Consider the following 57,671-nt stretch of genomic DNA (forward strand, 5'->3'; position numbering starts at 1 on the left):
CGGAAGGGATAAGTGCTGAAAGCATCTAAGCATGAAGCCCCCCTCAAGATGAGATTTCCCATAGCGTAAGCTAGTAAGATCCCTGAAAGATGATCAGGTTGATAGGTTCGAGGTGGAAGCATGGTGACATGTGGAGCTGACGAATACTAATAGATCGAGGACTTAACCATATAATATGAAGCAATGTTATCTAGTTTTGAAGGAATATACCTTCATAAGTCTGGTAATGATGGCAGAGAGGTCACACCCGTTCCCATACCGAACACGGAAGTTAAGCTCTCTAGCGCCGATGGTAGTTGGGACCTTGTCCCTGTGAGAGTAGGACGTTGCCAGGCTTGTATTATTCCGCAGTAGCTCAGTGGTAGAGCTATCGGCTGTTAACCGATCGGTCGTAGGTTCGAGTCCTACCTGCGGAGCCAATATGCTTCCATAGCTCAGCTGGTAGAGCACTTCCATGGTAAGGAAGAGGTCACCGGTTCAAGCCCGGTTGGAAGCTTGCGCACAGTATTACAAATTTTTGGCCCGTTGGTCAAGTGGTTAAGACACCGCCCTTTCACGGCGGTAACACGGGTTCGAATCCCGTACGGGTCACCACTTTTGGAGGATTAGCTCAGCTGGGAGAGCACCTGCCTTACAAGCAGGGGGTCGGCGGTTCGATCCCGTCATCCTCCACCATATAAATTTAAGTTATAATGTCGGAGGGGTAGCGAAGTGGCTAAACGCGGCGGACTGTAAATCCGCTCCTTCGGGTTCGGCAGTTCGAATCTGCCCCCCTCCACCATTTTTAAAAAATAACCCTATAGAGGTTTATTTTTTTGGTGAGACAAGCATACTAGTAAATATTAATGGGCTATAGCCAAGCGGTAAGGCAACGGACTTTGACTCCGTCATGCGCTGGTTCGAATCCAGCTAGCCCAGCCATTTACGAGCCATTAGCTCAGTTGGTAGAGCATCTGACTTTTAATCAGAGGGTCGAAGGTTCGAATCCTTCATGGCTCACCATTTTTGCGGAAGTAGTTCAGTGGTAGAATACAACCTTGCCAAGGTTGGGGTCGCGGGTTCGAATCCCGTCTTCCGCTTTTCATTTTGGGGCCTTAGCTCAGCTGGGAGAGCGCCTGCCTTGCACGCAGGAGGTCAGCGGTTCGATCCCGCTAGGCTCCATTATAAATAAGAAGAAACCTTACATTCATTTTGGATGTAAGGTTTTTTGTTTATCCCGCTATTTGCAGGCAGTAATCTCCCTACCTCAAGGTTTGGCAGGAAGCACAGAAGTTAGGTTGGGGATAAAGAGAATCCCCACTGATCAAAGTTTCACTTTATCCGTTACTCATTGAAATTTTACTGTATGTTGTCATGTAATATGAATGCAAGAGATATGAGTGGTTGAATGTCTTCTTTATATTTCTGATTCGAATATTTTACAGTCTGTTTCTTCCGTTGTATTTGCTTTTTTCCTTTATGGCTGACTACATAAATACGGCTGGATGCACAGTTATTGCCTGGTTTTCAATGTGCACAATCATTTAATTTACAGAATATGGGCCATCACCAGCTCTCCTTTTTTATATGCCACTCCCTTCTTTTCTTTTACAATATAAAGGAGAGTGACATATATACTGTTTCAGTTAGATAAATTTTTATATCTTTAAAGGAGGGATGAAATATGAAGATTGTCATAGCGTCTGATTCTTATAAAGAAAGCTTAGGGGCATTAGAGGTATGTAACGCGGTTGAAAAAGGGTTTTCGGCTATTTTTCCACAGGCAGAGTATGTAAAGATTCCAATCGCAGATGGAGGGGAAGGAACGGTACAATCCCTTGTAGATGCTACGGATGGGGATATGATTACAGTTCATGTAACAGGGCCCCTTGGAGAGCCTGTAGAGGGGTTTTATGGTATTTCTCCAGATAAAAGAACCGCTTTTATTGAAATGGCTGCAGCATCGGGATTACAGCACGTTCCAGTTGAGAAGCGAAATCCGCTAATTACAACAACAAGGGGAACTGGAGAACTCATTTTACATGCATTAGACCAAGGTGTGCAGCACATTATTTTGGGGCTTGGTGGAAGTGCTACAAATGATGGAGGCACGGGGATGTTAGCAGCTTTAGGCGTGAGGTTTTTACAGAAGAATGGACAAGCGATAGAACCTGTAGGTGGAAATTTACATTCCATTAATTCTTTAGATGCGTCACAGTTAGATTCTCGTCTTGTAAATGTGAAGCTGGAAGCAGCCTGCGATGTAGATAATCCTTTAACAGGACCTAAAGGGGCATCCTTTGTATTTGCCAAACAAAAGGGAGCAAATCTTGAAATGATTGAGCAATTAGATGACCATTTAAAGCATTATGCACATCTATTACAGCAGTATTTACATATTGATGTAGAAGAGATTCAAGGTGCCGGTGCAGCTGGTGGAGTAGGAGCTGCGGTTGTAGCTGTTTTGCAAGGGGAATTAAGAAAAGGTATTGAAATTGTATTAGACTATACACATTTCGATGCACATATAAAAGCGGCAGATCTCATTATTACAGGTGAGGGAAGGATAGATGAACAAACAGCGTATGGAAAGGCACCGGTTGGTGTTGCAGGGCGTGCTAAGCAACTTGATATTCCGGTTGTAGCTATCGGGGGTTCCGTTTTTTCTAATCACGTTTCAATCTATAAAGAGGGAATAGATGCTGTATTTAGTGCTGTATCCAGTCCCATGACGTTGGAAGAAGCATATATAACGGCAAAAGAAAATATTGAAATGACTGCACGAAATATTGCAGCAGTATGGAAATTAGCATCAAAAAAACGTCTCTAAATAAAGAGACGTTTTTGTTTTCATGGTGGTATTTTCGATTTATACATAAAGTAGCTTTGAAATGGGGGTTTCTATATAAATATAAGTGCATAAATTGTATATACATACAAAAAAATGTCGAGTTGAGTCAGACTATATAAAAGATTTAAAATATTTAGTGAAGGCATAAAAGGGGGAGACTATCTATGAAGAAAGACATTTCGATTGTTGGAGTTCCGATGGATTTAGGACAAATGCGCCGCGGGGTTGATATGGGACCAAGTGCGATTCGTTATGCAGGAGTAATTGAAAGAATCCAAAAAATAGGATATGACGTTGAAGACATAGGGGATTTATGTATCGAGAGAGAAGAAGAGATAGATGAAAATACAAAGTTAAGAAACCTGAAACAAGTTGCAAAAGTGTGTGATGAGTTGGCAACTAAGGTTGATAATATTATAGAGAAAAATCGTTTTCCACTTGTATTAGGAGGCGATCATAGTATTGCAATTGGAACGCTTGCAGGAGTAGCAAAACATTATAAAAATTTAGGTGTTATTTGGTATGATGCACATGGTGATTTGAATACAGAAGAAACATCACCATCTGGAAATATCCATGGGATGTCACTTGCGGCAAGTTTAGGCTATGGCCATTCGGCGTTAGTGAATTTATATGAGGCGTATCCGAAAGTGAAGAAGGAGAATGTTGTTATTATTGGGGCGCGTGCATTAGATGAAGGAGAAAAAGACTTTATTCGAGATGAAGGCATTAAAGTATTTACAATGCATGAAATTGATCGCATGGGTATGACTGCTGTTATGGAAGAAACGATTGCGTATTTATCGCATACAGATGGTGTTCACTTGTCGCTAGATTTAGATGGACTTGATCCACATGATGCTCCAGGAGTGGGGACACCTGTAACTGGGGGATTATCGTATCGTGAAAGTCATTTGGCGCTGGAAATGCTTGCAGAGGCAGATATTATTACATCCGCTGAGTTTGTAGAAGTAAATCCAATTTTAGATGAGAAAAATAGAACAGCAACGACAGCAGTAGTCTTAATGGGTTCTTTATTTGGTGAAAAGTTAAAATAATGTAAAAAAGCAGCTGAAATGCTGCTTTTTTTATTTTACAATAAGGGTATAATAATGAGTTAGATTACACCACTTCATAACAAAGGTTTGACATCTTACCAATTTATAGTAAAGGAGAAACGTCGTTTGTAATTGTCGTTTCTTTCATGTATGGTATAATTAACTAGTTGTTGTAAATACATACAGGTAGAGCATAAAACTAGTATTTCAATATGTAGATAAATTTGCTCATAAGTAGGAGGAAGGGTTAGCATGCCTTTTGGAGATATGAACTTTTTAAAATATCTCAGTACGATATTAGATATCGCCGTTGTGTGGTTTGTTATATATAAGCTAATTCTTGTAGTCCGAGGTACAAAAGCTGTTCAACTTTTGAAAGGGATTACAGTTATTATTATTGTTCGTATTTTAAGTTATTCATTTGGACTGCATACATTGCAGTGGCTGACAGATCAAGCATTAACATGGGGGTTTTTGGCAATTATTATCATTTTCCAACCAGAGCTAAGACGAGCACTGGAGCAATTAGGAAGAGGAAGCTTATTCTCACGTGGGATTGGTCAGGAAGAAGATGAACATGAAACGGTTGCAAATGCTGTAGCAAAAGCAACAGAATATATGGGTAAACGACGCATCGGTGCACTGATTACATTATCTAGAGAGACTGGGATGGACGATTATGTTGAAACAGGAATTCCCTTAAATGCAAATGTGTCATCAGAGCTTCTTATTAATATCTTTATCCCAAATACACCACTTCATGACGGGGCGGTTATTATGCAAGGAAATACGATTAAAGCAGCAGCTTGCTATTTACCATTATCAGAAAGTCCGTTTATATCTAAAGAGTTGGGAACGCGTCACAGAGCAGCAATGGGAGTTAGTGAAGTAACAGATAGTATTACAGTTGTTGTATCAGAAGAAACGGGTCAGATTTCTTTAACGAAAAACGGAGAATTACATCGTGATTTAAAAGTGGAACAGTTAAAGGAAATGCTCATGGTAGAGTTCAGCGGAAATGTTAAGACAACTTCTTCATCTTTATGGAACTGGAGGAGGAAACGTCATGGATAAGTTAATGGAGAACCATTGGTTTTTAAAAGGAATTTCATTACTATTGGCGTTAATGCTTTACATGTCAACAAATTTAACAGAAAAAAATACAGTTGGGAATGAAAATTCATCTCCTTTCCCAACAGGTGATATAACAGAAACAATATCTGATGTTGCAGTAACGTTGAATTATGATGAAGACAAATACATTGTAAGTGGTATACCGAAATACGTAAAAGTAAAATTAGAAGGCCCAAAGAATGTGATTACTGCAGTGAAGACAAAGCGTGAATTTGGAGTATCTGCCGATTTACGTGGGTATTCTCCAGGAACATACGAGGTTCCTTTGAAATATAGCGGGATGGAAAATAATTTAAAAGCAACGGTTCAGCCAGCAAAAATCAAGGTTACCATTCAAAATAAAGCGAAAAAGTCGTTTCCTGTAGAAGTAAAATATTCAAATGAAAATCAAATGCAGGGCGGTAGCATGGTTGAGAAACCCACTGTCAAACCAAACACAGTTGAGGTCGTGGGTACAGAAGAGGAATTGGAACAGATTTCTCTTGTTCGAGCATATGTGGATTTAAAAGGTATAACCAAAACGGTAACAAAAGAAGCGGAAATTGTGCTGTATGATAAAGATGGAAGAAGACTGGATTTACAAACAATTCCATCTAAAGTGAGTGTTACAATTTCTGTTCCAAATCAAACTGCGACAAACAACGTCGAAAAAACTGTACCGTTAGCATATGTGAAAAAAGGTAGCTTGCCAGATGGAGTAGTTGTTACAGACATTCATTTAGAACCAAATGAAGTAACAATATCGGGTCCAAAAGAAGTTTTGGACAATATAAAGTCCTTAGATGGCGTCGAAGTAGATCTCAGTAAAATTACAGAGTCTACAACATTCGATGCCTCTGTTTTATTACCGAAGGGTGTAACAAAGGTAAATCCGAGTCAAGTGAAGGTGACGGTTGAAGTGCAAAAGCAAGAGAAGACAAAGCATAAGACAATTGACGGGATTTCCATACAAACAAATGGTTTATCAGATGAATTCACTTTACAATTTCTTTCTCCTCAAGGTGGAAAGGTAAGTGTTGATGTTTCAGGAGAGGCAAGTGTAGTAGATAAAATAACAGCAGCACAAATAAAGGCGTCAATTAATCTACAAAATCTAGCTTCAGGAACACATAATCTTCCAATCCAAATTAATGGTCCGAACAATGTTTCAATAGAGGTAAAAGAAAAGAATGCGAAGGTAGAGCTTGTAAAGAAAGAAAAGCCAGATCAAGAAGTACAAGGTCAGCCGGAGCAGCAAGATCCACAGAAAGATAAAGATCAAAATCAAAATCAAAATCAAAATCAAGAGAACAAAGCAGAAAACAAAAATGACAATGAGCAAGAAAAAGGAGCGAATAGTAATGGGTAAATATTTTGGTACTGATGGTGTGCGTGGTGTCGCAAATAAGGAATTAACACCGGAATTAGCTTTTAAAATTGGTCGCTTTGGGGGTTATGTATTAACAAAAGATACCGATCGTCCGAAAGTTATTATTGGTCGTGATACACGTGTATCTGGCCATATGTTAGAAGGTGCTCTAGTAGCAGGACTATTATCGACTGGGGCGGAAGTTATGCGCCTTGGCGTTATTTCAACTCCTGGGGTTGCCTATTTAACAAAGGCTTTAGATGCACAAGCAGGCGTTATGATTTCAGCATCTCATAACCCAGTACAAGATAACGGAATTAAATTTTTCGGTTCAGATGGATTTAAATTAACTGATGAGCAAGAAGCAGAAATTGAAGCTTTATTAGATAAAGAAGTAGATGAATTACCACGTCCAACTGGAACAGACCTTGGCCAAGTGAATGACTACTTCGAAGGTGGACAAAAATACTTACAATACATTAAACAAACTGTAGAAGAAGACTTCTCAGGTTTACATATTGCATTAGATTGTGCACACGGTGCAACATCTTCTTTAGCGCCGTATTTATTTGCGGATTTAGAAGCGGATATCTCTACAATGGGAACATCGCCGAACGGTATGAATATTAATGATGGCGTTGGCTCTACACATCCAGAAGTATTAGCAGAATTAGTAAAAGAAAAAGGCGCAGATATTGGACTTGCTTTTGATGGAGATGGAGATCGCCTAATCGCAGTAGATGAAAAAGGAAACATTGTTGATGGCGATCAAATTATGTACATTTGTGCGAAGTACATGAAAGAAACTGGCCAGCTAAAACACAATACAGTTGTTTCAACTGTTATGAGTAACTTAGGATTCTACAAAGCACTTGAAGCAAACGGTATTACAAGCGACAAAACAGCTGTTGGAGATCGCTACGTAATGGAAGAAATGAAACGCGGTGGTTATAATCTAGGTGGTGAACAATCTGGTCACATTATCTTACTAGATTACATTACAACTGGCGATGGAATGTTAAGTGCACTTCAGCTTGTAAACATTATGAAAATGAAGAAAAAATCATTATCTGAGCTTGCAAATGAAATGACAAAATTTCCGCAATTATTAGTGAATGTTCGTGTAACAGATAAAAAATTAGCATTAGAAAACGAAAAAATTCAAGAAATCATTCATGTGGTAGAAGAAGAAATGAACGGAAACGGTCGTATTCTTGTTCGTCCATCGGGAACAGAGCCACTTATTCGTGTAATGGCAGAAGCACCAACACAAGAGATTTGTGATGGATATGTACACCGCATTGTAGAAGTTGTGAAGGCAGAAGTTGGAGCTGAATAATTTGTTGTTTTTATATGTAAAAAGGGGTACATTCTGTGCCCTTTTTACATATATTTTATATATAATGAAAATATTTCATTGACGGCTTAAGGTGTTTGTTATAAGATGGTCTTGTTCTTTTTCTTAAAGTAAATATGTGAAATATGAAAGCGCCAGAACTACATGATACGTAGTTGACGAGGAGGAGTTTTATCGAGATTTCGGCGGATGACTCCCGGTTGTTCATCACAACCGAAAGCTTTTGCTTAAAGCATTGAGGTGACTCAATGGACAAAGGTGAAAGTGTGATGAGGGAAAAAGAACGGATGAATACTAGCTGTATAAGTATACGGACTGAAACCAATCGAGAGGAAGGTGAAAGCCGTTACAAACTTACAGGGCTAGCAATATGTAATCCGTTTTTTATATGTAAATAAAATGGGATCGGACTATGTCGTTACATGTTCGCAGAGCAATGTAAGCATTTGTAGCGGCGACTAAACATGTGTGGAATCGTAGGATTTATTGGAGAGCAAGATGCAAAGGAAATTTTATTAAAAGGGTTGGAGAAGCTAGAATACCGCGGATATGACTCAGCGGGGATTGCAGTACAAGCCGAGAACGGTGTTGTTGTATACAAAGAAAAAGGTCGTATTGCAAAACTTCGTGAAATTGTAGACGCAGACGTAGCTGCAAGTGTGGGAATCGGTCACACACGCTGGGCTACACATGGTGTTCCAAGCACAACAAACGCACACCCACATCAAAGTACATCACAACGCTTTACACTTGTTCATAATGGAGTAATTGAAAACTATGAATTAGTGAAAAAAGAATACTTGCAAGATGTGACGTTTGTAAGTGAAACAGATACAGAAGTTATCGTTCAGCTTATGGAACAGCAAGTCAACACAGGATTAAGTGTAGAAGATGCATTCCGTCAAACGTTAACAATTTTACATGGTTCTTATGCGTTAGCATTACTTGATGCTGAAACTCCAAACATGATTTATGTTGCTAAAAACAAAAGCCCGCTATTAGTAGGTGTTGGTAACAACTTTAACGTTGTTGCAAGCGATGCAATGGCAATGTTACAAGTTACAGATCAATTTATCGAGTTAATGGATAAAGAAATGGTGATCGTAACAAAAGAAAGTATTACAATTAAAAACTTACAAGGTGAGACGATTGATCGTGCACCGTTTATAGCGGAATTAGATGCAAGTGATATTGAAAAGGGAACATATCCTCATTTCATGCTAAAAGAAGTTGATGAGCAGCCACTTGTAATCCGTAATATTATTCAAAAGTATCAAAATGATAATGGTGAAATTGAATTAGATGAAGATATTCGCAGTGCAATTTTAGATAGCGACCGCGTCTATATTATAGCGTGCGGAACAAGCTATCATGCTGGTCTTGTTGGAAAGCAATTCATCGAAGGATTCGCAAAAGTACCTGTAGAAGTACACGTAGCAAGTGAATTCTCTTACAACATGCCATTATTAACAGAAAAGCCATTCTTCATTTACATTTCACAAAGTGGTGAAACGGCAGATAGTCGCGCTGTACTTGTGCAGACAAAAGAAATGGGTCATAAAGCATTAACAATTACGAATGCACCAGGCTCTACACTTTCTCGTGAAGCTGACTACACATTACCGTTATATGCTGGACCTGAAATTGCAGTTGCTTCTACGAAGGCTTACACAGCACAACTTGCAGTTCTTTCAATCCTGGCAGCGGATATTGCCAAGGTAAAAGGTGTAAAAATTGATTTCGACTTAATACACGAACTTGGCCTTGTAGCAAATGCGATGGAAGTACTTTGTGATCAAAAAGACGAAATGGATGCACTTGCAAAAGAATTTTTAGCAACAACACGCAACTGTTTCTTCATCGGACGTAGCGTAGACTTCTACGTAGGATTAGAAGGCGCATTAAAACTAAAAGAAATTTCTTACATCCAAGCGGAAGGCTTTGCTGGAGGAGAATTAAAACACGGTACAATCGCGTTAATCGAAAAAGGTACACCAGTTATCGCACTTGCTACGCAAGAGCACGTAAACCTTGGAATTCGCGGTAACGTAAAAGAAGTGGCAGCACGCGGAGCAAACCCATGCATCATCGCAATGAAAGGTTTAGAGATGGAAGGCGACAGCTTTATCTTACCAGCTGTGCATCAAGCACTAGCACCGCTTGTAGCAGTTATTCCATTACAACTAATTGCATACTACGCAGCTCTTCACCGTGAGTGTGATGTGGATAAACCACGTAACCTAGCTAAATCTGTTACTGTTGAGTAGGAGATTGAGAGTTAGATAGAAGTTTTTGTAGATTTGAAATAAAGTTGCACCGTTTTACCCCTTTAGATATGATTATCTAAAGGGGTGTTTTTATGCCGAAAAGAAAAAGAACATCTGAGATTGAACAGTGGATTAAACAAGGTCGAGGGACCGGTATTGGAGTAGATTATAAACCTTGGTTAAAGATTCAAGATGTATCTTCAAAGGGTCGTTCAACTCGTTTAAAAGGAATAAAAACAAACAGACAGCATGAATTTCTGTCGGATTTAGAACGCAATTATTTTTATTTAACTGAGTATTCGAATTATATTGTTGCTGGCCGCAGAACAGATTTCGAAAAAATAGAGAAACTACATATGCAGTAAGGCGTGAAATGAAAAGAGATAAAGCAATTGAACTATTACACTATGATAATTTATATGATTTCACTTTGGATATTATCGGAAATAATTCTTATTGATGACTTAAAGTAGAGTCAAAGGTTAATTACAGCTCATGAATCGGGAGTAAAAATAAGATTGCAAAAAATTTTTTAATATAACAACGTAGGTTTAAGAGTATTTGAAAAAACAATCGACCGAATAGAACGAATGATGAGAGGGATGGGAAAATGAGCGATACAAGGACCAAATTGATGCTGGATTTGCAAAGAATTGAGAAGGATGAGTATCAGTTACGCGAAGGTGAGCAGCATCAAGATTTCTTACCTTTGTTACTTCAATATATTGGCGATCCTCAGCCAGAATTACGGGATAACCTGATTTATCCGATGTTTTATATGTGGATTAAGGAAGAGAATAGGTTCAGTGGAGAGGAGTTGCGTAGCCTCTTAACTGTTCTGACTGATGAGAACCATTTGTTCTATAATATTGGCAGCGAGGATGATCAGTCAGTTTTTACAAGGACGTTCTCTGCCTTGCCTATCGCTTTGATTGTGCAACGCCACAGACAGAATCCATTTTTCAATCAAGCGGAAATTGAGCAATTAATGCATACAATGTTCCGTTATTATAAAGAGGAGAAGGATCTGCGAGGTTACCTTTCAGTAGGAGGCTGGGCTCACAGCGCGTCTCACGGTGCGGATGTTTTTGTCGAGCTGGTGCAGTGCGAGGAGAGCAGCGTCGCAATGCTGCGTGAGGTTCTTGTCGCTATTTCTGGCATGCTTCATAATGGTAGACACATTTTTAGCGATGAGGATGATGAGCGGTTGGTCAACATCGTGGATACGATGATTGACAAAGAGTTACTTCCACATCAAGAAATCGCTGATTGGATTAGCGGCTTAGCGCAATGCTGCAATTTGCCGAGAAGTCGCAGTCAGGTGATTGCTCGCGTGAACAGCAAGAATTTTTTACGCAGTCTCTATTTCAGAAGGGGACAAGATAGCCGAGGGAATGAGCTTAACACTGTCATGCTTGGTACTGAGGCAAAATTGAACAGGTTTTCTATCAGTTAAAGGATTAGAGGGGCTGTCTCAAAAGCCATGGAAAATTGGCTGAGGGATTGCCCCTTTTTATGTCAAGAAAAACAAAAAGTGAGTAACCAAATTTTTACTGTTCTTAAGAGATTAATATCGTTAGAGTGTGTTTCAATTTTCGTTTAGTTAAAAATGGCGGTCACAAAATTACTACTGTGACTGCTTTATAAAAGGTTGACCAAAGCCTTAGTTCTTTGTTTGACACCCTCTGGCATGTTCCTCCATTAAAGGGCGCTTTAATGGAGGAAATATCATAGAAATGATCAAACTTTTTTATAAAAGAATGATTCAATAAAATATATTAAGAGCGTGTTTTGATTAATCTTTTTTCAAAACACGCTCTTTCTTTTTGCTTGTTTATCAAGGCTATTAGTATTAATTTGATCAATCTTTATTCTAAAGCTACATTTGTGGCTTTGTAAAAAAGATTGATCATTTAAAACAAAGTTTGATAACTTAAAATAAAGATTGATAATTTGTAATAAAGTTTGATAAAAAATAACCTCTTTGGGTATGATATCCGTAAGAGGTTATTTTTATTATTCAGAAAAAAGGTGAGCTAAGTATGTTACCCAAATATAATTCTGATAATCCGAGTCTGTTAGAATCGATAGTTTGCTTTACTGATATTTTAGGGTTTTCCAATTTAATTATAAACACACCTAATTATGGATATGAAATAAAGTCACGATGTTTATAAGAAAGATGCGATGCTATATCTTTTCAATTAAAGAATTCTAAATGTGTTTTGATCAAACTTTTTTATAAAAATTGAACATCCAGTCACAAAGAAAGACTCTATTTTGATCAATCTTTTTTCAAAATGGAGTCTTTTTGTGTAACACAGAATGTGGATTTGTAAGAGGTTTTTAATCAAACTTTATTCCAAAGCTACACTAATCGACAGTCTGGATGTCTCCCTGTAACTTTCTTGGTTCCCATGTAACTTCGTTATTCCCCACTGTAACTAAGTTGGTATCCGAGAGAGAAGAGGGGAAGATGTTGATTTACAATAAAGTTATTACATTTACAATAAATTTATTTAAAAAAGCCCATTCGGTTATTCAACAATCGGGCCATATTCTTGAATAAAGAAGGAATTTATATGAACAATCTTAAAATTGTAATTCATTCCAGAAAAGGTCATCATTGTTAAATAAGGTACAAATATATAGTCCAACCAGTACGTGCCTATTATGTAATTCACTTAAAGGATATAAAGAATAAAAAGGCTCTAATATTGAATAAGAATATAAAGGGCGGAACTTATTTGAAGACTTTTGGAACTTTGTACTTTTAGGTAGTTTTTAAAACTAATAGACTTCATTTCTTAAGTGAGAAGGGAGAATGTCTTTTGAGCTTAAAACATGAGAAACATATGAGGTCAGAAATAGCTGATAAAACTTATTTGACTAAAGGATGGGGCTATGTTGCAGCTCTTGCACTGTTGCCGTATGCGATTTTAAAATCGCTTTGGGCATGGGGATCAACGGTAGGACTTACAACAAAACAAGCTGTACAAAATGTAGCAGGGTTTGGTGATACATTAAAGGAAGGATCTGCTTTTCTATATACGTTATATACCATCGGAATAGACTTCACAGCTATCTTGGCGATACTGGCATCTTTATTTGCTTTAGCTCTTGTGACTTCCTGGGGGGAGAAACTACCAAAATGGTTATTAATCATATTAGGATGGTCAGTTGGGGTGTTGACAGTTCTAATTAGCTTCTTGACAGCTCTTCAATTTTTAGGAGTGCTTCCAAAAGGATACACCGAAGGGTTAGCCATTTGGGTGTATGTGGTAACGTACGGAGGATTGTTCTTGTGGGGAGTAACTGTATTTATAGCGACTCTGTCGTTCCAGCATCGGATTAAAAACAAACAGTCCCCCCAAAAAGGGTATTTTAGGCAATAATTTACTTCGAGTGCTTATCTTGAATATCCTTTCAGTGTTGGTGTTCCGGGACAATTTTCAACAATCGGGCGCGATTATTGAATAACTCTTAGATTTAAACGACTTTATTGTTATATTTTTAAATATAGTGAAGTAATTTACATCAAAAATTAAACAATTTTATTTTAACCCCATCCTAAAATCAGCATGGGGTTATACGTGTTTGAGGTTTTAAAATTAAATAACTTTATTGTCACTTTACAGAAGAGGGAAGAACAAAATAACAGGGGAATATATTAATAGAATTTAAAGGAGGCTAACCTATTAGAAAATGATAAATGTAAATATTTGAAATGAATGTAAACGATTTTAAAAAATGCTGTGTATTCTATTTTATATCATAGTAATCTTGTAATGAACAAGTTATTTATTCTTTAAAGGAGGCAAACAAATCATGGATATTATGATTGAAAAGATTCCAGCATATCGGATTGCTTACATAAGGCAGATTGGCCCTTATGGAATTAATAATGTGCGAACAATGGAAAAATTAAAAGAATGGGCAAAATCTAACCATTTATTTAATGACGAATCCATAATTCTTGGAATTGCTCAGGATAATCCTGAAACTACTAAACCTGAAAACTGTCGTTATGATACCTGTATAGTTGTTTCAAACGACTATTCAGTAACTGATGGCTATGTAAGAGAGGGTAATATTGTTGGAGGAAAATATACTGTTTTTAAAATTAATCATACAGCAGAAGCAGTTCAGAAAGCGTGGATTGATATTTTTCCAGAATTATCAAGGCAAGGATATCAATTTGATGAGGCAAGACCAATCATCGAAAGGTATGTAGTCAAAATGGTTAATAATCATCATTGTGAAATTTGTGTACCCGTATATTAAAGTAGTAATTGGATAAATTCCAATTTGTTTGATTGAACAAAACGAGCATAATGTCTGGTTGAGTTAATGCATGTTTTTCATAAACTGTGAATTAAGGGAGGCAAAAATAGCTTCCCTTAAAATTTGTAATATTTTCACCGTAACTAAATTCATTTTACAATTAGGCTATGAGCTAAAAGAATTTGCGGAACAACATATAATTAGGCAACGAATGTTTGGTTTAAGAGATAATATTGAAACATGGAGTAATATGATGTCTGTCTATATTCCTAAATATTAATACTTTTAAAGTTTAAAGTAGAAAAGGGAATATAGAGAAGTTCCCTTTCTTACTTAGCTAACGGGTGCTTTTCTTGAATAACAAGCATTAAAAGTGATCAATCTTTTTTATAAAAATCACATACTTAATTAAATCAGTCACTCCATTTTGATCAATCTTTTTTCAAAATGGATTCTTTTGGTTTGTCGTAAAATCAAGGTACATACAATATTTCTGATCAAACTTTAATTTAAACCTACAGCTAAGGCCTTGGTTATTGTGTGTTCCTAAGGCCTTGCAGACGGATTTTCCGCTTTTTACCAGCTTTAAGTAGTTTAAAATTATCAGATAATACTAGATATTTTCATCTATAAATTATTATAATAGACTATGATATGGTTATAATTGAGACAGAAAAGATGTATTCCTAGGTAGGGGCCTAGGTGGCGCTTTTCTTTTTGTGACATTTAGGCAGAAGCGCCTACTCTTTTTTGCCAATATAGGGGATGGAGAGATTATCATGAGCAACATGCAGAAAAAAACAGACGTTATCTTAATTGGTGCGGGAATCATGAGCGCGACTTTGGGATCATTACTGAAAGAGTTAGCACCTGAATGGGAAATCAAAGTGTTTGAGAAACTCGCAAACGCAGGAGAAGAAAGCTCTAACGAATGGAATAATGCGGGTACGGGCCATTCTGCACTGTGCGAGCTTAACTATACATCCGAAAAATCTGACGGATCTATAGATATTAGCAAAGCTATAAAAATTAATGAACAGTTTCAGCTTTCAAGACAGTTTTGGTCTTATCTTGTAAACAGCAATCTGATTCGTAATCCGCAGGACTTTATCATGCCAATACCTCATATGAGTTTAGTACAAGGGGAGAAAAATGTAACGTTTTTGAAAAAACGTTTTGAAGCGCTTTCAAACAATCACCTGTTTCAAGGAATGGAATTTTCCGATGACCTTGAAAAACTGAAGGAATGGATTCCGCTTATCATGGAAGGCCGTACATCGAATGAACCGATAGCGGCAACAAAAATCGACTCTGGAACGGATGTCAACTTTGGTGCTTTAACACGCATGTTGTTTGACCACTTACAGAGTAAAAACGTCGAGATAAACTACAAGCATAGTGCCCAGGATATTAAACGTACTAGCGACGGATCGTGGGAAGTGAAAGTGCATGATATTGATAGCGGTAAAATCGAATACCATACTGCAAAATTCATCTTTATCGGCGGTGGAGGCGGAAGTCTGCCTTTACTACAAAAAACCGGTATTCCTGAGTCAAAACATATTGGAGGGTTCCCGGTAAGCGGACTATTTATGGTATGTAACAATCCGAAAGTTGTAGCGCAGCATCATGCAAAAGTATACGGTAAAGCTAAGGTAGGTGCTCCTCCAATGTCTGTTCCGCATCTTGATACAAGATATATCGACAACAAGAAAACATTGCTGTTTGGGCCGTTTGCCGGCTTCTCACCAAAGTTCTTAAAAACTGGTTCGAATTTTGATTTGATAGGTTCTGTAAAACCGAATAATGTCTTCACTATGTTGGCGGCAGGCGTAAAGGAGATGGCATTGACAAAATACCTGATCCAGCAAGTTATGTTATCGAATGAAAAGCGCATGGAAGAATTACGCGAGTTTATTCCGAACGCCAAAAGCGAGGATTGGGATATAGCGGTAGCGGGCCAACGTGTGCAAGTTATCAAAGATACTGATGCCGGCGGTAAAGGAACACTTCAATTTGGTACGGAAGTTGTTAGTGCCGTTGATGGCTCGATAGCTGCATTGCTCGGTGCTTCTCCGGGTGCTTCTACTGCCGTTCACGTTATGCTTGAGGTATTAGAAAAATGCTTCCCACAACATATGAAAGAGTGGGAACCGAAAATAAAAGAAATGATTCCTTCTCATGGTGTGTCACTAGTGGAAAACCCAGAGCTTTCCCAAGAAATTCATACTTCAACAGCGCAGATACTTGATCTGAGCGAAAAAGAACTGGTCTATAGTTAATTCTTTGGATGTAGAAACAAAGGTATTTAATAAAAAAGTTTAAGCAACATTTTTCATCAATGGACAATTGTTTCTATGATGAGGGGATTGAAAAGGCAATGATTGAAAAAAACGGAGATAAAATAAAAAATTGGCTTCGAACAATTGCCAATGTACCCTGTTCATTTCTTGCCATTTGAAGAATTTTAAATAATAAGAGAAGGACGTTTTAAGACCTATTGTCTTATGAACGTCCTTTTTTCGGCAATATAATATTGAATGATGTCCCTTTAGAAAGTTCGCTCTCAACAGAGATTGTACCATCATGAGCATGAACAAGTTTATAGACAATTGCCATTCCAAGTCCAGTGCCATCAGAGGAGGAATCAGTTGTTGTTCCACGATAATATTGTTGAAAAAGATTTTCTATCATATGAGTGGACATGCCAACGCCATTGTCCATAATGTGGATAACTACATTTTCTCCATTGTCAGAAAGCTGTGTATGTATATCAGTATGTTCAGGGTTGTGTAAAATTGAATTCATTAGAATGTTTTGTAAAATACGCTGCATGAATTTATGATCAAATTCAACGTTAATTACAGGTGTATCCGTTTTAAAGTGTAGTTTATAGTTACTTGCTTGTGGATTATGACTAATGCTGGCAACAACCCTTTTTGTAAATTCGACTAAATCTTGATTCGTCTTGTTTAAAGGTAACGCACCGTCAGTGTTATTCAGCTGTAATACGAGGCTTAAGTCTTGAATCAATTCTTCCATATGTTTTCCTTTATCATCAATTTCTTGGATGAACGAATAAACTTCTTCCTTTGACCACTCATACTCATCATTCAATAAAAGTGTTGAGTAACCTTTGATATATGTTAAAGGTGTTTTTAAATCATGAGAAATACCAGCAATCCACTCTTGTTTGGCATGCTCTATTTTTTCCCTTTCTATTTCAGCAGCTTGTAATTTTACAGCTAATGATTGGAGGTGTTGAAGTACCTCCTGATACAGAAGGTAACGCATACGAAGTTTTCCTTTTCGGGTATAAATTTTTTGCAAATCTACAGGTTGCTCGTAGTTTTCTTGTGAGAGTTGATGAATCCAGGCCATTATGAATCCAATCGGACCACCAAAATACCATCCAAACAAGCCAATACAAATAATTGTGCTAATACCAAAAATCCAAGCCGAGAGCAAACCTTCATCATTTGTACTAAAAATGATATCAAACAATGGCAGAATGCCTTCAATAATAATGACAATGCCGAAACCAGTCGCAAGCATCCAAAGAACAAGTCCTAATGCTAAATGGAAAGTAAATCGAGTTTTTATTCGCATATAAACGCTTCATTTGGAGGGATGAGTTTATAGCCAATTCCTCGTAAATTTACAATGATTTTTGGTTTACGTGTATCATCACCAAGTTTTTTCCGTAGCTTGGATATATGGATAGTGACGGTTTTTTCTTCTCCAAAAACATCATTTCCCCATACGAATTCGTAGAGCTGAGCAGTCGTGAATATACGATTAGGATTTTTGCAAAAGAAATGTAGTAACTCCAGCTCTTTTGCTGTGCATTCTACGGGTTGATTTTGCACTGTTAATGTTGCGGATTCAGGATTAAAAGTAAAGTAGTCATAATCGTATAAAGTGTCCTGTTGTTGTGAATTTTCATACATTTTTTGGCGGCGAAGGATGACTTTTATTCGAGCAATGACTTCTAAAGGATTAAAAGGTTTTGTAATATAATCATCTCCACCTATTCCTAACCCCATTAATTTATCGAAGTCTGTAGAACGCGCACTAATAAAAATAATAGGTGTGTTTGTATGTTTTCGCATTTCCGTACATAGTTCAAATCCACTTATATCTGGGAGCATAATATCGAGCAAAATAATATCATATACTTTTTCTTTAATACGTTGTAGTGCACCTTTGCCCGTTGATGCGGTGTCTATATGAATGAAGTTTTCTTTCTTTAGTGTGATTTCTAGTAATTTCAATATACCAATTTCATCATCTACTGCTAATATTTTTGCAGATTCCATTTTGATCATCCCCCATTTCACCCTCATCATATCAATTTATTTTCTGAATATGTTTACTCTAATAAAAATATTACAAGAATTTTCCATAGCGTTTACTTTGATTTTACTTTCATTTATTAAGCTTATTGTAACATGACAATATGAACTCAGGAGGGGATAGGAGTGGAATCGGTTATTCGAATAAATAAGTTAAGAAAGACATTTAAGGGGAATGAAACAGTTTCTAATGTCAATATGAAAATTAACAAAGGAGAAATTTATGGTTTTTTAGGCCCGAATGGAGCTGGAAAAACAACCATTATGAAGATGATCTTAAATTTAGTAAAACCATCTTCTGGTGAAATCGTAGTATTAAATCAGCCTGTTTTACCAACATCTTATCAATATTTAAAGAAAATAGGCAGCATCATTGAATACCCAGTGTTTTATGACCGGTTAACAGCAAAGGAGAATTTAGACTTTCACTGTAAATACATTGGCTATCATGATAAAAAAGCGATCAATGAAGCTTTAGAAATTGTTGGTCTTAAAGATGTGGAAAATAAAAAAATTCATGAATTTTCTTTAGGGATGAAGCAACGATTAGGGATTGCACGGGCGATTGTTACAAAACCGGAGATTCTAATTCTTGATGAACCTATCAATGGACTTGATCCAATCGGTATTAAAGACATTCGCGAACTTCTATTACTTTTAAAAGAGAAATATGGAATTACCATTTTAATTTCAAGTCATATTGTTTCAGAAATTGAATCTATAGCAGATACTATCGGCATTATTAATCATGGGAAATTCATAAAAGAAGTAAAAATGGACGAAATCAGAAAAGAAAATGTCGAATATCTTGAAGTCGAAGTAGACAATTTGAAAAAAACGACACAGGTACTGGAAGATAAATTAGGAATCAAAAAGTATGAAATAGTAGACAAGAATATTATTCGAATTTTTGAACAAGAAATTTCTCAATATCAAATCAATAAAGAATTGATTATGAATGAAGTCGTCGTAAACGGAATTGAAAAAAAACAACACAATTTAGAAGAGTACTTCTTAAACCTTATTAATGGAGGCGATCAACATGTTTGAACTTATGAAACTAGAGTGGCAAAAACATCACTTATCTAGTTATTTTAAAGGATTAGCAATTTGTATTGTAGGAATTTTCGCTGCTGTCGGTCTTATGGCGCTGGGTTCTAAAGGTGAGAGTGAGCAAATGTTTCTAGATTATGCGGGATTCATGTCTTTAACGAATATTCTTATTAGAATAACATTTATAATTTTTTCAAGTGTAATTTTATCACGTTTAGTAATTGATGAATACAAGAGCAAAACGATTCAATTAGTGTTTACCTATCCACGACAACGGAAAAAATTACTTCAAGCTAAGTTATCAATTGTCTTTGGATTTTGTTTTTTCAGCATAATTATTACTACTTTTATTATCAGTATGTTAACTTTCTTCTTAAATCCAATTATAGGATTCTTTGAAACACCTGTTAGTATGAATGAAATGATTGCTACAGTTCCAATTACTTGTATTCACGCATTTATGATGGCTGGGGTAAGCCTGATTCCTTTATATTTTGGTATGAGAAAAAAATCAACTGCTACAACAATTACATCAGCTGTATTAATTGGATTTTTGATTAACTCAACTATTTCGAATGGCGGTAGTTCGGTTAGTTTGTTCGAATTCATTGGAGTACCAATTGCATTCTGTCTATTCGGTCTTATAATTGGCTATCTTTCTTATCATAAAGTTGACAAAATCGATGTTTCCTAAATGAAGCAAAAGTGGAATAATATTCAAATTTAAAATGAAATGAGGAATAAAATTGAAAAAAATTATATTAGCTTCTACTGTATTAATTGTAATTGGTGGATTAGTTTTTAGCATCAAAGGAGTAGGGGCGAAGAGTTTTGAAAAAACAAAATCCTTTGAAGTAGATCGTATCGAAGAAGTAGAAATAAACAACGAATCTTGGGATATTGAGTTCAAAAATACTAAATCAAAAAAAATAATAATCGAAGTTGAAGGAAAACAAAAAGACAAGAAGAACGATCCTGTAACAATTAAAAATGATGGGAAAAAAATTGAAGTTAATCAGCAAGACCAAAAGGGAATGTTCGAAGGATTCAGTTTTGGAAAGAAAGGTACGATCTATATTTCTATCCCAAAGAATGAAGTTGATACGATTACATTGAATAATAGCTTTGGTGATATAAAAATGAATGATGTGACGACTAAAAACATTGTAATTTCAAACGACTCTGGTGCTGGAAAAATTGAGGGACTGTCAGCAGTCAAAGGTAAGTTTACCTCAAGAGATGGGGAATTAAGTTTGAAAAATAGTTCGTTAAAGGAATTAACTGTAGCTTCCAATACCGGTGATAACTATCTTACAAGTGTAACTAGTCCTAAGATGAAAATTACTTCAACAGATGGCGAAGTATCGATCAAAGATGCAAAAGAAGGAAAGTCATTATTTGTAGAAACAAAGTCAGGAGATATCGCTGTATCTTATAAAGAAGCTCCTACTTCATTAACGCTTACTGCTAACAGTGATTCATCTGATATAACAGTTGATTTAGATGGCTTTAAGAAAAAAACGAATACTGAAAAATCGAAAAAAGGTACGATTGGTGATGCATCAAATAAATTGGAGCTCTTAAGCAAAGATGGAACTATAAATATAAAATAGCGCGCGTGTTGATTATGCATAGTCTTCCATTTAAAAGGATTGAATTATATAAATACAAATTAAAAAACCGACATAAACCCCTTTTTTTAGGCGGGAGAGAGCATCCGGCCATGCATAGAAGCGGTCAGATCCTTTTCTTGCCCCATGCGAAGTGAAAACAAAGAGAGAAAACGAGTGCAGGTCACCTTTTGTTATCCATAGCCGCGGCTTATATGTCGAAAAATAAAAATGGATTTATATAGAAAGAATCGAAGAGGAATTAAAGAGATTAAATAAAGGTATTTTATCCTGCCCGTAAAGGCCCGATTGATGAGGGCTAATAATCGGTGGGGGATGGAAAAACCCTCACTGATTAAAGTTTCACTTTATAAATTCCAGGAGATCCCTTCCTATTAGAAAAGGGTACAATACAGACATAAATGAATTTTCAATTCGATATGATGTGAATAAAGATTCTATATTGTATACCTAATTAAAAAGGAGAGTATGCGTTGAAAAAACGAAAAATAACTATTGCAGTTGTAGTATATACAATTTTACTAGCAGCATCTGTACATACATATACAAAGCAATTAGCTCATCCTGTTATCGGGGATGTAGGTAGATTGCTTCCTACAAAGATTAAACGGGTTGAAAATGTAGAGGACGAGCGTTCATTGCAAAGATTGGTTCAAGATGCTAATGCGTCAGATGAAAAGATTTCAATTGCAGGGATGCAGCATAGTCAAGGTGGACATACGTATTATCCGAACGGAACGGTGCTAGATATGAAAGGTTATAATAAGATATTAGCATTTGATTCAAAGCAGAAAACGATACGTGTGCAAAGTGGTGCAACATGGAATGACATTCAAAAGAAGATTAATCCATATGGTCTTGCAGTGCAGGTGATGCAATCCCAAAATATTTTTACCGTTGGCGGTTCTTTGAGTGTCAATGTGCATGGGCGTGATATTAGGAATGAAGCACTTATAGATACGGTAGATTCATTAAGGGTATTAATGGCAGACGGTACAATCCAAAATGTAAGTAGAGAAGAAAATGCAGAGCTATTTCCCTTTATTATGGGGGGATATGGATTATTTGGCGTGATTTTAGATGTGACACTTAAGTTAACAGACGATGAGTTATATCAAATACATACGAAAATGCTAGATTACGAGGAATATACTTCTTATTTTCGACAACAAGTGAAAAACAATGAGAATATTCGCATGCATTTAGCGCGTATCTCTGTAGCTCCCGATTCGTTTTTGAAAGAGATGTATGTAACAGATTACGTGTTTGCAGAGAATCAAGACCAGAGAGGACAGTATAGTGATTTAAAGGAAGAAAAGATTATAGCTGTACCAAAATTCTTCCTTGGTTTATCACGATATAGTGAGTGGGGAAAGAACATGTTTTGGAATATACAAGAGAGTTATTTTGAACGTACAGAGGGAAACTATGAAACGCGAAATAATGTGATGCGATCGGATAGTGCATTTATGGAATATGAAAATCCGAATCAGACTGAAGTTTTACAAGAATACTTTGTACCTGTCGATAATTTTTCCCCCTATATAGATGATTTGCGAAAAGTACTAGAAAATGAGGAGCTAAATCTTCTTAATATTACTGTTCGTTATGTGGAAAAAAACGAGAATGCGGTTTTGTCGTATGCAAAAGATGATATGTTTGCGTTAGTGCTTCTTATTAATCAAGGGCGTTCTAAGACTGAAGTGCAGAAAACAAAAAAAGTAATTCAAAAGATGATAGATGTTACTTTGCAGTATGAGGGAAGTTATTACCTTCCGTATTATTCTTATCCAACAAAGCAGCAATTGCAAAAAGCATATCCACGTATAGATGAATTCTTCCAGAAAAAGAGAGAATATGATCCGCAAGAACGATTTGTGAATCTATTTTATAAGGAGTACGGTGAATGACATATAGAAAGTTTATAATTTCACAAAGTCTTATTATGATGGCCGGTAGTATGGTATTTCCTTTTTACGTATTATTGCTTCGCAATGTAGGAGATAGTTTTTCACAGTTTGGCTGGGCATATGGTTTATTTGCCTTAGCTTCAGCACTTGTCTATCCACTAGTTGGGAAGGTTTCGGATCGATTTGGGGATAGAAAGCTATTAATCTTATATGCTTGGTCCATGGCGATTATGATGCTGTGCTTTCCTGTTGCGACAGAAGTTTGGCATGTTTACATTCTGCAAATTATAATGGGTTGTTTAGGTGCTATACAACGAAATACAGAAAAAACGTCGCTTGCAAGAAAAGTAGAAAGTAAGGAAGCGGGTTACGAAATCGGAAAGTATCATGTGTGGACATCGGTCGGAGCTGCAGTGGCCATCATTGCAACAGGATACTTGGTGGATTTCTTAACGATTGGTACTATCTTTTATATTGCTTCTGCTTTATATATGGTGAGTGGTATCGTACTTTGGAGAGAAAATAGTCGAGGAATAAATAACTGATAGCAATAGCTACCAGTTATTTAATATGTAGACATTATTGGTTATATCAATGTTTGATTTATATATTAAAAAATGCCCTCTTAGTAGGGTATTTTTGTTTGTGATTTACATATGAATTCTTGAAATCTCCTGCATAATCCCAGCCATACTCATTAGGGCGATCGTAAATAAAAATAAAACAATAACGGGTATCACAGTTTTCTTCTTATGTTATCCAAAATGAAATATGTATATTGTTTTATAAAAAAACAATTATTTACGACGTCGTCTCTTTGCTTTTTTACGCTGATTTGTATGACTATATTTTTTTATATGAGTACTTCTGTTCTTCTTATAATTAGGTAACTTAGATATAAGAAAAGTAATTATACAAAAAATGAAAAATATAAGGTGTGCAATCATCCAAAGGTTAATATCATATTCATATAGCTTACTAAAATACTTTTTTTCATGAGTAATATGGCTTACGTTGCTATCAATTGCTTCGAGAGTGGAAGGGATGACCCAAAAGGAACCAATTAATATAACAATTGTTCCAAGAATGAAACTGAGTATATGTTTTATCAAGTTCTATTCTCCTTTAATTATGTTTTATTGTGTGTCGTTCATATATTATATATTGATTCCTCTTTCCATTTTTACCTTATTAATCCTTATTTGGTATACTGAAAGAAAATATACAATAGAAGGAGCATTGCCCTTGATAAAATTTTTAGTTTTAGCCGTTCTTACTTTATTTTTGATTCCATGGAAAAAAAGAGGTGGGGCGCTTCGTACTGTGAAAGCAGGAGGAGCTGAGAAGGTTGTAAAGAGAAAATCAGCACCAATTCTTGTCATTCCCATTTTATTTTGGGTTGGTATCGTAATCTATGAATATTTCTGGTTAATTGATGATCGTGTAGATTCTATTCTTACGCATTATGCAGTCATTATCGCGGTATTAATTGGAGTTGTCCTCTTTTCTCAAGAAAAGAGAGGGCGATTGGAAGTTCAATTGAAAGCAGTTGTGATGCTTGCTTTGCTAGTATCATACGGATATTTTGGCTATGTACATGATATAGTAATCTCGCAAAAGAAATATGATTCTGTTGTAAAAGAAGAAAAGGATATTTCAGAGCCATTTACAGAAAATGATCAACCATTTACGGTCCCGCCCAAAACAGCAGAAAATAAGATGAAAAAAGTATTTGGTGATATTCCGAAAGTGGCGTATTTTGAATTAGGAGAACTCACACCACAAATGGTGAATGGGGAAGCGTTATATGTCGCTCCTATTGAAGTCTCTGGCTTTTTTAAAGCGCGCAAGGCAGAAACAATTCCGGGTTATGTGACGATGTCTGGTACAAATTCTGACGCAGAAGCGAAACTGCATGTTGGTTATAAAATGAAATATGTGCCGAGCATGTTTTTTGGTAACAATTTAGAACGTGTTGTTCGAAAAGCAGAACCCAATTTAATCTTTAAAGGGAAACCGAAGTTTGAGGTAGATGATAAAGGAAAGCCATATTATACGATGACGTATGGTGAATTTATTTCAGGTCGTTCAGGCTTTGAAGTAGAAGGCGTTGTTGTCGTTGATGCACAAACAGGTGAAGTGAAAAGATATGGTAAAGGTCAAGCACCGAAATTTATCGATGGTGTATTAAATCACGAAACAGCCTCTACGTTAAACACGTATTTCGGTAAGTTTATACATGGTTTTTGGAATACGAAGTTTTCGCAAAGTGATGTGAAGCTCCCAACGGAATGGGGAACGAAGGAAGGGGTAACGCCAATCTTTGGGAAGGATGGAAAACTGTATTACTTTACGGATTTCACTTCACCAAAAGAAGGTGTGGATTCGGCCTTAGGTTACTCATTAGTGGATGCACGTACAGGAACATTATTGTATTATAATGGGAAGCAAGTAAAAGGAATTATGGATGGTTCCGCTGCGACAGAGGTGGTGGATAATTCATTTAAGAGAGAGAAATGGCATGGAACAATGCCTGTTATTTATAACGTATATGGCAAACCTTCGTGGATTGTTCCTGTTATTGATGATGGAGGTTTAGTACGTGCTCATACGGTTATCTATGCTTCTAATGCAAAGGTATTTGCGACAGGTTCAACTCAAAAAGAAGCGCTTGAAAAATATAAAAGTGTGCTAACTGGAAGTGGTGATTCATTCCGTCCAACTTCGAGTGGAAAAGAAGCACAAAAAGAAGGCGTTGTACAACGTGTTTATAAAGAGAAATCAGGAGAAAACACGATTGTTTTTGTATTATTAGAAAATGAGCAAAAAGTATTTATGATTTCAGCAAAAGATTTCCCTTATGCGATGTTTACAGAAGTGGGAGATCAAATTCAAATTACTTATTTGGATACTGGCGAAACGATGTCTTCTGTATCTAAATTTACAAATGGTAACTTGAAAAAGTAAAGCGATAGATATTCTATCGCTTTTTTTCTTTTAGCCGTACAGAGAAGTACGATATACTTGACGTGGGAATATTGTTGTAACTATAATTGTTACGATTAAAACGATAGGTTCATTTTATGAAATTAAGAGAGAGGATGGTTGAGATCGTTGAATGAGATTAATCGCGATGTATATAAGCCTGTAAAAGTAAACAGGTTATGGATGATTCTTGTATTAGGGACGTTAACGGCAATTGGACCATTATCCATTGATATGTATTTACCTTCGTTACCTACATTAACGGACGACTTGCAGACAAGCGCTTCACTTGCTCAGCTTAGTTTAACGGCTTGTTTATTGGGACTTTCAGTTGGACAATTGTTTGTCGGTTCAATTAGTGATATTTATGGAAGACGCAAACCACTTATTATTGCTCTTATCATTTATGTTGCATCTTCTTTACTTTGTGCGGTTGCACCTTCCATTGGGAGTTTAGTCCTCTTGCGTTTCTTGCAAGGAGCTTCAGGATCAGCTGGTATCGTTATTTCACGTGCCATGGTACGTGATCTATACTCAGGTTCAGAGATGACGAAGTTTTTCTCACTATTAATGTTAGTGAATGGTGCGGCACCTATTTTAGCTCCGATTATTGGAGGACAATTGCTGCAAATTACATCATGGCGCGGTGTGTTTATTGTTCTTGGCATGATAAGTATATTCATGTTGATATCATCTACTTTTGTTTTGCGAGAGACATTGCCACCCGAAGAGAGGGAAACAGGTGGTTTAACCGGAACATTATCAACGTATGGTAAGCTGCTGAAGGATCGCCTGTTTATGGGTTATGCTTTATCACAAGGTTTAGTAACAGCCGCAATGTTTGCCTATATTTCCGGATCACCATTTGTTCTGCAAAATATATACGGGGCATCTCCCCAAGAATTTAGTCTGTTCTTTGCAATTAACGGCATCGGTATCATTATTGCAAGCCAAGTTACCGGACGCTTAGCAGGGAAAGTGGATGAGAAAAAATTATTTATAGCTGGGATTGGTATTGCTGCTGTTGGCGGTATTTCCTTACTCCTTATGATTGTAATAGGGGCAGGACTAATTGGCATTTTATGTTCTTTATTTCTCGTTGTATCGAGTGTGGGAGTTGTATCCACAACCGGATTTTCGTTAGCAATGCGAAATCAAAAACAAGCTGCAGGAACAGCCTCTGCCTTACTCGGCTTGCTTCAGTTTATTTCTGGTGCACTTGTCGCACCTTTAGTTGGGATTGGGGGCAGCCATACAGCACTGCCTATGGGAATTATTATTGCTCTTTGTGAAGTGGGCGCCATTCTATGCTATATTTTTATGGCAAAACGTAGTGAAAAGCAGGCAGTACTTAGAGAGAATCATAATATAGAGGCATAGATGACGCCTCCTATGCAGTAAAATAAAAAACCGCAACGATTCTTATAGAATGTTGCGGTTTTTTATCGTTATATTTTTGGACGGACAAGCTTTTTTATTCACTGAAATGTAATTCTAAGGAAGGTTGAAGAAACAGATAAATCTTACTTTTTTGACATATTTATTGTTTTTGTCCATTATTTTCCTTATAATTGATGTGGGTTCTATCTTGTAGATTTCTATTTGCCCGAATAAACAATGAATCTATGAAATTAGCAAATGGTATAGAAATGACCGTAGCTAAATATGTAGGGTGGTTGTTATCTGTAAGTTAGAAAAAATGGGAAGGGAAGTGTTTACATGCTTAAGAAAGTAAGTGCTGTGACGCTAATGTCGCTCTTAGCTTTTTCACCTGTCATAGCGATGGCTGCACCTGGAGAAACGGCAAAAGAAACGATAGTTCAGCAGCAAGAAAAGGTACCTGCGAAGCAAAATGACATCAAGAATACAACAATAGTAAGCGAACCAAAAGTAGAGAAAGAACAAGGTAATGTGGAAGTGAAGAAAGAAAATCCTGCAACTATAGCTAAGGATGAAAAGCAAGAAGAAAAGACGGCTTCAAAAGAACAACAACAGCCTGCTCCAGAAAAGAAAGCAGAACCAGTAAAAAATAATGAAAAAGAACAAAAAGATGAGCCGAAGGTAGAGAGTGGAAAAGAACAATCAAAAGCTACAAATCCTGCAACACAGCCAACAAACCAACCTCCAGTTCATCCTGAGGAAAAATCAAAAGATAGTGCTAACGAAAAAAATGAGATATCTATTGCTGATTTCAGTGGGAATGTTACTGGAAAAGCAACATGGGATGCACAAAAAAATCATTATGTGTTAGATGTGACTGCTACAGTAACGAATAACTCAAAAGAAAAGGTAAGTGGTGTATATCTTGGTGTTTCTATCCCAGAAGGGCTAGGTGGAGACATAGAACTTGAGGATGGTTCTGAAGCTATGTCACTGCCATTGCCAGATATGGAACCGGGAAAAACTGTTACAAAAAATGTAAAAATACCTGTGCTTGGAAATGTAGCTGGAAAAGAAGTAAATAAAGATATCGGACTATATTTACTTAATAAAGGTAGATATGAATCTCTTGGCAAAATTAAAGGAAGTGCGAATCTTGATTTTTCCGAGATGAATAAAGATTTACGTTTTGAAGGTAAGGCAAAAGCTACAACTTGTGTACCGAATTTAAAGGAAAACCAATTTACATTAGATTTCTTATTAACGACTCAAAACTTAACAATGGATGAGTTAAAGGGCTTTGATGTGCAAATTGATGTTCCACAAGATATTAAATTAACAATTCCAGATCATTACACACAAGGAGAAATTCCGGATTATCTAAAAGATGGTTCTTTGCAAGGTGGAACTGATAAAGGAACAATGAACTTAGATATTAAATGGAATGGAAACACAGCAACAGTTCCAGTTAAAGCAATGAAAGCTGGAGAAGGATCTGTACTATACTTCCAAGTAGTTGGAGAAACTACAAAAGACTTTAAAGATTTATACGTTACGTTAACTGCAAAACGTGGGGATCAAACAATTACAAAAAAATTGCCAATTGAGAAAGTAGAAAAAGCAGATTGTAAGAAGAAAGACGATGGTAATACAGGTGGTGGAAACAACAATGGTGATGGTAAAGGGAACGGAAATAATAATCCTGATACTAACGGAACAAACCAAAATCAGGTGAAAAATCCACCAGCACCAGTTACACCAACAAAAATCAGTACAACGCCTACTGAGGTAAACTATACAAAATCACTTCCGAAAACAGGTACTTCAAGCAGTGATAACCTGTTAACATTACTTGGCGTTGTGATGCTTGCTGGTGGTGCTTTTGTATATAAGCGTAGTCGTATGACTGATAGTAAATAATAATACACGGTAAGGATACATATTGGATTTTTTCCGTTTTAAAAAACCCGGTCGTGAAGACGTTACCGGGTTTTTTTATTTCTTTTGAAGTACGTGATACATGTTGTTCATAATAGCATCGTATAACATCGCTAATTTATCCCATACCCAGCGATTGGAATCAATCTCTTTTTCGCCGCAGTCAATAATATCTGTATGATCCGTAATTTTGTAAGCTTTTTCTACGATGATAGGAGCAATTTTCGGTATGCGAGGTATGTTTTTTAATACATCTGCAAAATTGCCAATATATATGTGTCCGATGATTTCAATTGCTAGTGATTCATCAGATATATTTAATACTGTACCGTATTGATTGGTATGTTTTTTCTTTAAGTACTGTGCAAGTTCAAGGGAGGCATTTTTTTTCTTTAGCATTCGATGAAGGCTTGCTGTATTTTTGATGTGGAGAGATCTTTCTCGGATGAGAACAGAAATGCCCTCTTCCATAAATGTCATTGTAATGTACATATATATTCGTATTCTCCTTTTATAAAGGGTTTGTTGTATTGCTGCGTGCATATGTAAATGTATCATATGTATTCTGTATGTGTGCTTACAGTTTTGTAAGGTGAAGCTGGGCAGTCATGAAGAAGTTAGTCGTATAAAGTGACGATACTGTGACAAAAATGGTGGTATGCGTACAAAAGTACGTTCATAAGTGCAAAATTTGAAAGGTTCTCGTTATAATAACAAGTGGAGATAGATCGTAGATGTAGATAAAAGTGCGTGTTCAAAAAGGAGGATAAAGAGAGTCGAGCAGTTTGAGGCGCGGAAACCAGGAGGATACGGAGTGTAGATTGTACTACATGAGTACCGGAGTGGCGACGTAACGAAGAAATGCGACAGCTATCTGTACCGGATTTTTTGAACATTCTCTAAAAGGAGAGTATTTGATGAAGAAAGTGTGGAGTATCGTTTTGCTTGGAAGTATGTTGCTTCTAGCGGGATGTAATGGAGACAAGGATGTAAAGAAAGAATCAAAAGAAAAAGTAGAACAGTCAACTGATAGTGCAGAAGATATAAAAGTATATCATGACGTGCATAGCAAATATGAAGAGAAAATGACTAAAGAATTAAATGAAGCTGTGAAACTATGGGAAGCAGCAAAAGAAGAGGGTGACAAGGTATTAAAACATCCACAATTTAAAGAAGATGTGCAAAAAGTAACAACAAGTACGCTAACGGATATTGATCATATTCGTAAAGAAATTCGTGTGCCTAAGTCTAAAGAAAAAGAACACGAGCTATATATGGGGTACTTAAATGAGACAGAGCAAGCATTGAAAAAGTTAGAGAAGTTAGCGAAAGAAAAAGATTCTTCGTTAATCCGTGATATAGAAGTTCATTTCTCGACAGCTTCAGAGTACCACAAACGTTTTCAAAAAGAAGCACAAAAATGACCTTGCGATGAGCAAGGTCATTTTTTATCCCGCTCTAACGGGCAGTATGTCTAGGGATGTAATCAATCACTTATTTACAAAAAACATCTGTATCTGGAGTTCAATATATTATTGGATCTAGCCCTGATTTACGATATGTCCAAGTGAAAGCTTAAAAATAAAGAAGTAGGCACAATGCCTACTCCTTTATTTAATTTCCCTTTTATACCCTTTCTTCGTTCCATCTGTAAAGACAACTTCTAAATCGAATTTTTGATAGTCTTTGTCGAGCTGAAATACGTCTACGACTTGGTCAATGACTTCTTGGTCCGGTGTATCTTTATCAAATTTTAGCTTTTGTAGAAGTGGGCCTAATTTTGCAATAGCTTCGTCGCCTGTTAGTTGTCCATTTGCTTTATGATCTTCAATTTTTGCTTCCATTGTTTTTGCATCTGCTTTATTTTTGTATTCAGCTTCATAATCTTTCTTTGTATCTTGGTAGTTCGCATCTAATTTAAATTCATTAAAATTAAGCTTTAAATCTTGAGTTGCTTCCTTTTTTGTTTCTTCAGTCGTCTTCTTATTAGAAGTTGTATCTTCCTTTTTCGGAGTAGTACATCCTGTCAGTGTAGGCACAAGCATAAGTGTTAAAAGAATAGAGAGTAAAATTCTCATGATAAATTCCTCCTTATTATATGATTCCTTCTATACAAGTTTTTCCTGGTTTTATCTAATTATGTATAAGTTCAGGGTAATTTATTTCCTTTGGAGGCTATAGATTGCAAAGTATTTTCGCTATACTTCGCAATTTAAATCAAAAATATTTTAGATGAATATGATAAATTCGAATTATGAGGAGGGACCAAAACGTATAGGGAAAAGAAAGGATCCATAAAAAAAGGGCGGCAAAAAATTCGACACCTTTTTTTATGGATTTTATTCCTGGTTCTTATTTTTGTTCAATTTCAGCCCATTTAAAGTTTAGTTGTCCTGCAAAATCAACTTCTACAACACCTTTTACATAAGAACGTTCTAAATAAGATTTTCCTTTTTGGTATAGAGGAGCAATGACTGCATCTTTAAATAGGATCTTTTCTGCTTCTTTTAAAGCTTCCCAGCGTGCTTTTTCATCGCCAGCTAAGTCAGTTTTTACTTTGTTGATTAAATCATCAAAGTCTTTATTTGAATAATGATCTAAGTTGTACGGATTGTCAGTTGTGAATAATTCTAAAAATGTAATTGGATAAGCAAAGTCAGGGCTCCAACCGTCTATGCCAATATCATAATTACCTTCTAATAATAATGTAACCTGTTGTTTACGTGGTTGCGGCTTTAAGTTTACTGTTAATCCTTCTAAATTTTTCTCAAGCTGCTCTTTTAAAAATTCACCAGTTTTCTTGGCAAGGTCATTATCGCTTGTTAATAATTCGATTGAAATTTTGTCAGAACCTAATTCTTGTTTTGCTTGTTTCCATAGTTTTTGTGCTTCTTTTGTATCTTCTTTTGTTAAGTTTCCATTTTCAACACGGAAGTCTTTTCCATCCGATCCTCTTGCAAAATTCTTCGGAATAAGAGAGTAAGAAGGAAGTGCACCATCGTTTAAAAGAGTATTTACAAATGTTTTTTTGTCTATCGATTTATCGATTGCTTGACGAACATTGATATTTTGTAATGTTTTATTTTATTGATTCATACGTAGGAATTGTACACCCACATCTGGACGTTCCTTAAAGTTTCCATCTTTACGATATTTATCAAAAAGATCAGATGTTAAGACTACGCGATCCAGTTGTTTGGATTCATATAAGTTTACTTCTGTAGATTTTTCTTTTACAACGTTAAAGTTAATTTTTTTAAGCTTTACGTTATCTTTGTCCCAGTAGTTTGGATTTTTCTTAAATTGGAAGCTTTGTTCATGTTTCCAATCATTTAATGTAAAGGCTCCATTATAAAGGAGTGTATTATCTTCTAACGCATATTTATCACCTTGTGATTTGAAGTATTCTTCATTAATCGGTAGGAATGTTGGAAATGCTGTGAGACTAATAAAATATGGGACAGGACGTTCTAATTCTACTTCAAATGTATGATCATCAATTGCTTTCACACCTAATTGGTCAGCAGGAAGTTCTTTACTATTAATCTTTTTCGCATTTTTAATGTCAAAGAACAAAAAGGCGTATTCTGAAGCAGTTGCTGGCTCAACCGCACGTTGCCAAGCGAAGACAAAATCTTTTGCTGTAACAGGTGTGCCGTTTGACCATTTTGAATCACGTAAGTGGAACGTATATTTCATTTTATCTGAGCTTACGTCATGAGACTTTGCAACACCAGGTACGGGTTTATTGCCTTCTCCAAGGTTATATAAACCTTCAAAGACGTTTCTCATCACTTGACCAGAGTCTGTATCTGTAGCACGAGCGGTATCCATTGTACGAATTTCCGTAGGGGATGCTAAATTCAATACTTGTTTATCGGTTGTTTTCCCATTTGCTTTTGCTTCACCCTCGTTATCTTTATAGCTACCGCATCCCGTTAACAAGATACTAGCTCCTAAAACAGATGCAACAGCAGGTACAAATTTCTTTTTCATTTTGATTTCCTCCTAAATTGTTTGTATATTGTTTGGAAAATTGTCGGCCAACAATTTATGAGGGAAAAGAAAAACTCCCTCTTTTCTTATAAAGAAAGAGGGAGTTTTGTTTACAAGGTATGCACCCATATATAAACGAAGTCCCTCATTCTATCTTTCAAGCATAAAGCTTGCAGGAAGTGGCACAGTATTCACAAGTGAACCTGTTGCCGAGGTTTCAAAGGGCCAGTCCCTCCACCTCTCTAGATACAATGAGTAAACATAATAGATTATATTAATTTTTTGTTTCTTTGATTATTCAAAATCTTATCATTCTGATGAGGAAACTGTCAATTACGCGGGAAATATTCGTAATTTTCAGTTTTATTTCTTTTTAACCAGTGGTAAGCAACGGTGCCTGTGATAGAAGCTTTACTTTATCATAAAAGAAAGGGTCACTGTGTATTTACACAGTGACCCTTTCTTCTTAAAAGTTGAAGTTATCTGGATCTGGACCCACGCGGTGGTTTTCATTTAATGCCTGAATTACCTTCATGTCTTCCGTACTTAATTCAAAATCAAAGATAGTCGCATTTTCAATAATGCGGTGCTCTTTAATCGATTTAGGAATTGTTACAACACCATTTTGCAGATCCCAGCGTAAAATGACTTGTGCTGTTGATTTACTATATTTTGTAGCAATTTCTTGTAATGTTGAGTGGTCGAGGAGTTGACCTTGCACTAATGGTGACCAAGCTTCTAATTGGATACTATGCTCTTTACAAAAAGCATGAAGTTCTTCTTGTGTTAAGCGTGGATGATATTCAACTTGGTTAATCATTGGTTTAATTTCAGCGATTTCTAACACATCTTGTAGATGGTGAATTTGGAAATTACTTACACCAATTGCACGAACGCGACCATCTTTATAAAGTTTCTCTAACGCTTTCCATGTTTCTGTATATTTTCCTTTTACAGGCCAATGTACTAAGTATAGATCTAAATATTCTAAGCCTAGTTTTTGAAGAGTTGTTTCGAAAGCTTGTAATGTTGATTCATAACCTTGATCACTATTCCATACTTTTGATGTAATGAATAGTTCTTCGCGAGGGACACCAGATTCTTGAATCGCTTGTCCAACGCCGTCCTCATTTTTGTATACAGCAGCTGTATCAATACTACGGTATCCATTTCTAATTGCTGCTTTTACAGAATCAATTACTTCTGTACCATCTTCGACTTTAAAAACACCTAAACCAAACCAAGGCATTTTTACTCCATTATGTAATGTTGTGTAATCTTGTAAGCTTGTGAATTTCATTTTATTTCCCCCTTGCTTTTTTATTTGTTGCTTCAATTGCTTGTTGAATAATCTTTGAAAAATTATACTCATATAAAACTTTTAAACCTTCTGCAGTTGAACCACCTGGTGTTGTTACTTGTTCACGAAGCAGGGCGGGGTCTTGTTCTTGCTGGAGCATAGCAGCAGAGCCAGCAATCATTTGAATGACAAGATGCTTTGCAGTTGCCTCGTCAATTCCGTAGTTTTTCGTTGTTTCAATTAAACTTTCAGCAAAGTGGTAAAGGAAGGCAGGAGCACTCCCGGTAACAGCGGTGAGCCTGTGAATTTCTTCCTCTGTACAGAGCTGTGCCGTACCAATTCCCTTTAATAGCAATTGCAGTGTTTCTTGCTGCTCGCTATCTACAAATTGCCCCATTGCATATAGAGAAATAGAATTTCCAATTGTGGCAGCTGTGTTTGGCATAATCCAAGCAACAGGTGTACCTTGAGGAAGTTTTTCTTCTAAATACGATGGACCAATTCCAGCAGCAACTGTTACGACAAACTGATGTGTCAGTAGAGGAGATAACTCCGCTAATAACTGTTCGTGCGTAGCTGGTGGAATGGCAAGAACAATTGTATCGACTGCAGTAATATGTTGTTTCCAATCTTTTGTAATCGATACTCCATATGTTTGCTTTAATTGCTGGAGTTTTTCTTCATTTCGCTGATTGGATACAATAATTTCTTGGATGTATTCTTTACTTGTTTTGAGCAGTCCAGCAAAAATAGCTTCTGCCATACGGCCTGCACCAATAAATAAAATTCGTTGTTTTTTCAGCATATCCTGTATTCCTTCCTTTTGAGAACATGTTATAGAAAACGATACCACTTTTGAGCGACCTTTGTAAAAAGAAATGACTTATAATAAGAGGCATCGGTTATAGAGAAGAGAAAAATTATATTAGGAAAATAGCGGAAAATAGAAAGCGCTTTCTTTATACTGTTTATAGAGAAAGTATTATAAATCTGGGGAGGGAGAAATATGATCAGAAGTCCAATTTTTTTAGTTATTTCTAGTATTATTTGCATATTGGTAGGTATTTATATTCAGTCAAGTTATATAGAAATTTTTGCATCTGTCATGGGTATAATTAATGTTTGGTCACTAGCTAGAGAAAAGGTATGGAATTTTTTGTTTGGGATAATTACAGTTGCATCATTTCTATATATTTTTATCACACAAGGTTTATATGCGATGGCTATATTAGCAGCCTTTCAGTTCATATTTAATGTGTATGGTTGGTATTATTGGGTTGCACGTAGTGGGGAAGAGGATGTGAAACCAACAGTTCGTTTAGATGTGAAAGGGTGGATTATTTATACCGTTTTTATTTTAGTTGCTTGGATTGGTTGGGGATATTATCAAATTCGTTATTTAGACTCAACAAGTCCATATTTAGATGCTTTAAATGCAGTATTAGGGCTCGTTGCTCAATTTATGTTAAGTAGAAAGATTTTAGAGAATTGGTATTTATGGATTCTATATAACGTAGTAAGTATTGTGATTTATATTTCAACGGGCTTATATGTCATGTTAATTCTTGCGGTAATCAATTTATTCTTATGTATTGATGGCTTATTAGAATGGAAGTCGAATTATGAAAAAAGAGGGCATGTAAATCGTCACGCATAGAAAGAGAGATTATTCGCTAATAGGAACCCCCGCAGCAGATATGCTCCGGGGGTTTTATTAATAGATTGTTTAATTATGCTTTTGTTAAACCAAGTAGAACAGCACCGCCAATAATTAAGACACTACCTAGTGCAATAAATACCAACTGGCGTTTTGTTTTCTTTTCACCTAGGAAGACAATCGCCCCGAATGTAGAAATGACGATACCTGTTTGAGATAGCGGGAAGCTTGTTGCCACCCCAACTCGTGGTAAAGAAAGAAGTAAGAATAAATTTCCTGTTCCCCAAAGTAGACCGGATAAAATGTTGCGAATTGCATATTTGTTAAATGGTTTATGCTTAGATGTCAGTACAACTGCTCCAACAAACATACCGACTGCTTGTGGTAAAATGGCAGACCAACCATCAATATTGTACCAGCGAATAATAATTACATATACAAGGTAACCGAAAGTAGAAACAATTAAAGTTAAAAGTCCTTTTTTCAATTGTCCTGGTGGCTGAGCATTTTCTTTATCATCTAATGAAGTGAAGACAACTCCAACTACGATTAAAAGGATTGCAATCGTTCCCATAATGATTGTCGTTGTTGTAGTCCATTCGTGAAAAGCGATAACTCCAAAGATAGAAGTAGCAACGAGTTGCATACCTGTTGAGATTGTAACGGTTGTTGAAACACCCATAGCTTGTACTGTTTTTAATTGGTTTACTTGTCCTAAAGCCCAGAATAAACCTGAAACAAAACCAACAATTAAGATAGTTAAAGTTAAAGCTGGTTGAGTAAATACATACATGATTGTTGCGAAGAATAAGGCCCCGATTGTCATACCTACCGTTTGGCTATATGCACCGCCGCCCATTTTCACACTTACTAATAAAATGTTACCCCATGCAATTGCAGGAAGAAGCGCTAATAAAATGTCCATTACAAGACTCCCTTCATGTTACTATATCAATATGATTTAAAACGTTCTAACGATCGGTAATTTCCCACGCAAGACGTAGAGGATTACCGATCGTTAAAATAGGATGAAGAATTGGCAATATAAATACGTTTTCATTTCTCCATTTTTTCAAACACCTACATATAATAACAGGAAAGTGCCTCTTTTAGAAAGTAAATTCAAATAGAATGTATATTGTTATAAATATTAAGATTCTGTTATTTGACTAGAATAAAAAAGATTCTAGTATTCTATAAGCTAGGATCTTTTTATATAAATACAAATTAAAAAACCGACATAAAATCCTTCTTTTTAGGTGGGAGAGAGCATCCGGCCATGCATAGAAGCGGTCAGATCCTTTTCCTGCTCCATGCCAAGTGAAAACAAAGAGAGAAAACGAGTGCAGGTCACTTTTTGTTATCTATAGCTGCACCACTTACAAGGATGCTTTTTCACGATTAAGCATTAAAATTTCGTTATCTCTTCTTATAAAACAAAGTGTTTGGTTATACATCAAAATTCCTTCGTATTCTTTATTATTCTACAAGCCTATTACGTTTCCAATTTATCCAGCACTTTATTTTTCAGGAAATAATACGACAAAAAAGCAGCTTTTGTCGAAAGCTGCTTTAGGAAGAAGTGATTCTTTTATTAATAAGCTGTACGCACAGTAAGAATATGAGTGACATACAAACCGTTATTAAAACGAGTGTCCAAGCAAGGGGCATATTACTTGCATCAATTGCCATGTAAATGGCTGTAGGAATCGTTTGTGTTTTTCCCGGAATGTTTCCAGCAAACATAAGCGTCGCTCCAAATTCTCCTAATGCACGAACGAAACTTAAAATCATTCCGCTTAATAGTGAAGGTAAGGCAAGCGGTAAAGTGACATGTAAAAAAACTTGGTATTCACTGGCCCCAAGGTCACGAGCGCCGTCTTCAATCCGTTCATTTGCGACAGAAAACCCTGTTTTTGCTGATTGATACATAAGTGGGAACGAAACAACCGTTGAAGCGATAACAGCCGCCCATGATGTAAACATAATAGATTGTTGAAATAGTGATTCAATCCACCTACCAACAGGGCTGTTATTTCCAAAAATAATAATAAGAAAGAAACCAATAACAGTTGGTGGGAGCACCATTGGTAATAGGAAAATAGTTTCTAATAACACTTTATAACGCCATGTTGAGCGTGCTAGTACTCGTCCAATGATTGTGCCGGAAATCATAACAATAATGGTAGCGAAAGCAGCTACTTGTAAGGAAAGAAAAACAGGCGACCAAAGTGTATCAAATGCCATGGCAGTTAGGAAAGGATTGTAAATCCATATTTTTTAAAGATAGATTGTGCATCTTTTGATTGTAAGTATTCATAAAACGAAGTCGCCTCTTTCTTATGCTTTGATTCCTTTATAATCCCTAATGGATAGCGAATCGGTTCATGAGAATTTGCTGGTGCTGTACTTGCAATTTTTACTTTTTCTGAAATGAGAGCATCTGTTTTGTATACAATTCCGGCATCTACATTTCCTGTTTCTACATATGTTAACACTTGACGGACATCTTTTGTAGGTACTATTTTGTTTTGTAGATCATTCCAAAGATTTTCATGTGTGAGAGAAGCTTTTGCGTATTTTCCAGCTGGAACAGATTCAGGTGTACCAATTGCTAGTTTCTTCACTTTTTCTTCTTTTAATTCTTGAAATGTTTTGATAGAACTTTCTTTTGGAACAACTAAAACAAGCTCATTTCCAAGGAGGTTTTTTCCTTCTTTTTCATCAATGAATCCTTTTTTTACAAGTGTTTGAAATTTATCTTCTGCCGCAGAGAAGAATAAATCAGCAGGAGCACCTTGTTCAATTTGTTGCTGAAGTGCACCTGAACTACCAAAGTTAAAGGAAAGCTTTATGTTTGGTTCTTTCTGCTTATATTGTTTTTCAATGTCTTTGAAAGCGTCTTGTAAACTAGCTGCTGCAGAAATAGTAAGTTCAACCGCTTTTTCTTCCTTAGCACTTTTCTTTTCCTCCTTTGTTGTATTGGTGCATGCTGCACTCAAAACAAGAAGGATAGAGAGCATGAGTACCCCAATGTACCGAAATGTGAATTTATTCATACGTATAATCCCCTTTCTTTTCATTATATTTAATTATAACTAATTATATTTAAATATAATTAGTTATATTTAAATATAATGTGAAATATATCACTGTATAGAAAAATAGGAGAAATACACTTTTCTTTGTTACAATGAAAAGAGAAAGTGAGGAATCGGCTATGGATCATCATTCCTACACAACGGAAGAAGTAGCAAAACGATTAAAAGTATCAAAGCTAACAGTGTATGATTTAATTAAAAAAGGTGAATTGCCTTCTTACAGAGTTGGTAGACAAATGCGCATTGATGCGGTGGATTTAGAGCAATACATTAAGCAAATGAAAACAGGAAAAATGCAGGCTGCTTCTATCAAAACAGAAGAGAAAAGTGGAGGAAACACCTGCGTTATTAGTGGACAAGATTTAACATTAGATATATTAGCCAAACATATAGAAGGGCATTTGCCTAGTTCTAATATACTGCGGGCCTATCAAGGAAGTTTAACGAGTTTAATTAAAATGTATCAAGGGCAAGGAAGTGTTGTTAGTTTACATTTGTTTGATGGAGATACAAGGGAATATAATATTCCATATGTGAAACGAATTTTAGTTGGGCAGCCATGTATTGTGATAAATTTATTAGCAAGAAATGTTGGATTTTATGTGCAAAAAGGAAACCCAAAAGGAATGCAAACGTGGGCCGATTTGAGTAACCCTTCGATTCAATTTGTAAATCGCGAAAAGGGATCAGGAATTCGTGTGCTAGTAGATGAACAGGTACGTATTCAAAACTTAGCGAAAACGAGTATTCGCGGATATGATTGGGAGGAGTCGAATCATATTGGCGTAGCTTCTCAAATAGCTAACGGAAAAGCTGATGTTGGCGTAGGGGCAGAAAAGGTAGCACAAATTGTGAATGTAGACTTTATTCCACTTATGACCGAACGATATGACTTGGTAATCTTAAAAATAGAAGAAAATGAACAGCTCATTGAAACGGTAAAAGAAATACTACAATCTACAGAATTTCAAAATGAACTGCGAGCAATTGGTGGTTATGATATAAGTAAAACCGGTCAAATTATATATGAAACAAATTGAAAAAAACTGCTTGTCTATGGACAAGCAGTTTTTTCTATATATAAAGGGGGTTGGGGAAACAAAATTATAAGACGGGACCCTGTGCAATTATGTAAACGAAAGCTGTAAGAAGAGCCGAGCCGCTTGCAAGTCCGATAAAGTCTGATTTGTTGAATGTAATGTTGTCATTATTCATTGGAATCTCTCCTTATTTGTTTAATGCTGTAGCAACAGCTTTTGCGTCGACTAGAGCGGATAGCACCATGCTCATTGTATTTACAAACTTGTTTGTTTTCATGTTATTCATCATGCGTATCCGCTCCTTCTCGAATGGTTGTTGTTTGTTACTTTCTGACTTTATTGTACGAAATAAGCGAGGTTTCAACTATCGAATTAGCTTACAGGAGGATTACACTTTTGTAAGAATTAATTTTTATAAATTGTCACCTAAATTTATTACTAACTATTAGAACTTAGTGTTATAATTCTTGTAAGGAATGAATTCAAATTTAGATGTATAGAAAGGAACGGAGCGAATGTATAAGTTTGTTACAGTCTCGTTGAAATATATATTTAAAATTTTTGGGAAAGTAGAGATACACGGAAAGGAAAAGCTACCTCAAGATGGACCATATGTGGTTGCTTGTACACACACAAGCTTTATGGATGTGTTAATGTTAGCGGCAGGGATGTTACCAACACAAATTCATTACATGGCGAAAAAAGAGTTGTTTCAAAGTAAATTTACAAATTGGTTTTTTAAGAATGTAAATGCATTTCCCGTTGATCGTGAAAATCCAGGGCCAAGTACACTGAAAATTCCATCTCGTTTACTAAAAGATGGGAAAGTAGTAGGGATTTTTCCAAGTGGCACGCGATCTTCGGAAGATGTTTCATTGAAAGCTGGAGCTGTTACAATTGCGATGCGTTCCAATGTTCCATTAGTTCCCGCCGCTTATATCGGACCATCGAGTGTAAAAGAGTTATTTAGCAGAAAAAGAGCAAAATTAATTTTCGGTGATCCAATTCAAGTAGAAGCAGCAGATAAGATGAGCCGAAAAGAAATGATGCAAGCGATGACGGATCAATTGAACAAAACATTTGAAGAACTGACAGAAGCGTTGCAAGAAGGACAAACAGCATAATGTGAGCGTAAAAAGACGACCGGGCATAGACGGTCGTCTTTTTCTTACTATATATAAAGGGGAAAGGGGACACAAGGTTATATAAGACTGAATGCAGCAGCGTAAATGAAAGCTGTAAGAAGAGCTGCACCGCTAGCGAGTCCAATAAAATCTTTTTTGTTAAAACTGATGTTGTTCGTTACTTTCTGACTTTATTGTACGAAATAAGCGAGGTTTCAACTATCGAATTAGCTTACAAAAGGATTACATTTTTGTAAGGAACAATTAATTAGACTAAATATTTTATGGTAAAATATACTAGTAGAATGTTAAGGGGATTGAAAGGGAGGAACATTATGGGGAAGTTAAGTAATAAAAAATGTGGGGTAATAACCTGTATGGTCTTGGCATTAGGGATAAGTGGTTGTGGTGTAGAAAAAAAGAAAGAAGATAAAAGTGCAGCCGCTCAAAAAGAGGTAGAAAAAGTGATTTCAGAACAAGTAAAAGCAATTAATCAGAAAGAAATTGATGATTATATGAAAACATATTCGAAAGAAATAAATGCATATGATGCAATAAAAAAAGAGAACGAGATTTTATTCGATGAGTATGATGTCAAAATTACGATGGATCGGATGCAAGTTTTATCTATTAATGATAAATATGCGACTATAGAGACAAAAACAACAGCGAAAAACAAAGATAAAAGTGCAGATTATACGGATAATGTTGTAAAGATGCGTCATGTATTAGAGAAAGAGAAAAATAAATGGGTTATTACGAGCCAAGGTCTATTAAATGCTGAGACATTGGATGGGAAATCTTTAATAAAAGAGAGCTATGGAAAAAAATCTTAAATATCATAATTAGAAGTAAACAAGAAAAGACCTAGCAATAGCGTGTACTAAATAAATCCATTTTGATTTTTCGACATATAAGCCGCGGTTATGGATAACAAAAGGTGACCTGTACTCGTTTTCTCTCTTTGTTTTTACTTGGCATGGGGCAGGAAAAGGATCAGACCGCTTCTATGCATGAACGGATGCTCTTTCCCACCTAAAAAGAAGGGTTTTATGTCGGTTTTTTAATTTGTATTTATATAAACGATTTAAACAAAATTTGTATATGAGGTAACTTTGAATCTAATAACATAAAGGGGATTTAATATGCGAAAAGTAGTACATATAAAATTGGGAATGTCATTGTTAGCAGGTGTCTTATTACTTGGAACTATAGGATGTTCAACAAAAAGTAATACAAAACCTAAAGAAAATAGTGTGGAAAAAGAAGTGAAGCAAGTATTAGAAGAGAATGTAGACGCATTTAACAAAGAAGATTTGGGCGGATATTTAGATACACTTGCGAGTAACGTGGATAGTTATGAGATTTCAAAAGAAACAACAAAACAGATGTTTGAAGTACTTGATTTAAAAGTTAGTTTAAAAAAAGTAAAAGTACTGTCTTATTCAGATAAATATGCAACTGTAGAAGTAAAACAAGAAACGAAGAATAAAAGTAAAAATACAAATTATAAAGACAATGTAACAGAAGCTGTACACACGCTTGATAAGGCAGGTGACAAATGGAAAATAAAAAGCACGTCAATAAAATCGATAAAAACATTGGATGGAGAAGAAATTAAATCTCCAAATGAATTATTTTCAGCGAATGGAAATAAAAGTAATGCAAGTTCTTCATCCCCCCCTACTGCTGAGGATAAAGCAAAGAATAGTTTGAAAGAGAAAGGTAGTTCAAATCAACCTCCTCAATCCAGTGAAAGTATTAGAGCGAAATATGTAAAGAGTGCCGTTATTAAGGGTGGAACAATTATAAATGGAGATAAAATTGAATTCGAAGGATATGGAATACAAATTGTAGACGGTGAATTTGATTACGCAAAGCTAACCGGTGATCGAATTACATTAAAAATTAGGGTTGAGAATCGAACTGGACAAAGGATGAATATGTACCCGAACAATACGGTTATTTTGCAAGATGATAAACAAATTTCTCCATTAGATCGTGACAAGCTACCAAGAGGTAATGATATGTTTGTTCAAGATGGTGAAGCAAAAGAATATATTATTAGTTTTCCAATGATTGAAGCAAAAGAGTTTGCTATTAAATTTGTTGCGGCAGGAGAGGCTGAAGGTGATAAAAAGAGCCGATATGAGGAGCATGTATTTATCTACCAGCCTGAAAAGCAGGAGCAAAATAGCAAAGAGGATGTAAATGCGTTATAAAGGAAGGAGAAGATTATCCTAAGATAATCTTCTTTTTTATAAGATGGGGAAAGAGGTGAGCATATGGCTAATATTAAAGAGATTGCAAAGTTAGCTGGTGTATCAGTTACGACTGTTTCTCGTGTTTTGAATCATCATCCATATGTAAGTGAAGAAAAAAGAAATACCGTTTTACAAGTAGTTGAGAAATTGAATTACTCACAAAATGCAAATGCCGTTCATTTATCAAAAGGAAAAACAAATATTTTTGGTGTGATTTTACCTTATATTAATCATCCTTATTTTGATGCGATTGTGGGCGGGATTATGGAAATCGCATTATCTCATCATTACCGGGTTCTTCTTTGCCAAACAAACTATAACCATCAGGAAGAAATAGAAAGTTTACATATGTTAAAAACAAAGCAACTAGATGGCATCATTATTTGTTCACGCTCCAATGAGTGGGAAACAATTCAACAATATGCTTCAGATGGGATAATTGTAGCTTGTGAAGATACGAATGCTACAGGAATATCAAGCGTATACATCAATCATTTTGGTGCTTTTCAATTAGGCATGAATTATTTAATAGAGAAGGGCTATAAAAAAATTGGATATTGTACAGGAAGGAAACAAAGTGCAAGCAGTAAAAGGAGATTTGATGCTTATCAACAAACTTTACAAACGATAGATGAACCTGTTATAGAAGAGTGGATTTTTCCAGAATCCTTTTCGTTACAGGATGGTGTACGAGTTGCACAGCAGTTAAAAGAAATGAAACATCCACCAGAAGCATTGCTAGTCGCAGGGGACGAGGTAGCTGTTGGAATCATGACAGAGGCGGAGAAACTAGGTATTATGGTTCCAGATGATTTAGCGATTATTGGTTTTGATAACCAGCCAATTTCCCAAGTGTTACAAATCACAACGATTGATCAACAGGTGAAAGAAATTGGTCGAAACGCTTTTGAACTCTTTTATAAACAAACAAAAGATCATAACTGGGAGCAAGAAAAAAAGGAGATTCCTTACACACTTGTGGAACGGTCGACTGTTAGAAAATAAAATAAAACTTTCTTCATAGGGAGTGTAAGAGATAAATCCGTTGTGCTTGTATTGCACAGCGGATTTTTTTTGAAAATGTATTTGACTGGAAACGCGTTTCATACTTTATAACTGAATTACACCGGTTATATAGTAATCCATGGATTCCTTTCTAGCGCTGGGACAATGAATGGAATATGGGAGGAAACGATTATGAATGAACTGTTATTTGCTGTGCAAAAATATGTAAAGTTAGAGGAAAAAATCCTATCTGTTGTGATTGGTGTATTCGAAAAGGAAAATTTTACGTTCTCATATCAATATGGTATTTGTGTTGCTACAAATATGCGCGTCATATTTTATGGGAAATTACCATATTATCCAGCAACATTTGAAGAGTATGCATATTTGTGTATGGAAGACATAGGTACAGTCCCGCAGTTGGCATTCACTCATAATGGGGAAACTGTGAAAGCTAAGCATATTCAAAAAGGAAATATAGAACAGTTTGCTTATGTTGTTCAAGGGCATTTGAATAATTAATCAAGCGCTTGTTTAAACATAATAATACAGATGCACTTGAAAAAAGAGTATAAGAAAAACCACTTCTAAACCTCTGCAAGATAGTGATACAATGGCAAATGGGGGGAGGTTATAGATATGGTTAATCAAAGAATGAAAGAGATCGCATTAATTACGATAGGTTCATTATTGTTTGCAATAGGAATTAACTACTTTGCAATCCCAAACCGCTTATCAGAAGGCGGAATTATCGGTTTGACGGTTGTCACATATTATTTATTTGGATGGTCACCAGGGATTGTGAACTTTGCCTTTAATGCTGTCTTATTAACAATTGGTTATAAATTTTTTGATAAAAAAACGATGGTTTACACGATTCTTGGAATTGTGGAAACATCTTTGTTTTTATATATCACAGAAAACATTGGACATCGAGTAAATAGCGATACGTTATTAGCTGCTTTATTTGCAGGAGTGTTTGTCGGTGTTGGTTTAGGATGTATGTTCCGAGCAGGTGGTACATCAGGAGGATCAGCAATTTTAGCGCAATTAGCCAATCAATATTTAGGCTGGAGTGTTGGCAAAGGTGTACTTATTATAGATATTGTTGTCATTATGGGTTCCGTGTTTATCATCGGACAAGAAAAAGCAATGTACACACTTGTTGCAGTATTTATCGGTGCGAAAGTAATCGATTTTATCGTTGAAGGCATTAATACGAAAATAGCGGTTACGATTATATCGAATCAACCGGATTTAATTCGTGAAACAATTACGAAGCATATGACGCGTGGTGTTACGGTGTTAGAAGGACGCGGCGGTTATACAGGGAGAAATAAAGAAGTACTTTATGTCGTTATTAATAAACAAGAGCTTGTAAGATTAAAACAAGTGATCAGCAAAGTGGATGAAGAAGCGTTTGTCGTCATCCATGATGTGCGTGATGTACTTGGCGGTGGATTTAAAGCAAGCTAAAAGGATGAACGAGAAGGATTCGTTCATCTTTTTTTATGAAATAAAGAGAAAATTCCATCAGTGGAACCTCCGCCTAACTTTTTTGCTTCTGCTGAACTTTGAGGTGGTGGTCTTACTGCCCGTTAGAGCGGGATAAACGTTTTATGAGTGGCGTGAGGATGACTGCCAGGTCTTGTTTGATTTGTTTTGCCAATGATGGGTTTTTACCTGAAGTTGATATGCTGACAACGTATTCATCATTTCGAATGATACCGGGTGTATGAAAAGATGATGCCGTGCCGTCACTGACGACATTGACCCATTGGAAATCATGTGCAACTTGTTTGACCATCATATTTACAGTATGTTGATTTGTTGCAGCATAAATGAGATGGGCATCTTTTATATCATCTTCTGTAAATGTTTTTCGCTTCCATGTAATATAGGGAAGTTTCTTCATTTCTTCGCAAATTTCTGGGCTGACAACAGTGACAGAAGCTCCTGTATTCTTTAATCCAGCAGCTTTTCGATATGCGATTTTCCCTCCACCGATAATGACAACAGTTTTTCCTTGTAGATTGAACATAAGAGGATATATGTTATACATGCACACATTCCTCCATTCGCTCTAATAAAGCTGACTTCATGTATGCATCAAATTGAAGGCAGTTACAAGTTATAACGTTAGCATAATTTTTTGTATGCAGCTTAATTTTTCGAAGTAATAATCCAGTAAAGAGAAGGTAGGGCACTACATATACGTGTTGATAGGAAGCTGTTGTATCTGCTAGCCCATCAGTAAAGGTAGGTATTCCATTTGTTAAAAAAGAACAGAAAACAGGCATGTCGATTTTTTGGCTCACTGCTGCACCGATTTGCTGTAGCTCGCTCGTTGTCTGTGGATCGCTGCTCCCTCTGCCAACGAGTAGAATGGCACCGCCCTGTGACGTTACTGCTTCGCGTATCCGTTTTATTACAAGTTCGATCATAAGTGGGTGCGTACTGAAGGGCGGTGCAACTGAAAATGTAATGTGTGGATAGAGTTGTTGCACTTGCTCAATTTCAAAAGGAATGTCACGTTTATAATGAGCAGCTGCAAATAATAAAACAGGGACAATTAAAATTTCAGTTGCGCCTTCTATAATGGCTTCTATAATTGCATCCTTGATAGTTGGTGTTGTTAGTTCAAGAAAGCCAATTTTTTGGATACTTTCACTGCGCTCTTTTATGACAGATTGAATAAAGTAAACGAACTGCTCGTTGCCTTCTTGCAATCGGCTACCATGTCCGATATAAACGATGCCTTTCATTGTGCCGTCACTTCTTTTCCTGTGATGATAGCTTGCAAATGGTGATCAACGTTTTGAAATCCGACCTTATTTGCATATTGTAAAGTTGGTTTGTCTGTATAGGAGAATGGTAAGTCAAGAATATGCATGAAGCCAAGACGTTTCGCTTCTGCCAGAAATGTATCAATTGCTGCACGTCCTTCAAATACAATACTATCCCATGTAAATTCAGAAAGCATACGTGTATGAACTTCATCAAACCGATGATCAATTTGATATTCATGTGTCATCATATAAGAACCCGCACCCATTTTTTCTTGAATGACGGCAATTCGATTGATATTCCGTCCTAAATAAACTGTTGTTTCGGTAGAAAACTCTGCAGGTTTACCCAATAGTCCATACTGCATAAGCTTTTCTTGAGCAGCACTATTCATATACTGCAGTTCTGCCTGTAACGAACGAATATCTTTATGATGCTTGGCACATGACTGTAACAAGATTGCTATACTCTCAGTTGAACAGAATACAAGGCGCTCAGCTTTAAATATTTCGTGGATTTGTTCAGGTGTTAATGTGTATTCTTGCTTTTTGAAAGTTGGAATTTGATATGTTTCTGCCCCGGCTTCTTGTAATATTTGTTTCATTGTACTTATTTTATTTGTTGCAGAGGTAAACAAAACTTTCTTACCATGCAGTGGTTTACGTTCCTTCCAAGCGATTTGTTTTCGCAGGGAAACGACATCACCAACAATCGTCATCGAAGGGTTTGAAATATTTTCGTTTTGGATGTTATCAACAATTGTTGATAGTGTCCCTGTGACAACACGCTGCTTTCCAGTTGTACCCCATTCAATTACTGCTACGGGCGTCTCTTTTTTCTTTCCTGTTTGCAGTAAATTTTCACAAATGGTTGGTAAATTTTTGATGCCCATATAAAAGGCAATCGTATCACTATTTAAGAGTGAGTTGTAGTTTACATTATCACGAATTGGGCCCTTCGTATGACCAGTTAGTAATGTTACGCTATTACTGTAGTCACGATGGGTGAGAGGGATACCAGCATACGCGCTAGCGGCAATGCTAGATGTAATGCCTGGTACAATCTCATATGGAATATTTTCTGCTGCTAAAGCTTCTGCTTCTTCACCAACCCGGCCAAAAATAGATGGATCTCCGCCTTTTAAGCGGACAACTATTTTATTTTCTTTGGCAGACTGAAGTAGGTGAGCGTTAATCATTTCTTGTCGCATAATATGGTTTGTTGGCATTTTTCCACAATAAATAAGTTCGCATGTTGGCTTCGTATAGCCAAGTAAGTTTTGATTCAATAAGCGGTCATATAAGACAATATCTGCGCGCTTTAAGCAATCTATCGCCTTTTTTGTAATGAGTCCTTCATCACCTGGTCCTGCACCAACTAAATATACGTATCCGTTCATCTCCACACCTCATCTGTTTTACTTGAAAGGAAGCCAAGAAAAGGCTTCCTTGTGCAAGCTACATGTATATATAAATCTCCCCGTCAATAACTTCTACTTCATACGTTTGAATACAACCGTCATCAGGTTTTTGTACTTCACCTGTTACTAATGAAATTTTCCAATCATGCAACGGACAAAAGACGAATTCTCCAGATACAATCCCCTCTGCTAATGGTCCATTTTTATGAGGGCATCGATTTTCTACAGCACGAATATCGCCATTGGAAAGGCGAAATAAGGCGATGGACATGTCTTTTATTTGCACCTCTTTACCAATTTGTACGGGAAGGTCTTCTGCACGCATAATTTTTATTTTTTCTTTCGTTTGTAACATATGGATCGCGCTCCTTATTTTACAGTTTCTACTTCATACATCGCTTTTAATGATTGAGTTTCTAGGGCTTGTCCCCATGCTTCTTCATATGTGCTACGAGCTGTTTGGAAACGTTCATTTAGCATAGCGACCATACTCGTATCTTGTAGTACTTCTTTTATGTGGTCTAAGCTCATGCGTTCTACCCAATAAGCTGTCCGTTCGCCGTAAATACCGGTTTCACGATAATACTGTACGTAAGCTGTAGCGATGCGCAGGACATCGTCTTCCGTAGGGACAATCATTACAAAATCTGCTTCACGTACTTCTGTGCCGCCATTCCCACCAATATAAAGTTGGAATCCATTTTCAACACAAACGACACCAAAATCTTTCGTAAGTGCTTCTGCGCAGTTGCGTGGACAACCCGTTACACCCATTTTCATTTTGTGAGGTGTATCCACCATTTCTAATGATTGTTCAAGCAGCATACCCAGACCCAATGAATCTTTTGTACCGAAACGACAGAAGCGAGAACCAACACATGATTTTACATTGCGAAGGGATTTTGCATAGGCATATCCAGAAGTCATATCTAAGTCAGCCCATACTTTTGGTAAATCTGCTTTCTTAACACCGTATAAGCCGATTCGACTTGCACCTGTTATTTTTACGAGCGGTACATCATACTTTTTCGCAACTTCGGCAATTTTCATTAAATCATCTGCTGTTGTAACACCGCCATACATGCGTGGGATAACAGAAAATGTACCATCATGCTGAATATTTCCATTCATTCTTTCGTTGACGAAACGAGATGATTTATCATCCGCATACTCTTCTGGATAAGCCATGCGTAAATAGTAATTTAATGCAGGGCGGCATTTCGAACAGCCATCTTCGTGTGTAAAGCCAAGTACGTTTCGTACTTCCCTTGGTGATTTTAAACATTTCTCATGAATGGCTGTTACGACTTCATCACGAGACAACGTTGTACATCCACACATGCCTGCTGTTTGAGCAGAAGCATCAAAGCTATCTCCAAGCGTATGAGATAAAATTTGTTCAACAACTGGACGACATTTTCCACATGAACCTGCAGCTTTTGTACACCCTTTTACTTCTTCAAAAGTTGTTAATTCTTGTTCTAAGATCGCGCGAACAATCGTGCCTTTTGTGACACCGTTGCATCCACAAACTGTATCATCGGCACTCATACTTGCAACGTCAAGTCCACTTTCTTCACCAGCTTTGTGAAGAAGAGAAGCTGGTGTATATTCTTGTATATCTTCTTTTTTCTTTAACATGCTAAAGAGACGTGTGCCGTCAGCAGTATCACCATATAAAACAATACCAACGACTTTATTGTCACGGATTAATACCTTTTTATAAGAACGTGTACATTCATCAAAGATTGAGATTGCTTTCGTTGCATCGTCTTCATAAATTTGACCAGCGGAGAATAAATCGCATCCTGCAACTTTTAATTGTGTACCGACAATACTGCCTGTATATCCGTCAGTTTGTGAATTTGTTATATATTTTGCTAATATAGCACCTTGTTCATAGAGAGGAGCAACAAGACCATATGCAATACCGTTATGTTCTGCGCATTCTCCAATTGCATAGATCGATTCATCACTTGTTTGCATATAGTCATTGACTACAATACCGCGATTTACAATTAAATCAGCATCTTTTGCTATTTGTGTATTTGGGCGTATTCCAACAGCCATTACAATTAAATCGCATGTTACAATATCGCCATCTTCAAATTGAATACCCTCGACGTGATCTGTACCAAGAATTTTTACCGTTTTCTTTTCCATAAGAAACTTCATACCTTGTGCTTCTAAATCTTCACGCAGTAATGAAGCCGCTTTAGAATCCAGTTGTTGTTCCATTAAGTTCGGCATTAAATGAACAACGTGTACGTCCATTCCTAAGTCAATGAGACCTCGTGCGGCTTCTAAACCAAGTAATCCACCGCCAATGACAACTGCTTTTTTATATTCCTTAGCAGTATTTATCATAAATTGTGTATCTTCAATTGTTCGAAATCCTGTCACACCAGGCAGCTTTGAACCTTCAACAGGTAAGATAAAAGCGCTGGAGCCCGTTGCAATAATGAGTTTGTCGTACATAACAGTGCGGTTCTTTTCTGTTACAATGACTTGTTTTTCCCGATCAATATGTATTACTTTTTCATTTGTGTATAGCGCAATATTGTTTTCTTCGTACCAAGTGTATTCATTTATGGTAATATCTTGAATATTTGTTTTCCTTTGTAGTACGTGTGAGAGCATAATGCGATTATAGTTTGGATGTGGTTCATCTCCAAAAACGGTAATATCGTACAAATTACAATTTTGTTTTAGAATTTCTTCGATACAGCGTATTCCAGCCATGCCATTTCCGATCATTACTAAACGCTTTTTCATATTCATTTCCCCTTTTAGTTGTGAAATGTTGAACAAACTTTTAATGCTTATATTATAAAATTTTTGAATAATAGGAGGTGTGATGTTTATCACATTTTTCGGAAGGTTCACAAATTGTTTAAATTTGTAAATGTCTTACCGTAATTATTTTTCGTGTTTGACACATATTTCAACAGAAATGTGAAATGATGAAGATCTGTGTTTGTTGCTTTTTGCTATTCGATCCTTACAAAAATGTAAGGGCAATGTAAGAGGATTCGATAGAATGATTTTTCCTTCACCTTTACAATAGGTCTATAGAAAACTACACATATTGTGTGGAGGAGGAATCTACCTTGAGGTGGGTAAGCATAAAGAAACGAGTGCTCTTTACTGCGATTGTAATAACAGCTGTAATTGTATTACTACTACCAACAAAGCTTGGGCCAGTCATTGATAAATATAATCCGTTTTACGGTACGAAAGAATATTACACAATTGTGAAAGATATCGGTCAGCATGTTGGTGATGACTGGTATGAATATGAGTTCGTCGGATATGATGAGAAGGGAAAAGAGCGGAAGATTACAAAAACGGTGAAGCACATGCTAAAAAGAAACGAACCGTTGAAAATTTTCGCAAAAGGACGTTATGGGGAATCGTTAGTAGAGATAGATACAGATCAAATTCCAATAAAAGCGAGAAGTAAGCTTTTGACGATGAGATAATTAAAAAGATCACTACTATTTATGAAATGTAGTGATCTTTTTTTATTGGAGAATATTATATAGTGATTTAAAAGATAAAGTGAAACTTTAATCAGTGGAAGTATTATTGCCCGCGAATAGTGGGATAAATAGTAAAATATAAGGGATACATAGGATTGCATAGAGAAATGAAATAATTGAGGTGTTACTTCATTTATTTAAGAAGAAACAAGAAAAGCAGTAATATCCATTCATTCATGACAATATTGTAAGGTAATTCGATAGTTGTAATCTATTGGTTCTAGTACACTATAAGTAGAAAGATTGGAAAAACAACTTTCTGTCTGAAATGATGATGTGATGAATTTTTAACAACCAACCAACTATTTAATAGGCCTCATCTCTTTATGAGATGAGGCTATTTTTTAAAACCTTACAAGATTGTAAGGTTTACGTAAGTTAATTCGATGGCTCGTTTGTCATATTTTTTGCATAATAAGAAAAGATAAGAAATTAGGGAGACTAAGTGAAGGGAGAAGAATGGGATGCGAAAAGAAGAAGTAGTTAAATTTCAAATAAGGGATTGTTGTAGCTACTTTACTGTTGTGATTGTATGTATTGGACTTTTTGATATAATTTCAAATTTAATTGTTAAATAGATGATAAACGAGAAGGATATGTGAATTCTTCTCGTTTTTTTAATCCTGTATAAATACAAAGTAAAAAACCGACATAAAGCCCTTCTTTTTAGGTGGAAGAGAGCATCCGGCCATGCATAGAAGCGGTCAGATCCTTTTCCTGCCCCATGCCAAGTGAAAACAAGGAGAAAAAACGAGTGCAGGTCACCTTTTGTTATCGATAGCCGCGGCTTATATGTCGAAAAATCAAAATAGATTTATATGCATTAACGGGCAGTAAGTAATAACCCCACTGATTAAAGTTTCACTTTATTGTCTGTAATCTTGATCATCATATTACAATGAGTGTGGGAGATGATGGGAATGAAATGGATCGATAGTCATATACATTTAGACCAATATACAAAAGAAGAGCAAGCAAAGTTGATTGATGATGTAAAAAGAATGAAAGAAATTGAAGGTTTGATTGCTGTATCAATGGATTATAATTCTTGCCAACAAACATTATCGTTAGCAAAACAACATGCAGTTGTGCACACAGCACTTGGATTTCATCCAGAGCAAATCATCAACAAACAGGAATGTGAGCAAATTTATAAGCTTATTGAAGAGAACGCACATAGGATTGTTGCTGTTGGAGAAGTTGGGTTGCCATACTATTTACGGCAAGAAAATAAAGATATCGCATTGCAGTCTTATGTAGAGGTAGTAGAGAGATTTGTAGTGCTTGCCAAAAAGTACGACTTACCAATTGTGCTACATGCAGTCTATGAGGATGCTGATATTGTATGTGACCTACTTGAGCAGTATGAGATTCGCCGTGCTCATTTTCACTGGTTTAAGGGAAGCCAAAAAACGATGGAGCGAATGATCCAAAATGGTTACTATATTTCAATTACACCAGATGTAATGCAGAAAGAGAAAATCAGAAAGATTGTATCATTTTATCCTTTGGAATATATGATGGTAGAAACAGATGGACCGTGGGAGTTTCAAGAGGATGAGATGACGCATCCTGTTATGATTAAAGAAGTGTTAGCTGAGATTAGCTGTATCAAGCAAGTACCTATAGAAGAGATAGCAGAGCAAATTTATCAAAATACATATCAGTTTTATTTAGGGAAGTAGATTAGTGAGTTTGTTTTGATCCACAATAAAAAATTACCAAGCACATACCTATACTTGGTAGTTTTTACGATTCAAGTCGTTTGGCACGTCTCATTAATAATAGAAATATAATCACGACAATTCCAAGTATAAGAAAGAATCCATACTTTTTCAGAAAATCGGTCTGAAGTATGATGTTAGGATGCGTGCTTGTTTGATATGATTTAATGGAAGGCTGAAAGGGGACAAATTTCAGCATAGAAAGAGGTAGAGTAAGTGAAAAAATTCTTTGTAGGATTTTTAGTTGTCCTTGGAATGTATTTGTTTTTTAGGGGAGAGTCTGAAGGAATGGGAAAATCGATGAATCAAATGAGCTATGTTGATTCAGAAGAGGCGAAACAGATGAAACAAATTATTATAGAAGAAGCAAAGAAAGTAAATCTTCCAGAATGGATACCTCTTACAATTGCTGAACATGAAAGTCGTTTGAACCCAAGAAGTGTTGGAGATAAGGGTACATCATTTGGATTGTTTCAATTGCACCGCGGCGGAGGACTTGCTCCAGATCATTTAACAGACGAGCAATTAAAAGATCCACGTACAAATGCGGAGATTGCAATGCCTCATTTGATGAAAGGATATAAGAGAGGCGTACAAAAAGGATTAACCGATTTAGATTTACTAAAATATATAGCAAATACGTCTGGATGGCCAGGTAATCTTGGAACAGAGTGGACGGATAAAAATATGAAATATAACGTTGGGCTAGAGAACGTGTACTATCGAAATAAAGGGTTAGTGAAAGAGTAGGTAAATACCTACTCTATTTTTCTATTAAAAAAAGTTCCATTTCATTCGACTTATAGGTAAAACCTATTTTTTTGTAGAGTGGTTCACCATCTGCAGAAGAATGAAGCCATATTCTTTTTACATCGTTCTTTTTACATTCTTCTATACAATGGTGTAAGAGTTGTTTTGCCATACCGTGACCTCGGTGCTGTGGCAGTGTATACATGTTCAAAATATAAGCTTCTTTTCCTTCTAAGTTTTCGATATAGGGTGGACGGCGGAAAAAAGTAATACCGCTAATACTGACAACCGTTCCGTTTACCTCAACTACATAAGCGACAAATTGTTTTGTTTGCATTTCTGTTTGTAAATATTGCTTTGTGGCTAGTCGGAAAGAATCTTCTTCTTTTTGAGAATACAGTTCGCCTACTTCTTTCAGTAGAGCGACACGTAGATTAATTAGTGACTGTATATCATCTAGAGTTGCTTTACGAATCGCATAATTCATTTGCTTTCACCTCGGATTATTGCATTGTAAGATATTGTTCTAGCTGCTGTTTCACATCTTCTAGTTTTGTAGAGACTTGCGGGATTTTGTATCCAACATATAATGGTGAAACAACAAAGCGAGGCACAACTTTACAAATAATTTTTCCATCTAAGTGATAGAAGAATAAATTGTAGCTGCTGCACCCTTTATGAAAATCTGTTAATATGTAACGCACGGTTTGCTGAATATAATTTGCCATCGTATCAATTGCTTCTACATCTTCAATGACAATATTAAACTCGGTAAAGCCGATAATTGGTCGCGTAGAAATATTGAGTTCAATCTGTTTCTCTTTTTTGACGATTACACCTTGGAATTGTTCAGGTGTTACGTTTTGACGATAGTTTACATATTTCATTCCAATAATTTGCATATGAGCATGATGAAGGCTCCCGCCTGAAAATGGACCGTGATTTTTATATAAAATAACAGATTCAAATTCATTGCTTTTTTCTAAAGTTAACCAATGTTTAATAGAGAATCGGATTAGTTTTCGCATATGTTCAGGCGTATAGGTTGCGATATGATCGTCACAATTATCTGTTTCAATGAGAACAGTTTGTAATGTATCTTGCAGTGTTGGAAATTTATCATTTCAACCGAGAAGACCCCCTCCTCTAAACGAAGTAAAGGTGGGGGTAGTTCAATGCGGATGCTTTCTGGTTTTTGTTTGCCAATGTCATTTGAAAAATAGAGTTGTTGTGTGTCCATTTAAATATGCCCCTTTAAAAATATGTGTGAAATGCCCATTTACTATATTCCTGAAAAGGAAACAGAAATCCTTTATAGTGAGAAGAGTGAACTAGGATAGAAGAAGGAGATAAGAAATGGAAGAACAAAAAATTGTGGAACAGCAATTTTTAATAGAAAAAACAAAAGACCAGATATCCTAACACTACAAGGGTATCTGGTCTTTTATTTTTTCGTTAATAATGTGTATGGATAATATAAAGTGTTTTTTGTTTCTTTTTCTTTCTGTTTTTGTATTCTATTCTTTACTGTATGTGCAACAAAGATTGTACTTACGATTGCAATAATGGCTTTCTTCATATTCATTTCCCCTTTTATTTTTCGTTTAATTCTTGGCTAACTGCCTTTGCATCAATTAAAGCGTGGATAATCATTTTTACCATGTTCATCATTTTTCATTCACTCCTTTTCTTATAATTGATTTAGTTCTTTTACAACTGCTTGTCCGTTTACTAGCACTTCGAAGATTACTTTTACGATTTCTTTCATCATGAGTGGTTCCTCCTCTTATCTCTTGTTTACATCTTTATTGTATAAGGAGGCGTCATTTCGTACTATCGCTTTCCATTACGGGAACATCACAGTTTTGTAAGGTTGGATGTCATATATTGAAATGTTTCGTCTATCTTCATTATTTTCAGAAAAATGACTATTCAAACGTTAAATTGGAAAGTATAATAAAGAAGTAAGTATAAATTTTCGTACGAAAGGAGTGAATGAGATGAAACGTTCTGTAGCTGTGCGCACACAATTTTTAGATTTTATCTATATGTGTCGTGCGATTTTTCATGGTGTAGTTGCTAACGGGATACGTATGCCCTTTTTTAGCAATTGCATAACAGCTATTGAACGATAGAAATCTCTTCACCCATTTTATAGAGCGTGTGAAAAGGGAGCTATTTGGCTTCCTTTTTCTATGAAAAAACCATGGGGAAAGTTTCTTTCTCCATGGTTTTTTACGTTGAAAGGAGTACGGAAAAGATGACAATTTGCAGTGTAAACAATGTAACGAAATCATTTGGTGGAAACATCATATTTGAAAATATATCACTTGAAATAAAGAATGGTGAACGCATCGGCTTAGTGGGCCGGAATGGAAGTGGGAAGACAACAATTTTTCAGTTGTTAACAGGAATAGAGAATGTAGATAGC

At 36.1% G+C, this 57,671-nt stretch carries 51 protein-coding genes, 9 tRNA genes, 2 rRNA genes, 3 pseudogenes and 1 riboswitch (2 of these 66 only partly in view); of the genes and pseudogenes, 44 read left to right on the forward strand and 21 right to left on the reverse strand.

Annotated elements, in window-relative coordinates; translation table 11 throughout:
- The 22 genes and pseudogenes from QUF99_RS04235 to QUF99_RS04340 form a co-directional block, all read left to right on the forward strand.
- Positions 1 to 170, forward strand: a 23S ribosomal RNA gene (locus QUF99_RS04235) (it extends 2,752 nt beyond the left edge of the window).
- A gap of 49 nt (positions 171 to 219) precedes the next feature.
- A 5S ribosomal RNA gene (rrf, locus tag QUF99_RS04240) occupies positions 220 to 335 on the forward strand.
- A gap of 9 nt (positions 336 to 344) precedes the next feature.
- Positions 345 to 419: transfer RNA gene (locus tag QUF99_RS04245), tRNA-Asn, on the forward strand.
- A gap of 4 nt (positions 420 to 423) precedes the next feature.
- Positions 424 to 496, forward strand: a tRNA-Thr gene (locus QUF99_RS04250).
- Between the two features lie 23 nt (positions 497 to 519).
- Positions 520 to 594, forward strand: a tRNA-Glu gene (locus QUF99_RS04255).
- A 5-nt stretch (positions 595 to 599) separates the two neighbouring features.
- Positions 600 to 675: transfer RNA gene (locus tag QUF99_RS04260), tRNA-Val, on the forward strand.
- Positions 676 to 697: 22 nt separating this feature from the next.
- A tRNA-Tyr gene (locus tag QUF99_RS04265) sits at positions 698 to 781 on the forward strand.
- Positions 782 to 846: 65 nt separating this feature from the next.
- A tRNA-Gln gene (locus QUF99_RS04270) sits at positions 847 to 921 on the forward strand.
- Between the two features lie 5 nt (positions 922 to 926).
- Positions 927 to 1,002, forward strand: a tRNA-Lys gene (locus tag QUF99_RS04275).
- 5 nt (positions 1,003 to 1,007) lie between these two features.
- Positions 1,008 to 1,079 (forward strand) — tRNA-Gly (locus QUF99_RS04280).
- 9 nt (positions 1,080 to 1,088) lie between these two features.
- Positions 1,089 to 1,161: transfer RNA gene (locus QUF99_RS04285), tRNA-Ala, on the forward strand.
- A gap of 502 nt (positions 1,162 to 1,663) precedes the next feature.
- Complete coding sequence (locus QUF99_RS04290) at positions 1,664 to 2,809, forward strand: glycerate kinase (RefSeq protein WP_289368755.1); 1,146 nt, start codon at positions 1,664 to 1,666, stop codon at positions 2,807 to 2,809.
- A 185-nt stretch (positions 2,810 to 2,994) separates the two neighbouring features.
- The gene (gene rocF, locus QUF99_RS04295) at positions 2,995 to 3,888 is read left to right on the forward strand and encodes an arginase (protein WP_289368756.1); all 894 of its coding nucleotides are present in this window, start codon (positions 2,995 to 2,997) and stop codon (positions 3,886 to 3,888) included.
- Between the two features lie 252 nt (positions 3,889 to 4,140).
- The gene (gene cdaA / locus QUF99_RS04300; RefSeq protein ID WP_289368757.1) at positions 4,141 to 4,962 is read left to right on the forward strand and encodes a diadenylate cyclase CdaA; all 822 of its coding nucleotides are present in this window, start codon (positions 4,141 to 4,143) and stop codon (positions 4,960 to 4,962) included.
- Positions 4,955 to 6,370 carry a CdaR family protein gene (locus tag QUF99_RS04305; RefSeq protein WP_289368758.1) on the forward strand — a complete coding sequence of 472 codons (1,416 nt, stop codon included), beginning with the start codon at positions 4,955 to 4,957 and terminating at the stop codon, positions 6,368 to 6,370. The genes cdaA and QUF99_RS04305 overlap by 8 nt, the downstream gene beginning before the upstream one ends.
- Positions 6,363 to 7,709, forward strand: a complete 1,347-nt coding sequence (gene glmM, locus QUF99_RS04310) for a phosphoglucosamine mutase (protein ID WP_289368759.1) — start codon at positions 6,363 to 6,365, stop codon at positions 7,707 to 7,709. The genes QUF99_RS04305 and glmM overlap by 8 nt, the downstream gene beginning before the upstream one ends.
- A 482-nt stretch (positions 7,710 to 8,191) precedes the next feature.
- Positions 8,192 to 9,994, forward strand: coding sequence for a glutamine--fructose-6-phosphate transaminase (isomerizing) (gene glmS / locus QUF99_RS04315; RefSeq protein WP_289368760.1), 1,803 nt, complete (start codon positions 8,192 to 8,194; stop codon positions 9,992 to 9,994).
- Between the two features lie 92 nt (positions 9,995 to 10,086).
- A pseudogene (locus tag QUF99_RS04320) lies at positions 10,087 to 10,308 on the forward strand (TnsA endonuclease N-terminal domain-containing protein); the annotation flags it as partial.
- Between the two features lie 296 nt (positions 10,309 to 10,604).
- The gene (locus QUF99_RS04325) at positions 10,605 to 11,450 is read left to right on the forward strand and encodes a DUF2785 domain-containing protein (protein WP_289368762.1); all 846 of its coding nucleotides are present in this window, start codon (positions 10,605 to 10,607) and stop codon (positions 11,448 to 11,450) included.
- 1,375 nt (positions 11,451 to 12,825) lie between these two features.
- Complete coding sequence (locus tag QUF99_RS04330) at positions 12,826 to 13,389, forward strand: hypothetical protein (RefSeq protein ID WP_289368763.1); 564 nt, start codon at positions 12,826 to 12,828, stop codon at positions 13,387 to 13,389.
- A gap of 433 nt (positions 13,390 to 13,822) precedes the next feature.
- Complete coding sequence (locus QUF99_RS04335) at positions 13,823 to 14,278, forward strand: AraC family transcriptional regulator (RefSeq protein ID WP_289368764.1); 456 nt, start codon at positions 13,823 to 13,825, stop codon at positions 14,276 to 14,278.
- 779 nt (positions 14,279 to 15,057) lie between these two features.
- Positions 15,058 to 16,560 carry a malate:quinone oxidoreductase gene (locus tag QUF99_RS04340; RefSeq protein WP_289368765.1) on the forward strand — a complete coding sequence of 501 codons (1,503 nt, stop codon included), beginning with the start codon at positions 15,058 to 15,060 and terminating at the stop codon, positions 16,558 to 16,560.
- Positions 16,561 to 16,783: 223 nt separating this feature from the next.
- Here QUF99_RS04340 and QUF99_RS04345 read toward each other — a convergent pair whose 3' ends face one another.
- Both QUF99_RS04345 and QUF99_RS04350 read right to left on the reverse strand, forming a co-directional pair.
- Complete coding sequence (locus tag QUF99_RS04345; RefSeq protein WP_289368766.1) at positions 16,784 to 17,887, reverse strand: sensor histidine kinase; 1,104 nt, start codon at positions 17,885 to 17,887, stop codon at positions 16,784 to 16,786.
- A complete protein-coding gene (locus QUF99_RS04350; protein WP_289368767.1) occupies positions 17,878 to 18,597 on the reverse strand; it encodes a response regulator transcription factor in 720 nt (239 codons plus the stop codon). The genes QUF99_RS04345 and QUF99_RS04350 overlap by 10 nt, the downstream gene beginning before the upstream one ends.
- 162 nt (positions 18,598 to 18,759) lie before the next feature.
- On the opposite strand from QUF99_RS04350, the gene QUF99_RS04355 reads away from it, so the two are divergent.
- From QUF99_RS04355 to QUF99_RS04375, 5 genes are all read left to right on the forward strand, one after another.
- Complete coding sequence (locus QUF99_RS04355) at positions 18,760 to 19,683, forward strand: ABC transporter ATP-binding protein (RefSeq protein WP_289368768.1); 924 nt, start codon at positions 18,760 to 18,762, stop codon at positions 19,681 to 19,683.
- Positions 19,676 to 20,380, forward strand: coding sequence for an ABC transporter permease (locus tag QUF99_RS04360; protein ID WP_289368769.1), 705 nt, complete (start codon positions 19,676 to 19,678; stop codon positions 20,378 to 20,380). Before QUF99_RS04355 ends, QUF99_RS04360 begins: the two co-directional genes overlap by 8 nt.
- Before the next feature lie 52 nt (positions 20,381 to 20,432).
- The gene (locus QUF99_RS04365) at positions 20,433 to 21,299 is read left to right on the forward strand and encodes a DUF4097 family beta strand repeat-containing protein (protein WP_289368770.1); all 867 of its coding nucleotides are present in this window, start codon (positions 20,433 to 20,435) and stop codon (positions 21,297 to 21,299) included.
- A gap of 491 nt (positions 21,300 to 21,790) precedes the next feature.
- Positions 21,791 to 23,227 (forward strand): FAD-binding oxidoreductase, encoded by a 1,437-nt coding sequence (locus QUF99_RS04370; RefSeq protein WP_289368771.1) that lies wholly within the window; start codon positions 21,791 to 21,793, stop codon positions 23,225 to 23,227.
- Positions 23,224 to 23,772 (forward strand): MFS transporter, encoded by a 549-nt coding sequence (locus QUF99_RS04375; protein WP_289368772.1) that lies wholly within the window; start codon positions 23,224 to 23,226, stop codon positions 23,770 to 23,772. Before QUF99_RS04370 ends, QUF99_RS04375 begins: the two co-directional genes overlap by 4 nt.
- Before the next feature lie 252 nt (positions 23,773 to 24,024).
- Here QUF99_RS04375 and QUF99_RS04380 read toward each other — a convergent pair whose 3' ends face one another.
- Positions 24,025 to 24,339: a hypothetical protein gene (locus tag QUF99_RS04380; protein ID WP_289368773.1), complete on the reverse strand. Its 315-nt coding sequence runs from the start codon at positions 24,337 to 24,339 to the stop codon at positions 24,025 to 24,027.
- A 136-nt stretch (positions 24,340 to 24,475) separates the two neighbouring features.
- Between QUF99_RS04380 and QUF99_RS04385 the strand changes: the two genes are divergently transcribed.
- The 3 genes from QUF99_RS04385 to QUF99_RS04395 all read left to right on the forward strand — a co-directional run bounded on the left by QUF99_RS04385 (position 24,476) and on the right by QUF99_RS04395 (position 29,512).
- Positions 24,476 to 26,194 carry a DUF3981 domain-containing protein gene (locus QUF99_RS04385; protein WP_289374562.1) on the forward strand — a complete coding sequence of 573 codons (1,719 nt, stop codon included), beginning with the start codon at positions 24,476 to 24,478 and terminating at the stop codon, positions 26,192 to 26,194.
- A 147-nt stretch (positions 26,195 to 26,341) separates the two neighbouring features.
- Complete coding sequence (locus QUF99_RS04390) at positions 26,342 to 27,592, forward strand: multidrug effflux MFS transporter (protein WP_483298588.1); 1,251 nt, start codon at positions 26,342 to 26,344, stop codon at positions 27,590 to 27,592.
- A 339-nt stretch (positions 27,593 to 27,931) separates the two neighbouring features.
- Positions 27,932 to 29,512, forward strand: coding sequence for an LPXTG cell wall anchor domain-containing protein (locus QUF99_RS04395; RefSeq protein WP_289368775.1), 1,581 nt, complete (start codon positions 27,932 to 27,934; stop codon positions 29,510 to 29,512).
- A 75-nt stretch (positions 29,513 to 29,587) separates the two neighbouring features.
- Here QUF99_RS04395 and QUF99_RS04400 read toward each other — a convergent pair whose 3' ends face one another.
- The gene (locus QUF99_RS04400; protein WP_289368776.1) at positions 29,588 to 30,022 is read right to left on the reverse strand and encodes a hypothetical protein; all 435 of its coding nucleotides are present in this window, start codon (positions 30,020 to 30,022) and stop codon (positions 29,588 to 29,590) included.
- A gap of 425 nt (positions 30,023 to 30,447) precedes the next feature.
- Between QUF99_RS04400 and QUF99_RS04405 the strand changes: the two genes are divergently transcribed.
- On the forward strand, positions 30,448 to 30,954 hold the full coding sequence (locus QUF99_RS04405) for a hypothetical protein (RefSeq protein WP_289368777.1): 507 nt from the start codon (positions 30,448 to 30,450) through the stop codon (positions 30,952 to 30,954).
- Positions 30,955 to 31,140: 186 nt separating this feature from the next.
- On the opposite strand, the gene QUF99_RS04410 is transcribed toward QUF99_RS04405, so the two are convergent.
- The 4 genes and pseudogenes from QUF99_RS04410 to proC all read right to left on the reverse strand — a co-directional run bounded on the left by QUF99_RS04410 (position 31,141) and on the right by proC (position 35,631).
- Positions 31,141 to 31,608, reverse strand: a complete 468-nt coding sequence (locus tag QUF99_RS04410; protein ID WP_289368778.1) for a YusW family protein — start codon at positions 31,606 to 31,608, stop codon at positions 31,141 to 31,143.
- A 274-nt stretch (positions 31,609 to 31,882) separates the two neighbouring features.
- Positions 31,883 to 33,526 (reverse strand): annotated as a pseudogene (locus tag QUF99_RS04415) (peptide ABC transporter substrate-binding protein).
- Positions 33,527 to 33,673: 147 nt separating this feature from the next.
- Positions 33,674 to 33,779, reverse strand: a riboswitch (SAM riboswitch).
- Between the two features lie 213 nt (positions 33,780 to 33,992).
- Complete coding sequence (locus QUF99_RS04420) at positions 33,993 to 34,826, reverse strand: aldo/keto reductase (protein ID WP_289368779.1); 834 nt, start codon at positions 34,824 to 34,826, stop codon at positions 33,993 to 33,995.
- A 1-nt stretch (position 34,827) separates the two neighbouring features.
- Positions 34,828 to 35,631, reverse strand: a complete 804-nt coding sequence (gene proC, locus QUF99_RS04425) for a pyrroline-5-carboxylate reductase (protein WP_289368780.1) — start codon at positions 35,629 to 35,631, stop codon at positions 34,828 to 34,830.
- Positions 35,632 to 35,832: 201 nt separating this feature from the next.
- Between proC and pnuC the strand changes: the two genes are divergently transcribed.
- Positions 35,833 to 36,483 (forward strand): nicotinamide riboside transporter PnuC, encoded by a 651-nt coding sequence (pnuC, locus tag QUF99_RS04430; protein WP_289368781.1) that lies wholly within the window; start codon positions 35,833 to 35,835, stop codon positions 36,481 to 36,483.
- Between the two features lie 73 nt (positions 36,484 to 36,556).
- Here the strand turns inward: pnuC and QUF99_RS04435 are convergent, their stop codons facing one another.
- The 3 genes from QUF99_RS04435 to modA form a co-directional block, all read right to left on the reverse strand.
- Positions 36,557 to 37,408, reverse strand: coding sequence for a GRP family sugar transporter (locus QUF99_RS04435; RefSeq protein ID WP_289368782.1), 852 nt, complete (start codon positions 37,406 to 37,408; stop codon positions 36,557 to 36,559).
- A gap of 647 nt (positions 37,409 to 38,055) precedes the next feature.
- Positions 38,056 to 38,730 carry a molybdate ABC transporter permease subunit gene (modB, locus tag QUF99_RS04440; protein ID WP_289368783.1) on the reverse strand — a complete coding sequence of 225 codons (675 nt, stop codon included), beginning with the start codon at positions 38,728 to 38,730 and terminating at the stop codon, positions 38,056 to 38,058.
- 5 nt (positions 38,731 to 38,735) lie between these two features.
- Positions 38,736 to 39,542 (reverse strand): molybdate ABC transporter substrate-binding protein, encoded by an 807-nt coding sequence (gene modA / locus QUF99_RS04445; protein ID WP_289368784.1) that lies wholly within the window; start codon positions 39,540 to 39,542, stop codon positions 38,736 to 38,738.
- Between the two features lie 134 nt (positions 39,543 to 39,676).
- Between modA and QUF99_RS04450 the strand changes: the two genes are divergently transcribed.
- Positions 39,677 to 40,624 carry a helix-turn-helix transcriptional regulator gene (locus tag QUF99_RS04450; protein WP_289368785.1) on the forward strand — a complete coding sequence of 316 codons (948 nt, stop codon included), beginning with the start codon at positions 39,677 to 39,679 and terminating at the stop codon, positions 40,622 to 40,624.
- Between the two features lie 64 nt (positions 40,625 to 40,688).
- Here QUF99_RS04450 and QUF99_RS04455 read toward each other — a convergent pair whose 3' ends face one another.
- Positions 40,689 to 40,799 (reverse strand): DUF3948 family protein, encoded by a 111-nt coding sequence (locus QUF99_RS04455; RefSeq protein ID WP_289368786.1) that lies wholly within the window; start codon positions 40,797 to 40,799, stop codon positions 40,689 to 40,691.
- Positions 40,800 to 41,139: 340 nt separating this feature from the next.
- Here QUF99_RS04455 and QUF99_RS04460 point away from each other — a divergent pair, with 340 nt between their 5' ends.
- Entirely contained in the window at positions 41,140 to 41,748 is a 609-nt protein-coding gene (locus QUF99_RS04460; RefSeq protein WP_289368787.1) for a lysophospholipid acyltransferase family protein, read from the forward strand.
- A 77-nt stretch (positions 41,749 to 41,825) separates the two neighbouring features.
- On the opposite strand, the gene QUF99_RS04465 is transcribed toward QUF99_RS04460, so the two are convergent.
- Positions 41,826 to 41,918, reverse strand: coding sequence for a DUF3948 family protein (locus QUF99_RS04465; RefSeq protein ID WP_289374563.1), 93 nt, complete (start codon positions 41,916 to 41,918; stop codon positions 41,826 to 41,828).
- Positions 41,919 to 42,083: 165 nt separating this feature from the next.
- Between QUF99_RS04465 and QUF99_RS04470 the strand changes: the two genes are divergently transcribed.
- The 5 genes from QUF99_RS04470 to QUF99_RS04490 all read left to right on the forward strand — a co-directional run bounded on the left by QUF99_RS04470 (position 42,084) and on the right by QUF99_RS04490 (position 46,493).
- Entirely contained in the window at positions 42,084 to 42,584 is a 501-nt protein-coding gene (locus tag QUF99_RS04470; protein ID WP_289368788.1) for a hypothetical protein, read from the forward strand.
- 309 nt (positions 42,585 to 42,893) lie between these two features.
- Entirely contained in the window at positions 42,894 to 43,970 is a 1,077-nt protein-coding gene (locus QUF99_RS04475; protein WP_289368789.1) for a hypothetical protein, read from the forward strand.
- 63 nt (positions 43,971 to 44,033) lie between these two features.
- On the forward strand, positions 44,034 to 45,017 hold the full coding sequence (locus QUF99_RS04480) for a LacI family DNA-binding transcriptional regulator (RefSeq protein ID WP_289368791.1): 984 nt from the start codon (positions 44,034 to 44,036) through the stop codon (positions 45,015 to 45,017).
- Positions 45,018 to 45,209: 192 nt separating this feature from the next.
- Complete coding sequence (locus QUF99_RS04485; RefSeq protein WP_289368792.1) at positions 45,210 to 45,539, forward strand: PH domain-containing protein; 330 nt, start codon at positions 45,210 to 45,212, stop codon at positions 45,537 to 45,539.
- Between the two features lie 117 nt (positions 45,540 to 45,656).
- Positions 45,657 to 46,493, forward strand: a complete 837-nt coding sequence (locus QUF99_RS04490; protein WP_289368793.1) for a YitT family protein — start codon at positions 45,657 to 45,659, stop codon at positions 46,491 to 46,493.
- A 112-nt stretch (positions 46,494 to 46,605) separates the two neighbouring features.
- Here QUF99_RS04490 and QUF99_RS04495 read toward each other — a convergent pair whose 3' ends face one another.
- Genes QUF99_RS04495 through nirB form a run of 5 tightly spaced genes read right to left on the reverse strand, consistent with a single transcriptional unit; the run spans position 46,606 to position 51,999 of the window.
- Positions 46,606 to 47,079, reverse strand: coding sequence for a precorrin-2 dehydrogenase (locus tag QUF99_RS04495; protein WP_289368794.1), 474 nt, complete (start codon positions 47,077 to 47,079; stop codon positions 46,606 to 46,608).
- Positions 47,072 to 47,782, reverse strand: coding sequence for a sirohydrochlorin chelatase (locus QUF99_RS04500; RefSeq protein WP_289368795.1), 711 nt, complete (start codon positions 47,780 to 47,782; stop codon positions 47,072 to 47,074). Before QUF99_RS04500 ends, QUF99_RS04495 begins: the two co-directional genes overlap by 8 nt.
- A complete protein-coding gene (locus QUF99_RS04505) occupies positions 47,779 to 49,203 on the reverse strand; it encodes a uroporphyrin-III C-methyltransferase (protein WP_289368796.1) in 1,425 nt (474 codons plus the stop codon). Before QUF99_RS04505 ends, QUF99_RS04500 begins: the two co-directional genes overlap by 4 nt.
- 58 nt (positions 49,204 to 49,261) lie before the next feature.
- Positions 49,262 to 49,579, reverse strand: a complete 318-nt coding sequence (nirD, locus tag QUF99_RS04510; RefSeq protein WP_289368797.1) for a nitrite reductase small subunit NirD — start codon at positions 49,577 to 49,579, stop codon at positions 49,262 to 49,264.
- A 14-nt stretch (positions 49,580 to 49,593) separates the two neighbouring features.
- The gene (nirB, locus tag QUF99_RS04515) at positions 49,594 to 51,999 is read right to left on the reverse strand and encodes a nitrite reductase large subunit NirB (RefSeq protein WP_289368798.1); all 2,406 of its coding nucleotides are present in this window, start codon (positions 51,997 to 51,999) and stop codon (positions 49,594 to 49,596) included.
- A gap of 350 nt (positions 52,000 to 52,349) precedes the next feature.
- On the opposite strand from nirB, the gene QUF99_RS04520 reads away from it, so the two are divergent.
- From QUF99_RS04520 to QUF99_RS04530, 3 genes are all read left to right on the forward strand, one after another.
- The gene (locus QUF99_RS04520) at positions 52,350 to 52,706 is read left to right on the forward strand and encodes a YxeA family protein (RefSeq protein WP_289374566.1); all 357 of its coding nucleotides are present in this window, start codon (positions 52,350 to 52,352) and stop codon (positions 52,704 to 52,706) included.
- 980 nt (positions 52,707 to 53,686) lie between these two features.
- Positions 53,687 to 54,451, forward strand: a complete 765-nt coding sequence (locus QUF99_RS04525) for a TatD family hydrolase (protein WP_289368800.1) — start codon at positions 53,687 to 53,689, stop codon at positions 54,449 to 54,451.
- A gap of 255 nt (positions 54,452 to 54,706) precedes the next feature.
- Entirely contained in the window at positions 54,707 to 55,240 is a 534-nt protein-coding gene (locus tag QUF99_RS04530; protein ID WP_289368802.1) for a transglycosylase SLT domain-containing protein, read from the forward strand.
- 13 nt (positions 55,241 to 55,253) lie between these two features.
- Here the strand turns inward: QUF99_RS04530 and QUF99_RS04535 are convergent, their stop codons facing one another.
- From QUF99_RS04535 to QUF99_RS04545, 3 genes and pseudogenes are all read right to left on the reverse strand, one after another.
- On the reverse strand, positions 55,254 to 55,727 hold the full coding sequence (locus QUF99_RS04535; RefSeq protein WP_289368803.1) for a GNAT family N-acetyltransferase: 474 nt from the start codon (positions 55,725 to 55,727) through the stop codon (positions 55,254 to 55,256).
- A 16-nt stretch (positions 55,728 to 55,743) separates the two neighbouring features.
- Positions 55,744 to 56,361, reverse strand: a pseudogene (locus tag QUF99_RS04540) (DUF4931 domain-containing protein); the annotation flags it as partial.
- Positions 56,362 to 56,684: 323 nt separating this feature from the next.
- Positions 56,685 to 56,825, reverse strand: a complete 141-nt coding sequence (locus QUF99_RS04545; RefSeq protein ID WP_289368804.1) for a spore coat protein B — start codon at positions 56,823 to 56,825, stop codon at positions 56,685 to 56,687.
- Positions 56,826 to 57,240: 415 nt separating this feature from the next.
- On the opposite strand from QUF99_RS04545, the gene QUF99_RS04550 reads away from it, so the two are divergent.
- Entirely contained in the window at positions 57,241 to 57,375 is a 135-nt protein-coding gene (locus tag QUF99_RS04550) for an RAxF-45 family protein (protein ID WP_289368805.1), read from the forward strand.
- Between the two features lie 125 nt (positions 57,376 to 57,500).
- Positions 57,501 to 57,671: the start of a ribosomal protection-like ABC-F family protein gene (abc-f, locus tag QUF99_RS04555; protein WP_289368806.1), read on the forward strand. It continues 1,710 nt past the right edge of the window; only the first 171 of its 1,881 coding nucleotides appear in the window; its start codon is at positions 57,501 to 57,503; the stop codon falls past the right edge of the window.

The sequence above is a fragment of the Bacillus sp. DX4.1 genome (assembly GCF_030348195.1).
GTDB lineage: Bacteria > Bacillota > Bacilli > Bacillales > Bacillaceae_G > Bacillus_A.

Coding starts and splice junctions, on each gene's coding strand:
- QUF99_RS04290 (WP_289368755.1), top strand. CDS start 1,664: ATGAAGATTGTCATAGCGTCTGATTCTTATAAAGAAAGCTTAGGGGCA.
- rocF (WP_289368756.1), top strand. CDS start 2,995: ATGAAGAAAGACATTTCGATTGTTGGAGTTCCGATGGATTTAGGACAA.
- cdaA (WP_289368757.1), top strand. CDS start 4,141: ATGCCTTTTGGAGATATGAACTTTTTAAAATATCTCAGTACGATATTA.
- QUF99_RS04305 (WP_289368758.1), top strand. CDS start 4,955: ATGGATAAGTTAATGGAGAACCATTGGTTTTTAAAAGGAATTTCATTA.
- glmM (WP_289368759.1), top strand. CDS start 6,363: ATGGGTAAATATTTTGGTACTGATGGTGTGCGTGGTGTCGCAAATAAG.
- glmS (WP_289368760.1), top strand. CDS start 8,192: ATGTGTGGAATCGTAGGATTTATTGGAGAGCAAGATGCAAAGGAAATT.
- QUF99_RS04325 (WP_289368762.1), top strand. CDS start 10,605: ATGAGCGATACAAGGACCAAATTGATGCTGGATTTGCAAAGAATTGAG.
- QUF99_RS04335 (WP_289368764.1), top strand. CDS start 13,823: ATGGATATTATGATTGAAAAGATTCCAGCATATCGGATTGCTTACATA.
- QUF99_RS04340 (WP_289368765.1), top strand. CDS start 15,058: ATGAGCAACATGCAGAAAAAAACAGACGTTATCTTAATTGGTGCGGGA.
- QUF99_RS04345 (WP_289368766.1), bottom strand. CDS start 17,887: ATGCGAATAAAAACTCGATTTACTTTCCATTTAGCATTAGGACTTGTT.
- QUF99_RS04350 (WP_289368767.1), bottom strand. CDS start 18,597: ATGGAATCTGCAAAAATATTAGCAGTAGATGATGAAATTGGTATATTG.
- QUF99_RS04360 (WP_289368769.1), top strand. CDS start 19,676: ATGTTTGAACTTATGAAACTAGAGTGGCAAAAACATCACTTATCTAGT.
- QUF99_RS04375 (WP_289368772.1), top strand. CDS start 23,224: ATGACATATAGAAAGTTTATAATTTCACAAAGTCTTATTATGATGGCC.
- QUF99_RS04395 (WP_289368775.1), top strand. CDS start 27,932: ATGCTTAAGAAAGTAAGTGCTGTGACGCTAATGTCGCTCTTAGCTTTT.
- QUF99_RS04400 (WP_289368776.1), bottom strand. CDS start 30,022: ATGTACATTACAATGACATTTATGGAAGAGGGCATTTCTGTTCTCATC.
- QUF99_RS04405 (WP_289368777.1), top strand. CDS start 30,448: ATGAAGAAAGTGTGGAGTATCGTTTTGCTTGGAAGTATGTTGCTTCTA.
- QUF99_RS04410 (WP_289368778.1), bottom strand. CDS start 31,608: ATGAGAATTTTACTCTCTATTCTTTTAACACTTATGCTTGTGCCTACA.
- QUF99_RS04420 (WP_289368779.1), bottom strand. CDS start 34,826: ATGAAATTCACAAGCTTACAAGATTACACAACATTACATAATGGAGTA.
- proC (WP_289368780.1), bottom strand. CDS start 35,631: ATGCTGAAAAAACAACGAATTTTATTTATTGGTGCAGGCCGTATGGCA.
- pnuC (WP_289368781.1), top strand. CDS start 35,833: ATGATCAGAAGTCCAATTTTTTTAGTTATTTCTAGTATTATTTGCATA.
- QUF99_RS04435 (WP_289368782.1), bottom strand. CDS start 37,408: ATGGACATTTTATTAGCGCTTCTTCCTGCAATTGCATGGGGTAACATT.
- modB (WP_289368783.1), bottom strand. CDS start 38,730: ATGGCATTTGATACACTTTGGTCGCCTGTTTTTCTTTCCTTACAAGTA.
- modA (WP_289368784.1), bottom strand. CDS start 39,542: ATGAATAAATTCACATTTCGGTACATTGGGGTACTCATGCTCTCTATC.
- QUF99_RS04450 (WP_289368785.1), top strand. CDS start 39,677: ATGAAAAGAGAAAGTGAGGAATCGGCTATGGATCATCATTCCTACACA.
- QUF99_RS04455 (WP_289368786.1), bottom strand. CDS start 40,799: ATGAATAATGACAACATTACATTCAACAAATCAGACTTTATCGGACTT.
- QUF99_RS04460 (WP_289368787.1), top strand. CDS start 41,140: ATGTATAAGTTTGTTACAGTCTCGTTGAAATATATATTTAAAATTTTT.
- QUF99_RS04470 (WP_289368788.1), top strand. CDS start 42,084: ATGGGGAAGTTAAGTAATAAAAAATGTGGGGTAATAACCTGTATGGTC.
- QUF99_RS04475 (WP_289368789.1), top strand. CDS start 42,894: ATGCGAAAAGTAGTACATATAAAATTGGGAATGTCATTGTTAGCAGGT.
- QUF99_RS04480 (WP_289368791.1), top strand. CDS start 44,034: ATGGCTAATATTAAAGAGATTGCAAAGTTAGCTGGTGTATCAGTTACG.
- QUF99_RS04485 (WP_289368792.1), top strand. CDS start 45,210: ATGAATGAACTGTTATTTGCTGTGCAAAAATATGTAAAGTTAGAGGAA.
- QUF99_RS04490 (WP_289368793.1), top strand. CDS start 45,657: ATGGTTAATCAAAGAATGAAAGAGATCGCATTAATTACGATAGGTTCA.
- QUF99_RS04495 (WP_289368794.1), bottom strand. CDS start 47,079: ATGTATAACATATATCCTCTTATGTTCAATCTACAAGGAAAAACTGTT.
- QUF99_RS04500 (WP_289368795.1), bottom strand. CDS start 47,782: ATGAAAGGCATCGTTTATATCGGACATGGTAGCCGATTGCAAGAAGGC.
- QUF99_RS04505 (WP_289368796.1), bottom strand. CDS start 49,203: ATGAACGGATACGTATATTTAGTTGGTGCAGGACCAGGTGATGAAGGA.
- nirD (WP_289368797.1), bottom strand. CDS start 49,579: ATGTTACAAACGAAAGAAAAAATAAAAATTATGCGTGCAGAAGACCTT.
- nirB (WP_289368798.1), bottom strand. CDS start 51,999: ATGAAAAAGCGTTTAGTAATGATCGGAAATGGCATGGCTGGAATACGC.
- QUF99_RS04525 (WP_289368800.1), top strand. CDS start 53,687: ATGAAATGGATCGATAGTCATATACATTTAGACCAATATACAAAAGAA.
- QUF99_RS04535 (WP_289368803.1), bottom strand. CDS start 55,727: ATGAATTATGCGATTCGTAAAGCAACTCTAGATGATATACAGTCACTA.
- QUF99_RS04545 (WP_289368804.1), bottom strand. CDS start 56,825: ATGAATATGAAGAAAGCCATTATTGCAATCGTAAGTACAATCTTTGTT.
- QUF99_RS04550 (WP_289368805.1), top strand. CDS start 57,241: ATGAAACGTTCTGTAGCTGTGCGCACACAATTTTTAGATTTTATCTAT.